This is a genomic window from Candidatus Dormiibacterota bacterium, from assembly GCA_035544955.1.
In the GTDB taxonomy this organism is placed as follows: domain Bacteria; phylum Chloroflexota; class Dormibacteria; order CF-121; family CF-121; genus CF-13.
Genome location: DASZZN010000028.1, coordinates 1 through 56614 on the forward strand (window position 1 = coordinate 1; position 56614 = coordinate 56614).

At 63.8% G+C, this 56614-nt stretch carries 60 protein-coding genes, 1 tRNA gene and 1 pseudogene (1 of these 62 cut by a window edge); 22 read left to right on the plus strand and 40 right to left on the minus strand.

The window, feature by feature from the left end:
- From VHK65_09080 to VHK65_09130, 11 genes are all read right to left on the minus strand, one after another.
- The coding region (locus VHK65_09080) for an alpha/beta fold hydrolase (GenBank protein ID HVS06301.1) at nucleotides 1-481 on the minus strand (481 nt) is incomplete at its 3' end.
- Nucleotides 459-1913 carry an AMP-binding protein gene (locus VHK65_09085; GenBank protein HVS06302.1) on the minus strand — a complete coding sequence of 485 codons (1455 nt, stop codon included), beginning with the start codon at nucleotides 1911-1913 and terminating at the stop codon, nucleotides 459-461. The genes VHK65_09080 and VHK65_09085, both read right to left, overlap by 23 nt.
- Nucleotides 1910-2290 (minus strand): 4-carboxymuconolactone decarboxylase, encoded by a 381-nt coding sequence (pcaC, locus tag VHK65_09090; GenBank protein HVS06303.1) that lies wholly within the window; start codon nucleotides 2288-2290, stop codon nucleotides 1910-1912. Before pcaC ends, VHK65_09085 begins: the two co-directional genes overlap by 4 nt.
- The gene (locus tag VHK65_09095) at nucleotides 2287-3648 is read right to left on the minus strand and encodes an adenylosuccinate lyase family protein (protein ID HVS06304.1); all 1362 of its coding nucleotides are present in this window, start codon (nucleotides 3646-3648) and stop codon (nucleotides 2287-2289) included. The genes pcaC and VHK65_09095 overlap by 4 nt, the downstream gene beginning before the upstream one ends.
- Entirely contained in the window at nucleotides 3638-4177 is a 540-nt protein-coding gene (gene pcaG, locus VHK65_09100) for a protocatechuate 3,4-dioxygenase subunit alpha (protein ID HVS06305.1), read from the minus strand. The genes VHK65_09095 and pcaG overlap by 11 nt, the downstream gene beginning before the upstream one ends.
- Nucleotides 4174-4857 carry a protocatechuate 3,4-dioxygenase subunit beta gene (gene pcaH / locus VHK65_09105; GenBank protein HVS06306.1) on the minus strand — a complete coding sequence of 228 codons (684 nt, stop codon included), beginning with the start codon at nucleotides 4855-4857 and terminating at the stop codon, nucleotides 4174-4176. Before pcaH ends, pcaG begins: the two co-directional genes overlap by 4 nt.
- Entirely contained in the window at nucleotides 4854-5873 is a 1020-nt protein-coding gene (locus VHK65_09110; GenBank protein ID HVS06307.1) for a branched-chain amino acid ABC transporter permease, read from the minus strand. Before VHK65_09110 ends, pcaH begins: the two co-directional genes overlap by 4 nt.
- Nucleotides 5870-6739 carry a branched-chain amino acid ABC transporter permease gene (locus VHK65_09115; protein ID HVS06308.1) on the minus strand — a complete coding sequence of 290 codons (870 nt, stop codon included), beginning with the start codon at nucleotides 6737-6739 and terminating at the stop codon, nucleotides 5870-5872. Before VHK65_09115 ends, VHK65_09110 begins: the two co-directional genes overlap by 4 nt.
- Nucleotides 6736-7464 carry an ABC transporter ATP-binding protein gene (locus VHK65_09120; GenBank protein ID HVS06309.1) on the minus strand — a complete coding sequence of 243 codons (729 nt, stop codon included), beginning with the start codon at nucleotides 7462-7464 and terminating at the stop codon, nucleotides 6736-6738. Before VHK65_09120 ends, VHK65_09115 begins: the two co-directional genes overlap by 4 nt.
- On the minus strand, nucleotides 7451-8188 hold the full coding sequence (locus VHK65_09125) for an ABC transporter ATP-binding protein (protein ID HVS06310.1): 738 nt from the start codon (nucleotides 8186-8188) through the stop codon (nucleotides 7451-7453). Before VHK65_09125 ends, VHK65_09120 begins: the two co-directional genes overlap by 14 nt.
- The gene (locus VHK65_09130) at nucleotides 8185-9513 is read right to left on the minus strand and encodes an ABC transporter substrate-binding protein (GenBank protein HVS06311.1); all 1329 of its coding nucleotides are present in this window, start codon (nucleotides 9511-9513) and stop codon (nucleotides 8185-8187) included. The genes VHK65_09125 and VHK65_09130 overlap by 4 nt, the downstream gene beginning before the upstream one ends.
- Nucleotides 9514-9583: 70 nt before the next feature.
- Between VHK65_09130 and VHK65_09135 the strand changes: the two genes are divergently transcribed.
- Genes VHK65_09135 through VHK65_09145 form a run of 3 tightly spaced genes read left to right on the plus strand, consistent with a single transcriptional unit; the run spans nucleotide 9584 to nucleotide 12806 of the window.
- Complete coding sequence (locus VHK65_09135; protein HVS06312.1) at nucleotides 9584-10084, plus strand: MarR family winged helix-turn-helix transcriptional regulator; 501 nt, start codon at nucleotides 9584-9586, stop codon at nucleotides 10082-10084.
- Nucleotides 10081-11265 (plus strand): 4-hydroxybenzoate 3-monooxygenase, encoded by a 1185-nt coding sequence (locus VHK65_09140; protein ID HVS06313.1) that lies wholly within the window; start codon nucleotides 10081-10083, stop codon nucleotides 11263-11265. Before VHK65_09135 ends, VHK65_09140 begins: the two co-directional genes overlap by 4 nt.
- A gap of 38 nt (nucleotides 11266-11303) precedes the next feature.
- The gene (locus tag VHK65_09145; protein HVS06314.1) at nucleotides 11304-12806 is read left to right on the plus strand and encodes an aldehyde dehydrogenase family protein; all 1503 of its coding nucleotides are present in this window, start codon (nucleotides 11304-11306) and stop codon (nucleotides 12804-12806) included.
- A 12-nt stretch (nucleotides 12807-12818) separates the two neighbouring features.
- Here VHK65_09145 and VHK65_09150 read toward each other — a convergent pair whose 3' ends face one another.
- Both VHK65_09150 and VHK65_09155 read right to left on the minus strand, forming a co-directional pair.
- Entirely contained in the window at nucleotides 12819-13070 is a 252-nt protein-coding gene (locus tag VHK65_09150; GenBank protein ID HVS06315.1) for a LuxR C-terminal-related transcriptional regulator, read from the minus strand.
- Nucleotides 13071-13108: 38 nt separating this feature from the next.
- Complete coding sequence (locus VHK65_09155) at nucleotides 13109-13786, minus strand: isochorismatase family protein (protein ID HVS06316.1); 678 nt, start codon at nucleotides 13784-13786, stop codon at nucleotides 13109-13111.
- Nucleotides 13787-13809: 23 nt separating this feature from the next.
- On the opposite strand from VHK65_09155, the gene VHK65_09160 reads away from it, so the two are divergent.
- Genes VHK65_09160 through VHK65_09170 form a run of 3 tightly spaced genes read left to right on the plus strand, consistent with a single transcriptional unit; the run spans nucleotide 13810 to nucleotide 16424 of the window.
- Nucleotides 13810-15048, plus strand: a complete 1239-nt coding sequence (locus tag VHK65_09160; protein HVS06317.1) for a phenylacetate--CoA ligase family protein — start codon at nucleotides 13810-13812, stop codon at nucleotides 15046-15048.
- Nucleotides 15049-15078: 30 nt separating this feature from the next.
- Complete coding sequence (locus VHK65_09165; protein HVS06318.1) at nucleotides 15079-15309, plus strand: hypothetical protein; 231 nt, start codon at nucleotides 15079-15081, stop codon at nucleotides 15307-15309.
- Entirely contained in the window at nucleotides 15306-16424 is a 1119-nt protein-coding gene (locus tag VHK65_09170) for a hypothetical protein (protein HVS06319.1), read from the plus strand. Before VHK65_09165 ends, VHK65_09170 begins: the two co-directional genes overlap by 4 nt.
- Here VHK65_09170 and VHK65_09175 read toward each other — a convergent pair.
- Together VHK65_09175 and VHK65_09180 are read right to left on the minus strand one after the other, a co-directional pair.
- Nucleotides 16358-16786 (minus strand): hypothetical protein, encoded by a 429-nt coding sequence (locus VHK65_09175; protein HVS06320.1) that lies wholly within the window; start codon nucleotides 16784-16786, stop codon nucleotides 16358-16360. The two genes, VHK65_09170 and VHK65_09175, sit on opposite strands and share 67 nt — an antisense overlap.
- The gene (locus VHK65_09180) at nucleotides 16783-17619 is read right to left on the minus strand and encodes a trypsin-like peptidase domain-containing protein (GenBank protein ID HVS06321.1); all 837 of its coding nucleotides are present in this window, start codon (nucleotides 17617-17619) and stop codon (nucleotides 16783-16785) included. The genes VHK65_09175 and VHK65_09180 overlap by 4 nt, the downstream gene beginning before the upstream one ends.
- Nucleotides 17620-17783: 164 nt before the next feature.
- Between VHK65_09180 and VHK65_09185 the strand changes: the two genes are divergently transcribed.
- The gene (locus VHK65_09185; protein HVS06322.1) at nucleotides 17784-18581 is read left to right on the plus strand and encodes a C39 family peptidase; all 798 of its coding nucleotides are present in this window, start codon (nucleotides 17784-17786) and stop codon (nucleotides 18579-18581) included.
- 14 nt (nucleotides 18582-18595) lie between these two features.
- Nucleotides 18596-19573, plus strand: coding sequence for a threonine/serine dehydratase (locus VHK65_09190; GenBank protein HVS06323.1), 978 nt, complete (start codon nucleotides 18596-18598; stop codon nucleotides 19571-19573).
- Here VHK65_09190 and VHK65_09195 read toward each other — a convergent pair.
- From VHK65_09195 to VHK65_09205, 3 genes and pseudogenes are all read right to left on the minus strand, one after another.
- Complete coding sequence (locus VHK65_09195) at nucleotides 19570-19962, minus strand: nitroreductase/quinone reductase family protein (protein HVS06324.1); 393 nt, start codon at nucleotides 19960-19962, stop codon at nucleotides 19570-19572. The genes VHK65_09190 and VHK65_09195 overlap by 4 nt on opposite strands.
- A gap of 77 nt (nucleotides 19963-20039) precedes the next feature.
- Nucleotides 20040-21272, minus strand: coding sequence for an ABC transporter permease (locus tag VHK65_09200; protein HVS06325.1), 1233 nt, complete (start codon nucleotides 21270-21272; stop codon nucleotides 20040-20042).
- A pseudogene (locus tag VHK65_09205) lies at nucleotides 21269-22180 on the minus strand (ATP-binding cassette domain-containing protein). Before VHK65_09205 ends, VHK65_09200 begins: the two are co-directional and overlap by 4 nt.
- A gap of 43 nt (nucleotides 22181-22223) precedes the next feature.
- Here VHK65_09205 and VHK65_09210 point away from each other — a divergent pair.
- Nucleotides 22224-22427 carry a hypothetical protein gene (locus tag VHK65_09210; GenBank protein HVS06326.1) on the plus strand — a complete coding sequence of 68 codons (204 nt, stop codon included), beginning with the start codon at nucleotides 22224-22226 and terminating at the stop codon, nucleotides 22425-22427.
- Nucleotides 22428-22429: 2 nt separating this feature from the next.
- Here VHK65_09210 and VHK65_09215 read toward each other — a convergent pair whose 3' ends face one another.
- Both VHK65_09215 and VHK65_09220 read right to left on the minus strand, forming a co-directional pair.
- Nucleotides 22430-22807, minus strand: coding sequence for a VOC family protein (locus tag VHK65_09215; GenBank protein HVS06327.1), 378 nt, complete (start codon nucleotides 22805-22807; stop codon nucleotides 22430-22432).
- Between the two features lie 9 nt (nucleotides 22808-22816).
- Nucleotides 22817-23098, minus strand: a complete 282-nt coding sequence (locus VHK65_09220) for a hypothetical protein (GenBank protein ID HVS06328.1) — start codon at nucleotides 23096-23098, stop codon at nucleotides 22817-22819.
- Between VHK65_09220 and VHK65_09225 the strand changes: the two genes are divergently transcribed.
- Nucleotides 23085-23267: a hypothetical protein gene (locus VHK65_09225; protein HVS06329.1), complete on the plus strand. Its 183-nt coding sequence runs from the start codon at nucleotides 23085-23087 to the stop codon at nucleotides 23265-23267. The genes VHK65_09220 and VHK65_09225 overlap by 14 nt on opposite strands.
- A 545-nt stretch (nucleotides 23268-23812) precedes the next feature.
- On the opposite strand, the gene VHK65_09230 is transcribed toward VHK65_09225, so the two are convergent.
- Entirely contained in the window at nucleotides 23813-24091 is a 279-nt protein-coding gene (locus VHK65_09230) for a DUF6457 domain-containing protein (protein ID HVS06330.1), read from the minus strand.
- Between the two features lie 105 nt (nucleotides 24092-24196).
- On the opposite strand from VHK65_09230, the gene VHK65_09235 reads away from it, so the two are divergent.
- The 8 genes from VHK65_09235 to VHK65_09270 are packed head-to-tail and all read left to right on the plus strand — an operon-like array spanning nucleotide 24197 to nucleotide 32596.
- Nucleotides 24197-24781, plus strand: coding sequence for a twin-arginine translocation signal domain-containing protein (locus VHK65_09235; protein ID HVS06331.1), 585 nt, complete (start codon nucleotides 24197-24199; stop codon nucleotides 24779-24781).
- Nucleotides 24782-24793: 12 nt separating this feature from the next.
- A complete protein-coding gene (fdnG, locus tag VHK65_09240; protein ID HVS06332.1) occupies nucleotides 24794-27343 on the plus strand; it encodes a formate dehydrogenase-N subunit alpha in 2550 nt (849 codons plus the stop codon).
- Nucleotides 27343-28122, plus strand: a complete 780-nt coding sequence (gene fdhE, locus VHK65_09245; GenBank protein HVS06333.1) for a formate dehydrogenase accessory protein FdhE — start codon at nucleotides 27343-27345, stop codon at nucleotides 28120-28122. Before fdnG ends, fdhE begins: the two co-directional genes overlap by 1 nt.
- A gap of 3 nt (nucleotides 28123-28125) precedes the next feature.
- On the plus strand, nucleotides 28126-28899 hold the full coding sequence (locus VHK65_09250; GenBank protein HVS06334.1) for a 4Fe-4S dicluster domain-containing protein: 774 nt from the start codon (nucleotides 28126-28128) through the stop codon (nucleotides 28897-28899).
- A complete protein-coding gene (nrfD, locus tag VHK65_09255; GenBank protein HVS06335.1) occupies nucleotides 28899-29792 on the plus strand; it encodes an NrfD/PsrC family molybdoenzyme membrane anchor subunit in 894 nt (297 codons plus the stop codon). The genes VHK65_09250 and nrfD overlap by 1 nt, the downstream gene beginning before the upstream one ends.
- Complete coding sequence (locus VHK65_09260; protein ID HVS06336.1) at nucleotides 29793-30293, plus strand: LLM class flavin-dependent oxidoreductase; 501 nt, start codon at nucleotides 29793-29795, stop codon at nucleotides 30291-30293.
- 7 nt (nucleotides 30294-30300) lie between these two features.
- Nucleotides 30301-31017 (plus strand): haloacid dehalogenase type II, encoded by a 717-nt coding sequence (locus tag VHK65_09265; protein HVS06337.1) that lies wholly within the window; start codon nucleotides 30301-30303, stop codon nucleotides 31015-31017.
- 22 nt (nucleotides 31018-31039) lie between these two features.
- Complete coding sequence (locus VHK65_09270; protein HVS06338.1) at nucleotides 31040-32596, plus strand: AMP-binding protein; 1557 nt, start codon at nucleotides 31040-31042, stop codon at nucleotides 32594-32596.
- 60 nt (nucleotides 32597-32656) lie between these two features.
- Here the strand turns inward: VHK65_09270 and VHK65_09275 are convergent, their stop codons facing one another.
- The 3 genes from VHK65_09275 to VHK65_09285 all read right to left on the minus strand — a co-directional run bounded on the left by VHK65_09275 (nucleotide 32657) and on the right by VHK65_09285 (nucleotide 35065).
- Nucleotides 32657-34054 (minus strand): MFS transporter, encoded by a 1398-nt coding sequence (locus VHK65_09275; GenBank protein HVS06339.1) that lies wholly within the window; start codon nucleotides 34052-34054, stop codon nucleotides 32657-32659.
- A gap of 193 nt (nucleotides 34055-34247) precedes the next feature.
- Entirely contained in the window at nucleotides 34248-34628 is a 381-nt protein-coding gene (locus VHK65_09280) for a PIN domain-containing protein (GenBank protein ID HVS06340.1), read from the minus strand.
- A complete protein-coding gene (locus VHK65_09285) occupies nucleotides 34625-35065 on the minus strand; it encodes a type II toxin-antitoxin system prevent-host-death family antitoxin (GenBank protein ID HVS06341.1) in 441 nt (146 codons plus the stop codon). Before VHK65_09285 ends, VHK65_09280 begins: the two co-directional genes overlap by 4 nt.
- A 62-nt stretch (nucleotides 35066-35127) precedes the next feature.
- On the opposite strand from VHK65_09285, the gene VHK65_09290 reads away from it, so the two are divergent.
- From VHK65_09290 to VHK65_09300, 3 genes are all read left to right on the plus strand, one after another.
- Nucleotides 35128-36741, plus strand: coding sequence for an MDR family MFS transporter (locus VHK65_09290; GenBank protein HVS06342.1), 1614 nt, complete (start codon nucleotides 35128-35130; stop codon nucleotides 36739-36741).
- A 163-nt stretch (nucleotides 36742-36904) separates the two neighbouring features.
- Nucleotides 36905-37327 carry a twin-arginine translocation signal domain-containing protein gene (locus VHK65_09295; GenBank protein ID HVS06343.1) on the plus strand — a complete coding sequence of 141 codons (423 nt, stop codon included), beginning with the start codon at nucleotides 36905-36907 and terminating at the stop codon, nucleotides 37325-37327.
- A gap of 21 nt (nucleotides 37328-37348) precedes the next feature.
- Complete coding sequence (locus VHK65_09300) at nucleotides 37349-37855, plus strand: hypothetical protein (GenBank protein HVS06344.1); 507 nt, start codon at nucleotides 37349-37351, stop codon at nucleotides 37853-37855.
- A gap of 21 nt (nucleotides 37856-37876) precedes the next feature.
- On the opposite strand, the gene VHK65_09305 is transcribed toward VHK65_09300, so the two are convergent.
- The 16 genes from VHK65_09305 to VHK65_09380 form a co-directional block, all read right to left on the minus strand.
- On the minus strand, nucleotides 37877-39583 hold the full coding sequence (locus tag VHK65_09305) for an MASE1 domain-containing protein (GenBank protein ID HVS06345.1): 1707 nt from the start codon (nucleotides 39581-39583) through the stop codon (nucleotides 37877-37879).
- Between the two features lie 113 nt (nucleotides 39584-39696).
- Nucleotides 39697-40875: a Gfo/Idh/MocA family oxidoreductase gene (locus VHK65_09310; GenBank protein ID HVS06346.1), complete on the minus strand. Its 1179-nt coding sequence runs from the start codon at nucleotides 40873-40875 to the stop codon at nucleotides 39697-39699.
- Nucleotides 40872-41186 carry a DUF1801 domain-containing protein gene (locus tag VHK65_09315; GenBank protein HVS06347.1) on the minus strand — a complete coding sequence of 105 codons (315 nt, stop codon included), beginning with the start codon at nucleotides 41184-41186 and terminating at the stop codon, nucleotides 40872-40874. Before VHK65_09315 ends, VHK65_09310 begins: the two co-directional genes overlap by 4 nt.
- A gap of 212 nt (nucleotides 41187-41398) precedes the next feature.
- On the minus strand, nucleotides 41399-41731 hold the full coding sequence (locus tag VHK65_09320; GenBank protein HVS06348.1) for a hypothetical protein: 333 nt from the start codon (nucleotides 41729-41731) through the stop codon (nucleotides 41399-41401).
- A 70-nt stretch (nucleotides 41732-41801) separates the two neighbouring features.
- Nucleotides 41802-42683 carry a restriction endonuclease gene (locus VHK65_09325; protein HVS06349.1) on the minus strand — a complete coding sequence of 294 codons (882 nt, stop codon included), beginning with the start codon at nucleotides 42681-42683 and terminating at the stop codon, nucleotides 41802-41804.
- Nucleotides 42684-42708: 25 nt separating this feature from the next.
- Complete coding sequence (locus VHK65_09330; GenBank protein HVS06350.1) at nucleotides 42709-46068, minus strand: DEAD/DEAH box helicase family protein; 3360 nt, start codon at nucleotides 46066-46068, stop codon at nucleotides 42709-42711.
- Nucleotides 46065-47252, minus strand: coding sequence for a restriction endonuclease subunit S (locus tag VHK65_09335; protein ID HVS06351.1), 1188 nt, complete (start codon nucleotides 47250-47252; stop codon nucleotides 46065-46067). The genes VHK65_09330 and VHK65_09335 overlap by 4 nt, the downstream gene beginning before the upstream one ends.
- Entirely contained in the window at nucleotides 47249-48787 is a 1539-nt protein-coding gene (locus tag VHK65_09340; protein HVS06352.1) for a class I SAM-dependent DNA methyltransferase, read from the minus strand. Before VHK65_09340 ends, VHK65_09335 begins: the two co-directional genes overlap by 4 nt.
- A 28-nt stretch (nucleotides 48788-48815) precedes the next feature.
- Nucleotides 48816-49784 (minus strand): hypothetical protein, encoded by a 969-nt coding sequence (locus VHK65_09345; GenBank protein HVS06353.1) that lies wholly within the window; start codon nucleotides 49782-49784, stop codon nucleotides 48816-48818.
- Between the two features lie 40 nt (nucleotides 49785-49824).
- Nucleotides 49825-50220: a hypothetical protein gene (locus tag VHK65_09350; GenBank protein ID HVS06354.1), complete on the minus strand. Its 396-nt coding sequence runs from the start codon at nucleotides 50218-50220 to the stop codon at nucleotides 49825-49827.
- A gap of 78 nt (nucleotides 50221-50298) precedes the next feature.
- Complete coding sequence (locus VHK65_09355; protein ID HVS06355.1) at nucleotides 50299-50931, minus strand: helix-turn-helix domain-containing protein; 633 nt, start codon at nucleotides 50929-50931, stop codon at nucleotides 50299-50301.
- Nucleotides 50932-51090: 159 nt separating this feature from the next.
- Nucleotides 51091-51531 carry a hypothetical protein gene (locus VHK65_09360; GenBank protein ID HVS06356.1) on the minus strand — a complete coding sequence of 147 codons (441 nt, stop codon included), beginning with the start codon at nucleotides 51529-51531 and terminating at the stop codon, nucleotides 51091-51093.
- A gap of 16 nt (nucleotides 51532-51547) precedes the next feature.
- Nucleotides 51548-52162, minus strand: a complete 615-nt coding sequence (locus VHK65_09365) for a hypothetical protein (GenBank protein ID HVS06357.1) — start codon at nucleotides 52160-52162, stop codon at nucleotides 51548-51550.
- A complete protein-coding gene (locus tag VHK65_09370) occupies nucleotides 52125-52766 on the minus strand; it encodes a hypothetical protein (GenBank protein ID HVS06358.1) in 642 nt (213 codons plus the stop codon). Before VHK65_09370 ends, VHK65_09365 begins: the two co-directional genes overlap by 38 nt.
- 70 nt (nucleotides 52767-52836) lie before the next feature.
- Nucleotides 52837-52898, minus strand: a tRNA-Cys gene (locus VHK65_09375).
- A 67-nt stretch (nucleotides 52899-52965) separates the two neighbouring features.
- Nucleotides 52966-56403 carry a TM0106 family RecB-like putative nuclease gene (locus VHK65_09380; protein ID HVS06359.1) on the minus strand — a complete coding sequence of 1146 codons (3438 nt, stop codon included), beginning with the start codon at nucleotides 56401-56403 and terminating at the stop codon, nucleotides 52966-52968.
- 86 nt (nucleotides 56404-56489) lie between these two features.
- On the opposite strand from VHK65_09380, the gene VHK65_09385 reads away from it, so the two are divergent.
- A protein-coding gene (locus tag VHK65_09385; GenBank protein HVS06360.1) for a DUF3427 domain-containing protein crosses the window boundary here: on the plus strand, nucleotides 56490-56614 show its 5' end (the start). 2983 nt of this gene lie beyond the right edge of the window; the window shows 125 of its 3108 coding nt (coding positions 1-125); its start codon is at nucleotides 56490-56492; its stop codon lies off the right edge, out of view.

Here is a 56614-nt window from a genome sequence, read left to right on the forward strand (position 1 = left end):
GGTGGTGGACCCTGAACCCTCGCGTGAACCAGCGGCCGATGGCGAGATCGGCGATGGCCTCCATTCCGTTCTCGCGTACGGTCCGCGCCCGCTCGGCAAAGTCATCAGGGCGCGGCATCCGCGCCGCGGTGCAGCAGAGCACCAGGCGATCGATGCGCTCCGGCGCAGCCGACGCGATCCACATGCCGACCATCCCGCCCAGCGAGAGCCCGCAGAAAGACACGCGGTCGAGCCCCAGACGGTCGAGCAGATTGACCGTGTCCCGGCCCAGCTCTTCGATCGTGTAAGGGCCGGGCGGCACCGGTGATCCGCCGTGGCCGCGATGGTCGTAGCGAACCACTCGGAACGCTTGCGAAAGGGGCGCGACTTGCGGGTCCCATTGCGCCAGCGACAGGCCGAGCGCATGCGAGAGCACGAGCACGGGCGCACCCGGCGGCCCGTCGACGCTGTAGTTGAGATCAATCGCCTTCGGTGCGGCCATACTCCTTGCGCAGGCGGTCCTTTGCTACGCGATGCGTGGCGGTTGTCGGCAAGGCATCACGAAAGTGGATGCGATTCGGCACTTTGTAGGCGGCGAGCCGGGTCGCCGCCCAGGCCTTGAGTGCGGCCTCGTTTGACTCTACCCCGTCGCGCAGAACCACGACGGCAACGACTTCATCTTCCAGCAATCCGGCCGGCACGCCGAAGACGGCGGCCGCCCGGACAGTCGGATGGGCCAGCAGGGCATCCTCCACCTCGGCGGGCGCAATGTTCTCGCCCCGCCGCCGGATCATGTCCTTGAAGCGCGCGGTCAGGAACACGTCGCCGTCCTTGTCGCGGAAGCCGGCATCGCCCGTGTGCAGCCAGCCGTCCCTGATGGTGGCCGCGGTGACCTCGGGCGCGTGCCAGTACCCGGGCGTCATCACTGGGTTGCGGAAGCAGAGCTCGCCAACCTCGCCCGGTCCGACATCGCCGCCCTTCGGGTGGACGATGCGCAGCTCGTTTTCGAAGGCACGCGACGCCGGCTGCCGCGGACGCCCGATGCTGCCGGCCTTCATGCGCGAAGTCGGGCTCTCGGCACAGCCGAAGGGGTTCTCGCTCATCCCGTAGCCGGTCAGGATGCGGACCTGGAAGCGGGCCTCGAGCTGATCACGCTGCGCCGGGCGCGGCCCAGGCGCGGCGTAGATTGTGCGCAGCGGCGATTCGACCCAGGTGTTTTCCGGCTGTGCCGCCAGGAACTCGAGCATCGCGCCCACGACGTTGACGGAGGTCACCTGGAGCGCCTGCGCGTCGCGCCAGAACGTCGAGGCGTGGAACTTCGGTGTGAGCGCCACGGCGAAGCCATGCGCCAGCGCGGTCATCAGCGAGTAGGCCTGGGCGTTGATGTGAAACAGCGGCAAGCAGGCCCATAGCCGTTGCGGGGGTTTGAGACCGATCCAGCCCGGAAAGGATGCGCCGGTTTCCGTGTAGGCGGCGTGTCTGACCATCACCCCCTTGGGGCGGCTGGTGGTTCCGGAGGTATAGACGATGGCGGCGATCTCGAGCGGCTTCGCGGCGTAGGCCGGCGTGTCGGACTCGATAAACGCGGCATCCAACGCACTGACGTCTTCCTTCATAAGGGTGACCGCCGGCTGCAGGTCGCCCCGCACGTAGTCGACCTCGGCGCTGGTCAGCTCGGGGTTGACGGCCGCCGGGATCCCGCCCGCATGAATCGTGCCGAGCCAGGCATGCACCAGCGACGGCGAGTTGGATGCCGCCATCAACACCCGGTCGCCCGGGTGCAGACCGCGACGGCGCAGTTGCTCAGCGGCCGAGCGCGTGGACCGCGCCAGCTCGCGGAACGATTCGGACCCCTCGGTCGTGACGATGGCGGGCGCGTCGCCGAAGCGCTGTTCGGCCGAAGCGAGCAGCTCCGGCACCGTGGCGAAGCTCAATCAGCGTCCGAGCCCAGAACCTCTCGGGCGACCTTGAATGCGGTGTGCGCCGCCGGGATGCCACAATAAACGACCGTCTGCAGTAACACCTCGCGCAACTCCGCGACCGTCACCCCGTTTCGGATGGCGCCGCGCAGGTGGAGGGCCAGCTCGTCCGGCTTATTGAGCGCCACGGTCATGGCGACAGTGATACAGCTTCGGGTTTTGCGGTCGAGTCCAGGCCGGTCCCAGATCTCTCCCCACGCGTACCGGGTCATGAGGTCCTGGAAATCCTTCGTCAACGGTGTGGTTCCTGCCTGGGCTCGATCGACATAGTCGTCGCCCAGTACCTCGCGCCGATTTTTCATCCCGCGCTCACGACGCTCCTCGTCGTTCATTCCACTCCTTTGTACTTCCGCGTAGCCCGGTAATACCCCAGTGCGCCGTCGATCAGCCGTGAAGACGCGCCGATGGCATTTGACGGCTCGAGCGCTTGCGCCAAATCGTCGCCGCTGAGGTGGGCAGTTATGGCCGGATCCACCCGGAGCACCTCTGCGAATGGCCGCCGGGATTCCGACGCTTTCGCGATGGCGGCCTCGACCAGTCGTCGCGCGGTTAGCGTATCGGTTCGCTCGGCCAGCGCCATCATCACCTGTTCCGACATGATCAGGCCGCCGCTGACATCGAGGTTCTTTCGCATGCGCTCCTCATCGACCTCCAGGGAGGCCAGCAGCCGAGCGAGGCGCGATGTCGCACCGCCGGCCAGGCTGAACAGCTCGGAGACAGCGTGCCATTCCGCCTGCCACGCCCCTGCCGCGCGTTCGTGCTCCTGGAGCATCGTGCCCAGCAACACGCCGGCCTGGGCGTTGAGACCTCGAACCGCTGCGAGGATCTCGACGGCGGCCACCGGATTCTTCTTGTGCGGCATCGCCGACGACCCGCCTCGACCGGCAACCGGGCGTTCGCGGGCTTCATCGACCTCCGTCTGGGACAGCAGGACGGCGTCGAGCGCGATCTTTCCGGCAACACCGCCGGCGATCGCCACCACGGAGCCGAGGTGCGCGACCCGCGTCCGGTCCGTGTGCCAGGGCAAACGCGGACTGACCAGGTTGAGATCGGCGGCCAGATTGCGCATGACCTTCAGCCCGCTGTCCGACAGGGCCGCGAGCGTTCCGACGGATCCTCCCAATTGGACGGCAAGGGAAAAGTCCCGCATGCCGATAAGCGTGTCCCGGGCTTCCAAGATCGCGATCAACCAACCCGCGGCTTTTAGCCCCAGCGTCGTCACCGACGCGTGTTGCAGCAACGTCCGGCCCGCCATGACGGTGGCCCGGTGACGATCGGCCAGCCACGCCGCTAATGCAGCCGCTTCGACGAGGTCCTTCAGCAGGACGTCGATCGCGCGTCGCGCGATCACCATCATCGCGGTGTCGAGAATGTCCTGACTCGTGGCGCCACGGTGGACGTGGGGCACGGCTTCTTTCGAGACTCGTGCTCGCAACGCCTTGATGAGAGGCACCACCGGGCTGGCACTGTCCACCGCCTCGCGACCGATTTGGTCGACGTCGAACTCGCCGACCCGGGAATGCGCCGCGATGTCCTCGGCAACCTCCACCGGGATCAGGCCTTCTTTCGCTAGAGCCCTGGCCAGCGCCGCCTCGACGTCGAGCATCGCCTGCACCCAGGCGCGGTCCGAGACGGTGGCCATCATCAACTCCGTGCTGAGGCTCGGCCCGAAGAGCGCGTCAGATGGCAAAGAACACCGTCTCCCGCTCGCCCTGCAGCCTGATGTCGAAGTGCAGCACGCCACCGCAACTCTTCGCGATGAGCGTCTCGCGGCGCGCCGGCCCGACCAGGTTGAGAACTGGATCGGTCGCGTTGGCCTCGGTCTCGTCGGGAAAATACATCCGCGTCACCAGGTGACGGAGCAAGCCTCTCGCGAACACGGTGACGTTGAGGTGCGGCGCCTGCATGCGTCCGTCGGGCGCCGGCGTTGCGCCGGGCTTGACGGTCAGGAAGCCGAACGCGCCTTCGGAGTCCGTCCGGCTCCGCCCAAATCCCGGCGTCTCGCCATCGCCGGCTCGGCCGTAGCGGCCTCGCCCGTCCGGCTGCCAGATTTCGAGGAGCGCGTCGGGGACCGGTTGGCCATTTCCGTCGAGGACCTGGCCCTCGATGCGCATCACGCCGGCCGATCCCGGCGTGACGATCTGCTCCCCTTTTTCGAACGGCAGTCCGACACCGAAGAACGGCCCGACCGTCTGCGACGGTGTCAACGGACCGTTCATGGCTCGTCCTCGAAGGGCGTCGCGGCCCGGCCGCGCAGCACGATGTCCCATCGATAGGCGAGCGCCCACTCGGGCACGGTCGTCTCCGGGTCGAACTGCGACACCAGGCGCTCGCGGCCGGCTTGATCCGGGATCGATTGCAGGATCGGGTCCCGCGGCATCAGCGGGTCGCCGGGGAAGTACATCTGCGTCACCAGCCGGCTTCGGAACTCGCTGCCGAAAAGCGAGAAATGGATGTGCGCCGGACGCCAGGCGTTGCGATGGTTCTTCCAGGGGTACGCGCCCGGCTTGATCGTGATGAAGCGGTAGCGACCGTCGTTGTCCGTCAGGCATCGACCCGCCCCACTGAAGTTGGGGTCGAGCGGCGCCGGGTGCTGGTCGTCCTGGTCAAGGTAGCGGCCGGCCGCGTTCGCCTGCCAGACTTCCACGATCGTGTTGCGTATCGGTCTTCCATCGCTATCGAGCACCCGGCCGGTGACGATGATCCGTTCGCCGATTGGTTCACCGGCGTGCTGCCGCGTGAGGTCGTGGTCCAGCTCGGCGATCGTCCGTGGAAACAATGGCGCGGGGAAATCGTGGAACCCCTCGGGAAGGCTGACCAGCGGCTTCGCCGGCGCGCGCAGGCGGGTCCCGACGTAGTCGGGATAGAGATACGGGGGTTCGCGCTCGTCTTCGTTCATCGATGTAACCAATAGCCGACGGGAAAGACCTGCAGGTGCAGGCGGCTGCTGACAAGGCCCCAGATCCCCTTGGGCAAGAACATGGCGACAGCGACCGCCAGAGACCCGAGCAGGATCAGGTACCAGGCGCCGTACTGGGCCAGCACCTGCTGGATGATAGTGAAGATCGCGGTGCCGACGATCGGCCCCTCGATGCTGCCTACACCTCCGATCAGCGCCACAAAAATCATCTTCGCCGACCACCCTACGCTGAAGATCGAACTGGCGAGGACGTTGAGCTGGCTGATGATCAGCAGCGCCCCGCCCGCCCCGCACCCTGCGGCGGACACGACGTAGACGACCCGCTTCGCCCAGGTGACGCGCACACCGGCGCTGCGCGCCGCCACCTCGTTGTCGCGTATCGCGGTCAGGTCCAATCCCATCCGGCTCGAGAGAAGCAGGTAGGTGGCGAGGAGCGCCGCCGCGGCCACCGCGAGCGCGCTCCAGTAGGTCAACGCCTCACGGAACACCGGGTCCATCAGCGCCAGGCCCGGGAGGCTGGTCCCGGTGCCGCCACCCAGCGAGCGGACGCGCACCAGGACGAGGAAGAAGACTTCCGCCACGACCCAGGTGCCGATCGCGAAATACTCCGCGCGGAGGCGGAAGACGAGGAACGACACCGGCACCGCGATCGCGCCCGAGACGAGAACCGCGAAGGGGATCGCGAGGTAGGGGTTGACCCCGTTCTGCGCCAGCACCAGCACGGTGTAAGCGCCGACGCCGATGTAGGCCTGCTGTCCGACCGAGATCAGCCCGCAGTAGCCGGCGAGCAGGTTCCACATGCTGGCCAGCACCAGCAGGATGAGGGCGTTGACGAGGAGATCGGTCACGTCCGCGTAGACGACGTAGGGGAGGGTCGCGAGCAGGATGACCACGACCACCGCGCCGATCAGCCCCCACAGCGCGGTTCGGCGGGACCGCGTGACGCGCACGGCCGCCGTCCCGCTCGCAGGGCCGGCCGTGGTGGGCGAGATCATGTGGCCAGCCGAGCCCGGATCAAACCCTGCGGACGCAGCGCGAGCACCGCGAGGAAGACGAGGTGGCCGGCGAGCACGCCATAGCTCGGATCGATCTGGCCGCCGATCGCCTGCGCCACGCCGAGGATGATGCCGCCGACGAGCGTCCCCCAGAGCGAGCCGACGCCGCCGATGATGACCGCCTCGAAGGCGAAGATCAGCCGGGCCGGGCCGGCGCTCGGATCAAATGAGGTCGAGCTTCCCAGCGCGAGGCCGGCGAGGGCGACGGTGGCAAAGGCGATCGCGGCGGCGATCCCGAACACATGGCGTGTGTTGACGCCCGCGATCCCCGCCGCCTCCTGGTCATCGGCCGACGCCCGAATGGCGCGACCCATCGCGGTGCGCGAGAGAAAGAGCTGCAGGCCGGTAAGGACAACGACCGCCGTCAGGAAGATCATCAAAGGCACATAGCCGATAGAAAGCTCGGGGCTTACGCGCAGCGCGGCCGAGATCAGGCTGCCGAGATCGAACGAGTGACTGTCGGCGGATGCGATGACCAGCAACAGGTTCTGGATGACGACGGAGAGCCCAAAGGTCACGAGCAACGTCGTCAAGGGCGAGACGTCGAGGCTCTTCTGGATGATCAGCCGCTGCACCACGTAGCCGAAGACGGCGAAGAGGGGCGCGACGATGACAAATGTGAGCAGCGCGGGCACGTGCGTTGTCGAGATCACGACCAGCGCGAGGTAGGCCGCCAGCACCGCGAAGTCGCCGTGCGCGAGGTTGACGACGCGCACCACCCCGAAGAGTAGGGACAGACCGCAGGCGAAGAGCGCGTACAGGCCCCCAATGAGGATCCCCTGGACGATGGCGTTGACCCAGTTCATCCGGCGCTCCGGGGGCCAGAGCGTGCTACCAGACCGAAGTAGGCGGCTTCGATCGTTGCCGTGGTCGCCGCCGCCGGCGTGCCCTCGAGTGTCGTGCGACCCTCGAGCAAGCACTGAAATCGATTCGCGACCCGCAGTGCCTGGGCGACGTCCTGTTCCACGAGCAGGACCGCCATACCGTCCTGAACCAGCCCGGGCAGCACGCCGTAGATGCGCCGAACCATCATGGGCGCCAGCCCGAGGGACAGCTCGTCGAGGAGCAGCACGCGCGGGTTCGCCATCAGGGCGCGTCCAATGGCAACCGCCTGCTGCTCGCCTCCGGAGAGGTGAACGGTCGGCTCGCGCCGTCGATCGCTCATCCAAGAAAAGAGTTGAAAGACCCGGTCTAGAGTCCACGAGCCGGGCCGTCCCGCTGATCGGCCAACCAGTAGCGTCTCCTCGATGCTGAGCGACGGAAACAGACGGCGGCCTTCGGGGACGAGCGCGATCCCCTCGCGGACCCGGGCATGCGGCGGCAATGCGGTGATATCCCGGCCGTCGAGCCGGATCGAGCCGGCGCTCGGCCGATGCAGGCCGATAACGGTGCGAAGGAGCGTCGACTTGCCCGCGCCGTTGGCGCCGATGATCGCGAGGGTCTCGCCCGACGCCACCGTGAGGCTGATATCGGTGACCGCTTGCAGGAACCCATGTCGGACGGTCAGGTTGCGAACCTCAAGCATCGATATCGACCCCCAGGTACACCTCCTTCACCTCCGGGTTGGCCAGGACCTCGTCCGGTTTTCCTTCGGCGATCAGCCGGCCGCCGGCGATACAGATGATGCGGCTGACGGCGCTGGTCAGCGCATGCACCACATGCTCTACCCAGACGATCGCCACCGATCGCTGCCGCACCCGCTCGACGATCTCGACCAGCCCCGCCACTTCGGGGTCGGTCAGGCCGCCGGCAACTTCGTCCAGCAAGAGGATGCGCGGTTGGGTCGCCAGCCCGCGGGCCAGCTCGAGGCGTTTCCGTTGCACCAGCCCGAGGCGTCCGGCCGGATGGTTCGCCTCCTGTGACAACCCGGTCTCCTCGAGGATCCGGGCTGCGGCGGCGTAGCCCTGAAGGCGAGAGAGCTGGCCACCGCCATAGGCCGCCACCAGCAGGTTCTCGAAGACGGTCATGTTCTCGAATGGACGCGGCACCTGGTACGTTCGCGCGATTCCCATGCGACACCGACTCGCGGGATCGAGCCGAAGGACGGATCGCCCATCCAGGCGGACGTCACCGGCGTCGGGCTTCAGGTCGCCGGCGATCATCGCGAACAGCGAGCTCTTCCCGGCGCCGTTCGGCCCCACGATTCCAACCGTCTCCCCCGCCGTGAAGCGGAGCGAGAGGCTCTCCGCGACCGTGATCTGACCGAAGCGCTTGCTGACGCCGGCCAGCTCGAGAAGGGCCGCCTCCGCCGTCATGGATTGGTCGGGACGAGGTCTCCGTTCACGGGAACGTTCTTGTTCGCGCTGTTGTCCACCACGACCATGCTGTACGGGAACTTACTCCCCTTCTTCCACTGCACCCCGACCGGCTTCTGGATCGCAATACCCGGCATCGGCCCCTTGGTGAAGTCGAGCGGACCGCTGATCCCCGTGTAGTTCATGGTCTTGAGCTGCGTCGCCACCGCGGTGCGGTTGTGCGGATCGTCGACGGCGGTGAACGCCTTGTGGGCGATCTCGAAGAGGGAGTGCACGGACCCGATGCTCTGCACCCACTGCTTGCCGGTGGACGCCTCGAAGGCATCGGCGAACTGCTTGGCGGTCTGCCCGGTGAGGGTCGAGGAGTAGGGATGGTACGGCGTCCACCAGGCATCGGTTGCGACATTGTTGACGAGGTCGCCGATGGCGACCGTATCCGCCGGAAAGAGCAGCACCTTCGCCACCGTCGCAAGCTTCGGCTTGAAGCCGGCCGTGGCCGCCTGCTTCCACATCGTGTTGAAGTCGGGCGGGATGGGCGCGTTCGTGAACAGACTGGCGCCCGCGCTCTTGAACTTCGAGATCTGGCTGCTATAGTCGGTCGTCCCGTCGGTGTAGGCGCCACCGTCGACGTTGCGGTAGCCCGCCTGCGCGGAGTAGAACTCGAGACCGGTCTTATTGTCGCGAAACGCGTCGCCGTCGGCGTCGTGCGGGTAGGTGAAGGCGACCACCTTGTTGGTGTTCATCCGATCCCACATCGGGATGAAGCATTCTCCGAACTGCTGCATGCCGAAAAAGAACATCGTGGTGAAGTTGAAGCCGGTCCCGGGCTTCCCGCCGCGGGCGAAAAACCATGCTTCCCACGGCACGATCGTCGAGACGCACGGAATGCCTTGCGCCTCACACACATCCGCCACCGGGTTGGTCGTCTCCGGGGTCGAGGACGTCAGGATGAGGTCGGCTTTGTCCGTCAAGATCAGCTCACGAGCCACCTGCGACGCCCGGGCCGGGTCGGACTGCGTGTCTTTCACGACAATCTTTACGTCGAAGGTCTTGCTGCCGAGCTTGAATCCGTTCTTATAGGTGGACGTGCCTCGCACCTGGTTGAGGACGAAGTTATCCCCCGAGGCAAACCCGGCCAGTGCGCCGGTTTGCGGGCTGACGTAGCCGATCACGATGGTGCCGGCGCTCGGGGTGCTGGCGCCCTTGATCTCGCCACAGGCGGCGAGCAGGTCGGCCGAGCCGAGCATCAGCGCGCCCCCTCCGATCGTCTTCAAGACCTGCCGGCGGCTGACTCGCCGCTCGAATGACAACCCCTGGTCGGCCATGTCCGCTCTCCCTCCCTTCTTCAGGGCTTCAAATTCGTCAGTACACGGAATATAGTTTCAGAACCGGCCTATGTCAACCTCGCATGAAGACCTGCGCCGCCACCCCGGTCACCTGATTCGGCGCGCCCAGCAGGTCCACTACTGGCTCTGGAACGCCGAGGTCTCGCCCGAGGTGACCTCGCCCCAGTTCGCTGTCCTCTACGCGCTGCGGGCAGAGAAGAACATCGACCAGAAAACGCTGGGCGAACGGGTTTCACTGGACCGCTCGACGACGGCCGAAGTCGTCGCCCGCCTCAAAGCCCGCGGGATGATCCAGCGCATCCGGGACCCGCGGGACGCACGACGCAACCTGCTTCGATTGACGGCGGCGGGTCAGCGCACCACCGAGCGCTTGATCCCGAAGGCCGTCCGCATGAACCGGCTGCTGGTCTCGGCGCTGTCCGAGCGCGAGCGCGCGGAGCTGCTGCGGATGCTCAACCTCGTGGTCGACGCCGACGAGCGCCTCCGCAATGAGCGCTCGCTCCCGCTGAGGGAGGGCCGGAGTGGGGGCGAAATTTCTGAGGCCGGATGACTCAGGTCGGCATCATCGGCGCCGGTCCGGCCGGGCTCATGCTCTCCCATCTCCTGCACCGGCAGGGCATCACCTCCCTTGTGCTCGAGCGGCGCAGCCGCGATTACGTCGAACGCCGGGTACGGGCGGGTGTCCTCGAACAGGGATCGACCGATCTCCTCGCCTCGACCGGCGTTGGCGGTCGCATGCAACGGGAGGGCCTCGCCCACGATGGCATCAAGCTTCGCTTCGCTGGGGAGGAGCACCGCATCGACTTCCGCCGGCTCACCGGTCGGGGCATCACCGTTTACGGCCAGCAGGAAGTGGTCAAGGACCTGATCCAGCAACGCCTGGCGGACGGTGGCGAGATCTGGTTCGAGACCGAGGCAACCGCCATCGAGGACATCGATGGTGACCATCCGCGCATCGCGTACCGCCGAAACGGCGAAGAGGCAACCCTCAGCTGCGAGTTCGTGGCGGGCTGCGATGGCTCACACGGCGTCGCACATGACGCTTTCCCTGCCCCGCTTACGGGGGAGGGTCAGGGTGGGGGCCCCCGCATCTACGAACGCTCCTACCCCTTTGCGTGGCTCGGCATCCTCGCGAAGACACCGCCCGCATCAAATGAGCTCATCTACGCCTACCACGAGCGCGGCTTCGCCCTGCACAGCATGCGATCGCCCGAGATCAGTCGCCTCTATCTGCAGGTCGACGCCAACGACACAATGGACGCCTGGCCGGAAGCGCGAATCTGGGACGAGCTTCGCCTTCGCCTCGCCGAGCCGAAGCTCCAACCCGGCGAGATCATCGAGGATGGCATCACGCCGATGCGCAGCATGGTGATGGAGCCGATGCAGTGCGGCCGCCTCTTCCTCGCCGGCGACGCCGCCCACATCGTCCCCGCGACAGGGGCCAAGGGTATGAACCTCGCGCTCGCCGACGTCAGGGTGCTCGCGGACGCCCTGACCGCGTGGTATCGATCAAAGTCACGCGACCTGCTCGACCACTACTCCGAGCTCTGCCTGCGGCGCGTCTGGCGCGCGGAGCATTTCTCGGCGTGGATGACGGCGCTGCTCCACCGCGACCCCGCCGGCGATCCCTTCGATCACAAACTGCGACTGTCCTACCTGCGGTACATCGTCACGTCTGAGGCGGCGGCGACCACGCTGGCTGAAAACTACGTCGGTTTCGAGGGTGCGTAGCCAGTGCTACGCTTCAAGCGAAACAAGGAGGAGGCGCGATGAGCACAGTCGTATCTGATGAGAAGGCGACGGCGAAGACGGCCCCCAAGGAATACAAGCAGTTCATCGGCGGCGAATGGGTTGGAGCGTCGAAGGGCGCCACTTACCAGGACCGTAATCCGTTCACCGGCGAGCCGATGGCGACCATCCCGGCCTCAACTCGCGAGGATGCCAAGCGCGCGGTGAAGGCGGCGGCGGACGCGTTTCCTGCCTGGTGGAAGACCCCGCCCGGCGCCAAGCAGCGCCTCTTCCTGAAGGCGGCGGACATCCTCGAGCGGCGTCAGATGGAGGTTGTCGGCCTGCTCGCCGCCGAGACCGGCTGCACCTTCGGCTTCGGCATGTTCCAGACGATCTTTACGCCCAACCTGCTGCGCCAGGTCGCCGGCCTCGTCTACCAGCCGATCGGCGAGATCCTCCCGGCCGACTTGCCGGGCGCCTTCTACATGGGGGTGCGCCAGCCCGTCGGCGTCGTCGCCGGCCTCGCGCCCTGGAACGCGCCGCTGATCCTCTCGCTCCGATCGATCGCGACACCGCTCGCCTTCGGCAACACCGTCGTGCTGAAGCCGTCGGAAGAGTCACCCATCACCGGCGGCATCCTCTACGCGGAGATCTTCGAGGAGGCCGGCTTCCCACCAGGCGTGGTCAACGTGATCACCCACGCGCCCGGCCAGGCCGAGCCGGTCGTCGACGAGTTCATGGAAAACCCGAAGGTTCGCCGCATCAGCTTCACCGGCTCGACGAAAACCGGCCGGATCCTGGCGGAGAAGGCGGCCCGCCAGCTCAAGCGCATGGTCCTCGAGCTGGGCGGGCAGAACCCGCTGATCGTGCTCGCCGACGCCGATTTGGAGTACGCCGTCAACGCGACGGCCTTCGGCACCTTCCTGCACCAGGGGCAGATCTGCATGTCCGCGCGACGGATCATCGTTGAGCGCCCGGTCGCGAAGGAGTTCACCGAGCGGCTGATCGCCAAGACGAAGGGCCTCAAAGTCGGTAGTCCGACCGAAATGGACACCATCATCGGGCCGCTGATCAACAAGCAAGCGCTGGACAATGTGCGAGCGCGCGTTGACGAGGCGGTCAGCCACGGCGCCAAGGTCCTGACGGGTGGCAAGGCGCAGGGTGCCTGTTACGAGCCAACGCTGCTCACGGACGTTCCCGCCGATGTCGCGATGAGCCGGGAGGAGACCTTCGGTCCGGTCGCCACCATCACGATCGTCGAGAATGCCGACGAGGCCGTCCGGGTTGCGAACGAAACATCCTATGGCCTATCCGCCGGAATACTGACGCGCGACGCGGATCGCGGGATGGCGCTGGCGGAGCGGATCGAGGCCGGCATCGTCCACATCAACGACCAGCCGGTCAACGACGAACCGCAGGTCCCCTTCGGCGGAGTGAAGGACAGCGGCTACGGCCGGTTCGGCGGCGGTGAGGCGATGCACGAGTTCACCGAGATGCGCTGGGTGACGGTGCAGGGCCAGGGAGGACGGCCCTTCCCCTTCTAACGACCTGCGCCCCTAGTTAGTGCGGGTTCTACTGCCCGCCGCCGCGGCGAGCCTGGGATTGTCGTCCGGACGGGTCAATCCCAGTGTCTGGTGCAAGCGCGCCATGCGGCTGCTGACCTCGCCCTCGCTGATGCCCAGGTAACTCGCAATGCCCTTGTTGGGTAGGTCGCGCTCAATCAGCCGAAGCAGCTGGAGCTCGGCGCCCATCAGACGGCTCCGCAGCTCACCGTCTGTGAAGCGATGCACCCAGGCTGACCTTGTCACTCACCTCAGTCTGTCACACTTCGGCATTCTTCGTGTGTTCACTTAGCGTGAAGTGCGCCGACCACCTCGGCGGCCGTGCTCACCCAGCCGAAGAAGGTGGTCACGTTATAGACGGTCGCCCGCTGGATTTCTGGCGACCCGGCAGGCATGGTCGCGTCCTCGATCATCACCGGCCAGTACTCGTGGAAGTAGGCGTCGCGCAACGTCGACTCGACGCACACGTTGGAGGCGATCCCCGCCATCAACAGGGTACGGATGCCGCGGCTCCGAAGCAGTGCGTCAAGCGGTGTCCCGGCAAAACCGCTGTAGCGCGACTTGGTGATCACCGGGTCCGATCGCGCCGGCGCCAGCGCGTCGACGATCTGGAAATCCCAGGTGCCGATGGTCAGCAGTTTGCCGCGCAGCTCGGGACGCTCGCGCATCAGGCACAGGGCGAGCTCCTTGCGCGGGTTTGGCGAATCCTCGCCGCCAGCGGTCGATTCATCAGGCGGGTAACCCATGACCAGGTAGATGACCGGGACGCCGGCGGCACGCGCCGCATCGACGACGAGCCGGGCGTTCGCCACCGCCTCAGCCGCCGGTTTGACGTCGATGCCGGCCAGATCCAGCATCCCGCCGGGGCTCGCGAAGGCATTCTGCATGTCGACCAGGAGGACGGCGGTGTGCTCCCGGTCGATTTCGATCGGCTCTGGCCGCGCCGGCAAGGCGATCTTCACGCTGGCAGGATAATCTCACGTCGATGACGCGAGGCTCGCAGCTCGAGCGACTCGGCGCCGGGATCCACGGATTGCTGACGAGCAACCGCTTCTACCGTGAACGACTCCATCCCGTCCGCACCCGGGATGATTTCGAGCGACTGCCGCTCACGACGAAAGACGAGATCACGGCCGACCAGCAGGCGAATCCGCCGTTTGGCACCAACCTCACCTTCCCCATCGACCGCTACAGCCGACTGCACCAGACGTCGGGCACGAGCGGCACGACGCCGCTGCGCTGGCTCGACACCTCCGAATCCTGGGATTGGTGGGTTCGGATCTGGGCCGATGAGGTCTACCGATCGGCCGGGGTGCAGCTGCACGACCGGATCTTCTTCGCCTTCTCCTTTGGCCCGTTCATCGGTTTCTGGTCAGCGTTCTCCGGCGCCGAGCGCCTCGGCGCGCTCGTTATCCCCGGCGGCGCGATGACCACCGAACAGCGACTGCGGACCATGCTCGAACTGCGCGCAACCGTCCTTTGCTCGACGCCGACCTACGCGATCCGGATGGCCGAGGCGGCGCACGCCGCCGGCATCGACCTTGCCTCGAGCGACATTCGGATCACGGTTCATGCCGGCGAGCCCGGCGCAAGCGTGCCCGCCACTCGCGACTTGATCGAGCGATCGTTCGGCGCACGGAGCTTCGACCACACCGGCATGACCGAACTCGGTCCGACCGGCGTCTCGTGCGAGGCCCGCGACGGTGTCCACCTGATCGAGTCGGAGTTCATCTTCGAGGTCCGAGACGATGCCGGCGCGGTGCATTCGTTGCCGGAGACGGGAACGATCACCGGGGAGCTGGTGGCGACGAACCTCGGCCGCTGGGGATCGCCGCTGATCCGTTATCGCACCGGTGACCGCGTCGAGGTGACGCGAGCCGCATGCGAATGCGGCAGCCCGTTCGCCAAGATGCTCGGAGGGATCCGCGGCCGCGTCGACGACATGTTCACGGTGCGCGGCGTGAACCTCTATCCGTCGCAAGTCGAGGACCTGGTCCGGCGGCATCCGGTCATCGGAGAGTTCTGCATCGAGGTCCGCTCCGTCCGCGGCATGGAAGAGGTAACCATCCTCTGCGAGTGCGACGGCAATGACGGCGAGGCGGTGGTCGCGCGGCTTGCCAACGACCTGCGCCTGGCACTTGGCGCCCGGATCGAGTGCCGGCAGGTGGCGGCGGGCTCGCTGCCTCGGTCAGACCTCAAGTCCCGCCGCCTCCGCCGGGTCTAAAGCTCGACCGCCTACATATTCGGGCAGTTCATGTTGCCCGAGCCACTGCCAGGGCTCGGCGTGGTCGGTGATGCGCCGGTCGACGGCGACGTGCTAGGCGAAGCACCCGTCGATGGGCCGACGTCCGGGGAAACCGTCGGCGCCGGTGTCGTCGCCGCGTGCACCGCGATCGTGCCGAACCCGCCGGCAAGCCCAACTGACGCAGCGACCACCATCTTCGCTATCGGACCCCGAAGCCATCCGATGTTGTTCATCGCGTGATCACCTCCCTGGTGACAATGCGATGGCCGATCGCCACCGGGTCGAGCATGGAGAGGGGCGCCTTTCAGATCCATGACGAATTGGTGAGGACATCCTTATATAAGGGCGCTTCTCATCAAGCCGTCATCGAACTGAAAGGTCTGGACGTACAGCATGTCGGCACGGTGCGTGCTGCACTTCCCTCCCGAACCGATCTCGAATCATCAGAGACGCACGATCACTCGCAAAGCCCTGCCAACGCGAATCTCCTCTGGGTGGTCGCGGGCAGCGCCCTCCTCGGCGTCGGGCTCGCGATCGTGTGGTCGCCCAGCTTCGTCGATCAGACCATTGGCGAGAACGGTGCGACGACGATCCTCGGCTACGACGTCACGGCGACACCCATCGGCGGCGTGCTCATGGCGATCGGCTTCGCCTTTATCTCCGGTTTGACCGGTACCTTCACGGCCTGTAACGTGGCGGGCTTGTCCGCGATCGCGCCACTCTCTGCCGGCCAGCAACTATCGTTCGCGTCCGCCCTGCGGTCGCTCGGCTGGCTGGCGCTTGGCACCAGCCTGGTGGCCGGTCTCTACGGGGCGATCGGCGCGCTGGTCGGTCCGAACATCCCGCAGCTCTCCCACGCCCTGATCGGCCGTTTCCCGATCCGGCTCATCCAATCGAGTGTGGTCTTTGGAATCCTCGGGCTGGTGCTTTTGGCCATGGGGCTCGCCGCGCTGGGCGTAATCAGAGTTCGGGCCCCGCGGCTTGGCGGCCGCTATGCCTCGACGCGACTGATTCTCATCGGCGGGCTGATCGGCGCCTTTCTCATCGGACGTCCGTTTGCTCTCTTCGTCAAGATCTTTCAGTACGCGGCGGCGACCCGCAACCCGGGGCTCGGCGCACTTGTCTTCGTGCTCCAGAGCCTCGGCAATATCGCCGTGCTCGCGCTTGTCTTCGTCGCCATTGCGGCGGTGGGCCGCGGGCGGCTCTTACGCTGGCTCGCCGCGCGGCCCGATCGACTCGCTCGCTTCAATGCCATCGCCCTGCTCGCGGCCGGCACGTTCCTCATCGCCTACTGGTGCGTGCGGCTTCCCGCCGCGTTTGGGATCGGCTGGTGGCCGAGAGTCCCGTGGTCATAGGATTCAGCGAGCCAGGCGGAAAAACGAAGCACGACGTTCACTCGCGCGACCAGCTCGGCGGCCGGTAGCCAGGCGTCGATGTAGTAGTCGGCGCCGGCGTTGAGGAGCCTGATGCACTCCTGGCTATTCGGCGACCCGCTGACCGCCACGATCCAGCGGTAGCCCTGACGGTGCAAGTTCCAGCAGGTGGCGGTCGGGTTGCGATCGGCGATTCGTAGGAGAACGACCTCGGCTGGTGCGACGTCGCCCAACTCGGCGGCCGAAGCGGTGCGAACACGGAAGCCGGCCTCGCGCAAGACCTGGGCCATCCAGGGAGCGGCGCCCTCCAACCTATCGCGGACGAGCAGCAGTTCGGTTTTCACAGGCTCACCCCTCCGTCGATCGACGGCAGGATTAGCTTGACCTGGTCGATCGGGATGGCGAAGCCGACGCCGACGTTGCCGTCAACCGGGCTTTCGATCGAGTTGTTGATACCGATCACCTGGCCCTGCGCATTGACGAGTGGCCCGCCAGAGTTGCCTGGATTGATCGCGGCGTCGGTCTGAATCAGACTGCTACCCGCTGCCGACCCGCTCTGGCTGAGGTTGGACACGATCCCTTCGGTCAACGATCCGGACAATCCGAATGGTGAACCGATGGCAAAGACGGTGTCACCGACCTTCACGCTTGCAGAGCTGCCAAGTGTGAGCGGATGGAGCGTGGACGCGGCGACTGACACCCGAATGACCGCCAGGTCAGCACTGGTGTTCGAGCCAACCAGCGTCCCTGTCGCGGTTGTTCCATCGCTAAAGGCGACCTGGATCTGCTGAGCACCCGAGAGTACGTGGGCGTTGGTCAGGATATCGCCCTTGGTATCGAGCACGATCCCCGAGCCAATGGCCTGGCCATTGCCCAGGTTTACGGTGATCGTCACGACTCCAGGCGAGTCCAACGCGTAAACGGCTGTCGCCGTGGTTGACGCGGAGCCCGTCGACGTCAAATTCGTTGGCAGCGCGGTGCTCGCCGACGCTGTAGCTGCACCGTGACCGATAAGCGCCGCCGCGGCGGCGCCTGCGCCCGCGCCACTGGCAACGGTGACGGCGGCAAGCGCGACGAGAAAGCCACGCCGAAAGGATCGCTTTGGCGGTGGCGTGGTTGGCGGTGCGGCCGGTGCCGCTGATTGCGAAGGGCTCTCGAAGTATTGATGGGCGACCATTGTGATTCACCTCTGATGGTTTGTTGATGTGCACTCATCGTCGGCGTGTTGACCTTGCGATTCCGTGACGGCATTCGTCATCGTTTCGAAAGGTCGCCGTGCCGAAGATGGTCTACATGCGATCCGCAGTGGCGACAAGACGACGATTCCTAGCCGTTGGCGGAGTGGCCCTTGCCGGCGCGGTGCTCAGCCGTAACGTTGGCGCCGAAATCATCAAGGACGTGAGCGCGGGCTTTGGTGCTGCCGCCCCCACCCTGCCCTCTTCCGGCGGGGGAGGGATAAATTCCACGGGCGTTACGACCGCCACATCGGCCCCCACAGCGACTCCAACCCCGACGCCGACGCCGACACCGGCACCGACACCGGCGACGGTCACCATTCCGGTGCCGGTCTTCCAGCAGAGCATGGTGCTCGATTGCGAGACGGCCGCGCTGCAGCAGGGCCTTGCCTATTACGGGATCACCGTCAGCCAGTCCCAGCTGTTCGCCGGTGAGTTCGCCGACGTCCGGCCACCGGTGATGGGCCCGAACCACACGGTTCTTCGCTGGGGCAATCCTTATACGAACTTCGTCGGCTACGTCAACGGCAGCGACTGGACGCCCACCGGCTTCGGCGTTTACTGGCCGGTCATCTTGCGGCTCGCCCATACCTACGGCCTACCGAACGCGATTGGCGGCGAGGGCTTTGCGCCGAGCCGGATTTACAGCGAGCTGGCTGCCGGGCATCCCGTGCAAATCTGGATTCAGACGCGATTCGCCCGCGTCCCGCTTGGCACCTGGACCGCCTGGGATGGCACCCAGGTCCGCTATTCGTACGCCGAGCATTCGGTGACCTTGAGCGGGGTTTCCCCCACCCAGGTGCGAGTCAATGATGTCCTCAACGCCAGCCAGTACTGGGTCGACAAGGCGCTCTTCGAGGCCAACTTCGCCGACTTCAACAATATGGCCGTGATCTTCCAGTAGGTATCCTTCATTTGATGGCCGAAGCGACAGCAGCGATGGTCGTTCCCACCTTCAACGACGTGCTCGCGGCGCGCGAGCGCATCAGCCCGTACCTGCAACCCACCGCGCTGCACCGCTATCCGGCACTCGATGCGCTGGTCGGCACCGAGACCTGGGTCAAACACGAGAACCACCAGCCCATCTGCGCCTTCAAGATCCGGGGCGGGATCAACCTCGTGTCGCAGCTATCCGACGACGAGCGGCGCCGCGGCGTGATCACCGCGTCCACGGGGAACCATGGGCAATCGATCGCCTACGCGGCGCGACTCTTCGGGGTCCGCGCCATCGTCTGCGTGCCCGAGGGGGCGAATCCGGTCAAGGTCGCCTCGATCCGCGGCCTCGGCGCCGAGATCGTGACCCACGGCGTCGATTTCGATGAGGCTCGGGTGCAGGCCGCCCGTCTGGCCGAGGAGCACGGCTACCGCTACATCCATTCCGGCAACGAGCCGCACCTGATCGCCGGCGTCGGTACGCAAGCGCTGGAGATCCTCGAGAAGCAGCCTGACATCGAGGCGATCATCGTCCCAATCGGCGGCGGCAGTGGCGCCACGGGCACATGCATCGTCGCCAAGGCGATCAACCCGAAGATCCAGGTGATCGGCGTGCAGTCAGCCGAGGCGCCGGCCGCCTATAAGTCGTGGAAAGCGCACCAAATGCTCGAGGACCGGATGGGCACATTCGCGGAGGGCCTCGCGACGCGCAGCGCGTTTGAGTTGCCCCAGCGCATCCTCTGGGAGACGCTCGATGAATTCGTCCTGGTTCCAGACGCCGAAATCCGCCCAGCGGTTCGACTCATGATCGAAACGACGCGCAACCTGACTGAGCCCGCAGGCGCGGCGCCACTGGCAGCCGCGCTCCAACTCAAGGAGCGGCTCAAAGGCAAGCGGGTAGCGCTGATTCTGAGCGGCTCCAACATCACGCCGGCACAGCTCCGCGAGCTGCTCGCCGGCTAGCTGCGCTCCAAGACGACGATCGGAATCTCCCGCTTCGTCAGCGTCTGTTGCTGCTCGATGTACGGCACCAACGGCGCGAGCTTCTCCCGCTCCTCGGGCCCAGCCGTCCGCGCACGCACCTTGAACTTGTCCGGACCAACCTCGAGGGTCGCGATCGGGCGCGCGAGCAAGTTCTGGTACCAGGCCGGGTGCGACGGCGCGCCGTTGTTGGAAGCGATGACGACGTAGCGATCGCCATCCTTCCCGAAGCCAAGCACCGCCGTACGTTCCTTGCCAGACTTTGCCCCGGTCGTGGTCAACAGGATCAGGGTGCGGCCCGCCAACGGGCCCGTGAGCTTCCCCCGATTGGCACGGAAGTCTTCGATCACATTGCGGTTGAACACGTTCATATCCGATGGGATTTGTGGACGCGCTGACCGTTGCGGTTGTTCTTGACTCATCTCTTTTGACCTTACCGTGGGTTTCGCTAGCGGCGCAAGAGCGCATCTCGTAATTTCACCCGGGCGCCGAGTCGGAGCACCGAGTTGGAGTAGATCCGTGCGGCGATCCAGGTCGCCGCCGCGCTCGTCACCAGCGTCAGCCCAACCGACAGGGCTGCCTGCCACGGCGCAATGTCCCCTGTGGCCATCCCGGTTGGGAGGATCACGGGTGCGAAGAAGGGAACGAAACCGAGGGCGACGCCCGTGCTCGACATCGGCGTTCCGTCGAACATCGGGGTCAATACCCCGATGGCGACAAACCACGAGAGGATCGCAAGCATCGTGATCGGCAGGACAACGCTCTGGACCTCTTCCTGACGGGAAACAAGCGAACCCGCGGCGGCGAACAGAATGGCGTAGAGGAAGAAGCCCAGGATGAACCAGAGCAATCCGGCGAGGATGACGCCCGCCCCGGCCGCCGGCGCGGTGAAGACGCCGCCCACGGTGGCCGCGATGAAGGCAAAGACACCGATCACCGTGAACTGAAACAGCCCCACCAGCCCGATGCCGATTACCTTGCCGATCAGTAAGTGGATGGGCTTCACCGTCGACAACAAGATCTCGACGATGCGGTTCGCTTTCTCCTCGACGACACCCTGGGCAATGAATGCGCCGTAGGTCAGCATCGCGATATAGAGGAAGAGGGCGACAATGAAGCCGGCGGCGACCAGCTCGAGACGTTGCCCGCTCGCGGGTTTGAGCGATTGCACATGGACGGTTGCACTGGCGAGATTGGCCTCGACAGTCGCCGGATTGAGGCCGGCCGCGGTTAATTGACTCTCGAGTGCTCGCTGCCGAACCAGCGCCTGGAGCAAACTCTGGAGGGTCGTGCTCAACTGGTCAGGGACCAGCACCTCCGGGGAGGTTGCAGCGCCGCGCACAAGCGCATCGAGGGTGCCCTTACGGACCTGGCCCTCGGCCTGGGTTTCATCAGTTACCGGAGCTCGCTCGACTGCGATCCCGAGCGCCTTGGCGGAGGCGGTCAGCGGGTCCGCGAGGCTCTGCGCCTCACCGAAATAGGCGAACTCGTAGGTTTTGCTGGGGCCCTGCTTGCTCAGGACCAGATTTTGAAAGACGAGATAGCCGACGATCGCGACCAACACGAGGGCGGTCCCGATGATGAAGACGCGGGTTCGCACGCGGGTTACGAACTCTCGGCGCGCGATCAAGGCGACGGCCCTGGCCGAGCTGCGCGGATGGCGGTCGAGCGGGTCGTTCACGCGGCTCGGGTCTCGGCGATGACGTGGCGGAACAGCTCGCTCAGGGGCGGAATGTCCCGCCGGAATTCGTGCACGGGTCCCGTCGTGAGGGCGGCGCGCAGCACCGCCTGGTCGTCTGTCCCGTCGGCGAGCTCAAGCAAAGAGCGTGAGCCGTCGCGCCGCACCAGCTTCACGCCAGTCAGGCGCGCGGTCCAATCGTCCGCCGCCATTGGCGCGTCGACCCAGTAGCGCGCGGGTCCGCTGCTGCGCAGCTCGGTTACGGTGCCCGTCACCACCATCTGGCCAGCCTTGATGATTCCGACACGATCGCAGAGCCGCTCGACGATGTCGAGCTGATGGCTGGAAAAGATCACCGGGATGCCGCCGGTCGCCCGCTCCCGCAGAACCTCGCTCATCACGTCGACGGCGACCGGGTCCAGCCCGGCGAACGGCTCGTCGAGCACCAGGAGCTCTGGTTCGTAGACGAGCGCCGCGGCAAGCTGCACCCGTTGCTGATTGCCTCGGCTCAGCTTCTAGACTTCATCGTTGCGCCGCTCGCTCAAGCCGAGGCGATCGAGCCAGGCTATCGCCGAGCGACCCGCGGCTGCGGGTTCGACGCCGTGAAGCTGGGCGAGATAGACCAGCTGCTCCAGGACTCGCATCTTTGGATAAAGACCGCGCTCTTCCGGCATATAGCCGAAGCGGCGGTGGGTTTCGAAAGTGACCGGCGCGCCACCCCAGCGCACCTCGCCGGAGTCGGCGGCGAGGACCCCCATCACGATCCGCATGGTTGTCGTCTTCCCGGCACCGTTGGCGCCTACGAATCCGAACAGCTCACCGGTGGCAACCTGCAAGCTCAGATCTCGCAGGGCGACGAGATCACCGTATCGCCGAACGAGTCGTTCGACCTGGAGCCTACCCTCTGCCAAGATTCCGAGCGTAACCGATCGAGCGCGAGTTAGGATCGGTGCAATGAAGACTAAGCCTGTTAATGCGGCGGCGCAGGCCTTAATCGAGGCCGGGGAGGCCCTTCAGCGCTTGGCATCTGGTCCCCTTGGATTGGGCCCCAGCTTCCTCACAACGGGGAAGTACGCCCGCGAAGCCGGAGAAAAGTTGGTTACCGCGGGCGAGCAGTTGAAGCTGGTGGCAGATGAGCCAACCGCAAACGACCGTTAGTCCTATTTGACCTGGATTATTCCGACGCAGTTCTTGCCCGGGTCGATGAACCAGGCCATCAAGGCAAAGCCGACGTCGGCAATGCCGTCGACGGTCTTGAGGCCAGGCGTGTCGTAATCCTCGATCTTCACGCCGCGCCTTCGGAGCTCCGCGACTTCGGCCCGGACATCTTTCACGCGAAAGCCCGCCTGAGTCTGATCGTCTTTGGTGCCGACGGTGCTCTTGCTAAGAGTCAAGTCACTATCGCCGCCGCATTTGAAGACCACCGCTGCCGGACTGTCATTGATGATCTTCAAACCAATCTTGTTGGCCCAAAAATCTTTGGAAGCCTCCAGATCTGGCGCCAGCAAAACGACGTTGACCGGATAATCGCCGAGCACGATTCGATACTAGCGCCTCAGGCGCGGAAGCAGCCTCGCTAGGAGCAGCGCGATGCCAAGCAGCACCAGCCCCGAGATCACGAGACTCACGGCGAAATTGAGGCTGCTCTGGAAATAGCGGAACTCGATGTCGAGCACGAACGCGAACAAGCCGACGCCACCAGCGAACGCGTAGCCGGCACTGCCCCGGATGACAGACGCAGCAAAGGCGGCCCCGGCGAGCAGGGCGCCGAAGATCTCGAGCGGAAGGTTGCCGTCCTGGGCCGTGATGAAGGCGGTGACAATCGCCATCGAAGGCCCGGCGAACGCCAGCACCTCCCGTCGCCCATATCACTTTTTCCTGCCGGCCGTATTCTGCGGTCGCCACCAGGATGGCGGCGGTCGCGAGGAAGACCAACTCGACCGCCCATCCATGCTCGAGCTGCAGCCACGCGATGGATGCAATGGTGGCGATGAGTAGGGACAGACTGAGCGCCGCGGCCAGCAGCCCTGAGCGCAGGCGTACCAGGGAGACCGCGGCGAGAACCGCCGCCACCGATGCCGAAACCAGGAGGATGCGATATCCGGTGTGCGGAGGGATCGAGCCATTAGGACCGCCGAGAAGCTCGGCCTGGAGCTGCCCGGTGAACAGGCCGATGGCCGCGACCGCGAGTGTCACAAGACTGGTTTGCGCCCGACGGGCACGCGCCCGCTCGCCCGGAAGCGCGCGTGCCACCAGGAGAGCAGCGATCGCAACCAGACCCGGGATAGCCAACCGGCCGACGACGCCCAGTGACCGGTATTGCGTGCCGAGAAGGGTGCCCAGGCCGGCAAGCGTCACCAGCGCGCCGGCGTACGTGATGACCTCCGTAGCGGTGATCGAGCCATCCGCACCCTTCCCTCCCCCAGGTGGTGAGGGGACATCTCGGCCCGCTGTTGCTTCGAACTTGGCGATCGCCTCTGCTTGGCGGGCGTCGATCAGACCGGCGGATTGCCAGCGCGCGAGTTGACCTTTGAGGTCTTGACTCAGGGCTCGGCCTCGACCGCCTCGCGGATGCCGCGCAGATACGCCGCCTCGTCCGCCGCGGAAAGTGCGCCTGCTTGCCGAAGGCGCTCGACAGCGATCCCGGCCATGAAGCAGGCCAGCGGGGCGAAGCGACGCTCCTTGGTATGCGCCGCGACGCGCGCCAGCTCGAGGACTTCGTCGGCTACCTGTGGATCCAGCTCCGGTGGGGCAACCGCGGTCCCGCGATCCCGAGCGGACTGCGCGAACTGACGGCCGAGCGCCTCGAACCAGGCGTTCATCTCGTCGCAACGGTATCACCAACTACAATATTGGTTGACACCACCCGGGCCGGTGAGTACGCTGGCGTTTAGTCGCCTGCAAAACCGTTCCCGCGGAGGAATTCGGTGCCACAGGTCACGCGCCGCGACTTTCTGAAAATCAGCGCCGCCGGGACCGGTGCGGCCGGCCTTACAGCCCTCGGCTTCGACGTGGCCCGGGCCGCTCAGGTCAGGCAGAGCTTTCACATCGCTGGCGCTACAGAGTCGCATTCGGTCTGTCCATACTGCGCGGTGGGCTGTGCCCTGGTCGCCCATACGAAAAAAAACGCCGACGGCTCTACCCAACTGCTGCAGATCGAGGGCAATCCGGACAGCCCGGTCAACGAGGGACGGCTCTGTCCGAAGGGTGCCACCGCCATGCAGCTCGCGACCAGCGCCCGCCGCGTCGAAAACCCGTTGTATCGCGCGCCGGGATCGGACCACTGGCAGCAGATCACATGGGACGACATGCTCAACAAGTTGGCCCAGCGCATCAAAGACGCCCGCGATTCCAGCTTCGTGGCGACGGATGCGTCCGGAAACACGGTCAACCGCACGGAGGGGATTGCATTCGCCGGCGGCGCCGCCTTCAGCAGCGAGGAAGGGTACTTCGCCGCGAAGGTAATGCGCGGCCTCGGCCTGGTGCATCTAGAACAGCAGGCACGGGTTTGACACGGCCCCACGGTGGTCAGTTTGGCCGCCACATTCGGGAGAGGGGCTATGACCAACCACTGGCGCGACATCAAGAACGCCGACCTCATCATGATCAACGGCGCCAACCCGGCCGAGGCGCACCCAGTCGGATTCCAGTGGTTCCTCGCCGCTAAGAACGACCCCAAGCGCGGACCCGGCTCGGGCGGGGGCGCCAAGATCATCCACGCCGACCCGCGATTCACCCGGACCTCGGCAATGGCCGACATCTATGCCCGTATCCGAACCGGCACCGATGTCGCCTACTTCGGCGGGCTGATCAATTACGTCTTGCAGAACAACCTCTACCACGACGAATACGTGAAGAACTACACGAATGCCTCCTTCCTCGTGAAGCCGGCCTACGGTTTCAAAGACGGCCTATTCAGCGGCTACGATGCGGCGAACCGCAAGTACGACACCTCGTCTTGGGGCTACCAGATCGATACCGCCGCCAGTGACGCCTACAACGCGGCGCATCCGCCGGCTGGCGGAGCGATTGCCACCATCGCCAAACGCGATGTGACGCTGCAGGACCCGCAGACTGTTTTGCAGCTGATGAAGCAGCACTATTCGCGCTACACGCCAGAGATGGTTTCGCGGATCACGGGTATTCCCCAGGATCAGTTCATGCGGATCGCCCAGCTGGTCGGTCAGATGGGCACGCCCGACAAGGTGATGACGATCGTCTACGCCGTCGGCCTGACCCATCACACCACCGGTGGCGAGCTGATCCGCTCCGGCGCCGTCCTGCAGTTGCTGTTAGGGAACATGGGCCGCGCGGGCGGGGGCATGAACGCCGAGCGCGGTCACGCCAACATCCAGGGCAACACCGACCACGCCATATCCTGGGAAATTCTCCCCGGTTACCTGCAGATCCCGGCGCCGCAACGGACGACCATCGACCAGTACGTCGCGGCCCAGGCGCCCAAGAAGCTGGACCCCCATTCGTGGAACTTCTTTGGTACCAACTACAAAAAATTCCTGGTCAGCCTGCTCAAGGCCTGGTACGGCGACGCCGCGACCAAGGCCAACGACTTCGCCTTCAACTTCATCCCCAAGCCGGGGCAGAACTCCTCCTGGATGTCCATCTATGACCAGGCGCTCAAGGGCAAGATGCAGGGGCTGATCCTGAGCGGGATGACCGCCACCAGTATCGGTCCCGATTCGAACCGCGTGATGCAGGCGCTGGCGAATCTCAAGTGGCTGGTGGTGATGGATCCGCTTCCCACGACCAGCTCAGAGTTCTGGCGTCGCCCGGGCGTCGATGCGAAGTCGATCCAGACTGAAGTCTTCATGGTCCCGACCACGCACTGGATCGAGAAAGACGGGTCGTTCGTCAACAGCGGCCGCTGGTCGCAGTGGAAGGAGCAGGTGATCCCGCCGCAAGGCAACGCCCGGCACGACCACTGGGTCCTGGCCGACCTTTTGACGCGGGTCAAGGCCCTCTACCAACAGCAGGGCGGCAAGTTCCCCGACCCGGTGATGGCCCTGACCATGAATTACGCCAATCCGAAGCAGCCCACCCTGGACGAGCTCGCCCAGGAAGTCAACGGCTTCGACCTGACGACGAAAACGCGGCTGAGCTCGTTCGCCAACCTCAAGGACGACGGCACCACCACCGCCGGCGACTGGATCTACACCGGCAGCTACCCGGCGAGCGGCAACCTGATGAAGCGGACCGCCGGCGTGCAGGACGTGGCCAAGAATGACCCGACCGGGATGGGATTCTTCCCGAACTGGGCATGGTCCTGGCCGCTGAACCGGCGCATCATGTACAACCGCGCCTCCGCCGATCTGGCCGGCAATCCCTGGGACCCCACGCGTGCGGCCATCAAGTGGGACGCAACGCAGGCCAAGTGGGTGGGCGACGTCCCCGACTATCCAGCAACGATGAAGCCGTATACCCAGGACCCGAACGCCTGGCTGCCCTTCATCATGACCGGCGAAGGCACTGGTCGCCTCTTCTCGAATTCCATGCTCGATGGTCCCTTGCCCGAGCACTACGAGCCGATGGAGGCCCCGGTCAAGAATCCGCTGCATCCAAGCCAGTCGGAATCGCCAGTCGCCTTCATCTTTACGGGTGGCGGCGGCAAGTACGCAAAGGTAACGGACAGTTTCGGCACCGTCGCCGACTATCCGTATGTCGCCACCAGCTACCGGCTCACCGAGCACGAGCACTACGTCACGCAGCACGTCCCCCTACTGGCCGGTCTGCAGCCGTCCCCGTTCGTGGAGATCCCGGAGGAGCTCGCTGCCCAGAAGAGCATCAAGAGCGGCGACCGCGTGCGGGTGCGCTCAAAGCGCGGCAAGATCGAGGTCCTCGCGCTGGTGACGAAGCGGCTCGCGCCGACGATGATCGACGGCCAGAAGATCTTCCAGGTCGGGCTACCGATTCACTGGGGCTTCGTCGGCGTCTCGGCCGACGCGGACCCGAACAAGGGAGCGAACTGGCTGGTCAACTCGCTGACGCCGTTCGTTGGCGACGCCAATGCCTACACGCCGGAGTTCAAAGCCTTCCTCGTGAATCTGGAGAAGATCTGATGCAGGTGCTGGAAGCCGCAGTCGCCTCGAATCCGTGGCCGCTCCGTCGGGAGCGCGCGGCAGAACTCGCCGAGCGCTATCCGCACGCGGCGGAGATGCTCCATCTGTACCAGGCCCTCACGGTCGTCCAGGAGGCCGCCAGTAGAATTCCCTCCCCTCACAACATTGCCTCCTTCGCGGTAGACCACGTTCTCCCGGGAGTCATCGACGTCACCGTCGAACGTGGACCGCGGGCGCTGCGCGACGGCGTGGTCGCGGTATACGCGTCGGCCAACCTCGAGGAGTTGATCCAGCGCTGGTTGGACCAGGAAACCTTGAATCCCGTCGAGACCTATCTTGCTCGCGCTTCGGCCTCTCCCCTTCTTGAATCCTTGGCTGCATCTCCTTCCAACTCTGGCGGAGGCTCTTCACTCCAGTGTCCGGCATGCGGAGGTCTCCCGCAGCTGTCGTACTTCGCCGTCTCCGGCGAGGCGCTGGTCAGCGGCCCGCGTTACCTCGTCTGCTCCCGGTGCGCCACTAACTGGATCTTCTCCCGGATGACCTGCGCCGGATGCGGTGAATCGACCGGCACCAAGCTTCCGATCTTCCAGGAACAGGAACGGTTCCCCCACGTCCGCGTCGACGGCTGCCAGACTTGCGGGAAGTACCTCCTAACGTTTGACCTGCGTCGTGACACTCGCGCTGTGCCGGTCGTGGACGAGATCGCCGCGCTACCGCTCGACCTGTACGCACGCGACCAGGGGTTGACCAAAATCACGCCGAACCTGATGGGGAACTGAGGCATGGCACAACCGGTCGGATTCTTCACGGACACAACGCTCTGCATCGGATGCAAGGCCTGCGAGGTGGCGTGCAAGGAATGGAATGGCCTGCCCGACAACCCGCTCGAGTTTCGCGGCAGCTACGACAACACCGGCCAGCTCGACCACGCCAACTGGCGCCACGTTCGCTTCGTCGAACAAACGACCAAGAGTCCCGATAAGCCGATCGCCTGGTCGATGATGTCGGACGTTTGCAAGCACTGCGCCAACGCCAGCTGCCTGGAAGTCTGTCCGACCAATGCCATCGTCCGAACCGAGTTCGACACGGTCTTCATCCAGCAGGACGTCTGTAATGGGTGCCGCGACTGCATCTCGGCCTGCCCCTACGGCGTCATCGGTTTCAACAGCAACACCGGGACGGCGCAAAAGTGCACGTTCTGCTATGACCGCCTGCAAAACAACCTCAAGCCGGCCTGCGCGACCGCATGCCCGACGCAGTCGATCAAATTCGGCCCGCTCGATGAGATGCGCCAGACTGCGGCGACACGGCTCGCCACTCTGCATGCGCAGGGCATGAGCGAGGCTCGCATCTACGGCGACAAGGAGTACGGTGGCTTGCACGCCTTCTTCCTGCTGACAGACAAACCGGAGACATATAGCCTGCCCAGTACCGAAAGCGCGGTATTGCCCAGCCGCAACAACATTCCCGGCTACCTGGGCGCCGTGGTCACCGCCGTCGTAGCGGCCGTGGCGGGTCTGATCGCCTTCCGCCGCCGCGGGGAGGCAAAGCCCTGATGCCCGGCGAGCATTTCGTCGTGGCGCCGGGCTGGGCCTGGTACATCCTTCTGTACTTCTTCTTCGCCGGGATCTCCGGCGGTGCCTTTGTCATCGGCACCATGCTGCGGCTCTGGGGCAGTGCGGCAGACGCCGCGGCCTCGCGACTCGCCTTCATCATCAGCTTCCCGCTGCTGCTGCTCTGCCCCATCCTCCTCACCCTTGACCTGGGCCAGCCGTTCCGCTTCTGGCACATGCTGGTCGATGTCGGGACAGGCGTACCGGCGTTCAAGGCGTACTCGCCGATCTCGGTGGGGTCGTGGGGGCTCCTGATCTTCGGGCTCTTCTCGTTCGTGATGTTCCTGGCCGCCGTCGGTGAGGGCGGGTACCTGCGCTGGCGCGTGCTCGCGGGCGCTGGCCGCGTCATGGGCAGCGCTTTGGGGAAGGCGTTTATGGTGATCGGCGCGATCGTCGGCTTCTTCATCGCGTCGTACACGGGTGTGCTTCTCGCCGTGAGCAATCAGCCGGTGTGGAGCGATACGTGGACGCTCGGCGCCCTATTTCTCGCGTCGGGGCTGAGCGGCGCCGCCGCTACCATCTTGCTGCTGAGCCACGGCCGGCGCGACGCCGCGGTCACGGACGGCAAGTTGATGCTGGCGGACCGGTACTTCATCATCCTCGAGTTGGTCTTGATCGCCCTGTTCTTGATCACGCTGGGCGGCGTTGTGTCGAAGGTGCTGGGCGGTGGCTGGATCCTCCTCTGGTTGGTGGTCCTGATCGGCACCCTGGTGCCGCTTGTCGCCGAGTGGCGTCCGGCGCTGCTGCGCCAGCTTCCACCCGTGGTGGTGCCGGTGCTGGTGCTGGTCGGCGTGCTTGCCCTGCGCGCCGTCATCATTTTCAGCGCCCAGGCCTAGATGAAGGTTGGGGTCCTCCTGCCCTCCCGGTTCGAGGACCCGGGCGAGTTCCTCGCCGACGCGCGCGCGATGGAGGCGGCCGGCGCGGACAGCATCTGGCTGGAGGAAGGCGATGGCTACGATCCGATGCTGGCGCTGGCGGCGATCGCCGCGGTAACTGGCCGGCTGCGCCTTGGGCTGATCACGCTCAATACTCCCTCCCCCGCGGGGGGAGGGTCGGCGAGGGGGTTTGAGACCCTCCAGCACCTTTCCCGCCAGCGCGTCATCACTCTTATCCCCTCCCCCGCACGCGGGGGAGGGCAGGGTGGGGGTCTTTCAGGATCAGAGCGCTGGCGGCGGGTCGGGGTTCCCGCCGATCGAGAGGCGTGGGCGCGAACCCTCGAGGAGGCCCGGCCCGACTTCGACGGTGTGCTGGTCCCGCTCGACCCGAGACTGCTCGACATCTTGAGGCATCCCGAAGACGCGATCGACCGTTCCGACCTGATGCTGGCGCAAGGCTAAGGGTCGCATGGCGCCTGGCGCTCGATTGGATCTCAAGGTGCTCGCCTTCGACGTCTTTGGCACCGTCGTCGACTGGCGCGGCGGGGTCGCCGCAGAAATGTCCAGCATCGCGAAGGAGCGCCAGATAACGGTCGACGCGCCGGCATTCGCCGACGGATGGCGGAGCAAGTATCTGCCGTACCTCAGCCGCATCCGCAGCGGCGAGATGCCCTGGCAGGTGCTCGACGGGGTTCATCGCGCGTCACTGCGTGAGCTCATCGGCGAACTGTCGATCCAGTCGCTGACCGAGGCAGACCTCGACCGCCTGGTTTTCGCCTGGCACCACCTGCCGCCATGGCCGGATGCCGTTGGCGGGATGTCCCGCTTGCGTTCGCGCTACGTTCTGACCACGCTCTCGAACGGCGGCATGGCGCACCTGGTCGACCTCAACCGGGCGGCTCAGCTCCCCTTCGACTGCGTCCTCTCGGTCGAGCTGGTGCGGACCTATAAGCCGGATCCCCGCGTTTATCGCCTGGTGCCCGATCTGCTTGTCGTTCGGCCCGAAGAGTCGATGATGGTGGCCTCCCACACCTATGACCTGGCCGCCGCCGCCGGCCAGGGGATGCGGACAGCATTCGTGCGGCGCCCTCAGGAATGGGGCGCCGGCAAGCCGGAAAAGCTCGACATCTCGGTCGACATCGTGGCCGACGACTTCCTCGATCTGGCGTCCCAACTCGGCGCCTGACGACCGTGCGATCCTAGTAGCGATGGCTATGCGCGTGAAGCCGGCCTGGGCGGTTCACCTGCAGCCCGGTAGCGAGATCCCGCTCGAGGACGAGGCCGCCCGTCGCTACCTTCGTCGCGGCAACCTGCCTGAGGCATTGCTGCGAGGGGGCGCACATCCAGCACTCGTCGCCGGCGAGATCGCCCTCTCCCACGACGAACTCCGGGCGGCTACTGGCCGCGCCGCGAGTCGCCTCCAGAAGGCGGGCGTCACTCAGGGAACCCACGCGGCCATGTTTGCCGAGAATTCGGGCGCCTGGATTATTTCCTACCTCGGGCTGCAGGTGCTGGGCGCGACCGTCGTTGGCATGAATCCGGCCTTTAAGGCCGCCGAGGCCGAGCAGATCTTGGGCGATAGCCAAGCCGCCGTAGCGGTGGTCGATGCCGGACGGCAAGCCCTGGTCGAGGCGCTCCGCCCGCGACTGGCTGCCCTTCGAGCGACCGTCCGCGTTGAAGAAATCGGCTCCTCGGACCCAGGGACAATTCCCTCCCCCCTCGCAGGCACAGCTACTCCCTCCCCGGCTCGCGGGGGAGGGGAGGGTGGGGGCCTCAACGCCGATAGTCCCGCGCTCCTCCTCTACACCTCTGGCACGACGGGCCGGCCTAAGGGCGCGTTGCTCGATCACGGGAACCTCCTCGCGCAAGGGCGCGGCGTGGTCGAGGCGTGGCGATGGACGAAGACGGACCGGCTCGTGCTGGCGCTGCCGCTGTTCCATGTTCATGGGCTTGCGATCGCGCTCAACGGCTCTTTGATCGCCGGCGGCTGTGCCGTCCTTGTGCCGTTCACCCCGGAGAACGTCATTCGCGAGCTCCAGGCCGGCGGCACCATGTTCTTCGGCGTACCCGCGATGTACCAGCGCCTCTGCGATTACCTCGAGAAAAACCCGGCTGATCTGCGTCACATTCGGCTCTTCGTCGCTGGCTCCGCTCCCCTACCCACGACCCTGTTTGCGCGCTGCGAGCGAATCCTCGGACAACCGGTTCTGGAGCGTTATGGCATCACCGAAGGCGGGATCGTCGTCTCCAACCCGTACGATGGGCCGCGCCAGCCGGGCCGCGTGGGTTTCCCCTTGCCAGGCGTTGAGGTGCGGCTCGGTGACCAGGACGAAGTCCAGTTGAAGGGCGGCCAGGTCTTCAAGGGCTATTGGCGGAATACCGCGGCCTCGGCCGACGCCTTCACCGATGGCTGGTTTCGCACTGGCGACGTCGGCGAGATCGGCGAGGACGGAACGCTCGCGATTCGCGGGCGTATCAAGGAACTCATTATCTCCGGCGGCTACAACGTCTACCCACGCGAGGTCGAAATGGTCCTCGAGCAGCATCCGGCAGTGGCGGAGGTGGCGGTGGCCGGGCTGCCGTCTGAACGCTGGGGCGAAGAGGTCACCGCGTTCGTGGTCGTGCGCTCTCCGGTGGATGCGCAGGAGCTGATCGCCTACGCGCGCGAGCGGCTATCGACCTACAAGTGCCCGCGCGCGGTGCGCTTCATCGACGCTCTCCCGCGCAACGCGATGGGAAAGGTCGCCCGCTCACAGCTCAGGTAGCCCCCACCCCGCCCTCCCCCGCGAGCGGGGGAGGAAAAGGTGTGGAAGGCTCAGAGTGCGCTACGCGCGAGACGGCTGCTGCGCCGGTCGCTGCCCGGCGCCGACCATCTCCGCGGCCGGTTGATCGTCGTACTCGACCGAGATGTCCTGCTTCGAACGCTCCTTGACCATCGCCACGGCGATAAAGGAGATCACGGCACAGACCAGGATGTAAAGGGCAACGGCGAGGCTGGTCTTGTAGGCGCCGATGCCCAAGAACTTCGGCCCGCTATACAACGTCACCGCAATCAGGGGCGCCGGCCCGCCGGCGATGACCGACGCGAGCTGGTAGCCGAGCGATGCGCCGCTGTAGCGCAATCGTCCCGTGAAGCTCTCCGCGATGAGCGCCGCCTGCGGGCCATATTGCGCGTCGTGCGGAATCAGCGAGAGGAAGATGGCGATGAACATCAGGGCCGCAACCTTCGTGTCCAGCAGACCGAAATAGATGAAGCCCCAAACGCCCATCGCGGCGACGCCGGCCATGTACACCCGCTTCCGGCCAATGCGGTCGGACAGGTACCCGAACAGCGGGATGGAGAAGAAGGAGAGGACTGAGGCGGCAAGCACCGCGTACAGCACAAAGTTACGCGGCTGCTTGAGAACCGTCGTCCCGTAGGTGAAGACGTAGGCCGTGAAGATGTAGAACGGCGCTTGCTCTGACAGCCGCAGGAAGGCGGATTGCAGAATCTCCTTCCAGTTTCGACGAATGACCTGCGTGACCGGAGCCGATTCGATTCGTTTCGAGTCCAGCAGTTTCTGGAAAAGCGGCGTCTCGAAGACCTGCAACCGAACATAGAGGCCAACCGCGACCAGGACGATGCTGAAGTAGAAGGGAACTCGCCAGCCCCAGTTCGCAAAGCCGGTTGGGCCGGCGATGTTGCTCATGATGAGCAACGCGCCGTTGGCGAGGAACAGACCGACAGGGACGCCGAACTGCGGCCAGCTCGCGACTAAGCCGCGTCTCCCCCCCTTATGGCCCCATTCCATCGACAGCAGCACCGAGCCGCCCCACTCGCCACCGACGCCGACCCCCTGGACGAAGCGCAGGACGACCAGGAGGACTGCACCCCAGATGCCAATCGATGCATAGCTGGGCACAAAACCGACAAGGAACGTAGCGATGCCCATCAGCAGAAGAGTCGCGATCAGGGTCGTCTTGCGCCCAATGCGGTCTCCGTAGTGGCCGAAGATCGCCGCCCCGATCGGCCGGGCGATGAACCCCACCGCGTAGATCAAGAAGACGTTGAGGGTCCCCACCACGGGATTGGAATTGGGAAAGAACAGCTTCGCAAAAACGAGACCGGTCGCGGTGGAGTAGAGGAAGAAGTCATACCACTCGATCGATGTTCCGACCGTGCTGGCGACGACCGCCCGCCTGAGCTGTTTTCGTTCGTCAGCCGAAGCCGCTGTCACTGCCACGCGCAATCACCTCCTGAAATGGGATAAACCCCCGTATGGTCCCCTCCTCGGAGGAGGGACAAGTGGCGTCAAGCGTGTCCCAGCCGCCTCGCGCTGGGCGCGTCACCACCTCCCTTCCCGCCCTCTCCCCTGCTAAGAATGCACGATGAGCCGCCTCTTGTGAAGGGGGTATTACGGGTTCGCGCGAGGTTCTCTAGACCCTTTGAACCTGAACCTGCGGGATGTCGTCGAAATCAGCATCCTGCGTGAAGACTACGAGGCCGTGTCGGACACCGGTAGCCGCAATCCACACATCCATCACCCGGGGACGACGGCCGGCGGCTCGCGCTTCCCCAACGATCGAGGCGAAGATTCGTGCGACTTCTGCATCGATGGGGATCGCGTCGTATTCGCGCTCAACCCTGCTGACAGTGCGAAGGCGGCGGGCCCGGGTCTGGGCGTCTCTGGCACGTAGCACGCCAAGGTGCAGCTCGGCCAGCGTGACGACGGATACTGCGGGTTCGTCGGGCAGGCTATCAAGCGGGCGACCGGCTTCCCTAGCGATGAAGACCGACGTGTCGACTAACCCTTTCATAGCTCGTCGATGCGTTCGCCGACCACGTCGTTGACATCGCGCATGAACTGGTCGTCAAGCGGGGCCTCTCGGATAATCGCTTCGAGGGCGGACTTCGATCCGAATCTGGATCGCGAGGGAACGGGCCCCAACTCCGCGACTTCGCGTCCGGCCACCGTAATGAGAAAAGTGCGCCCCGCTTCGACCTGACGGAGGATGCCCGCGCTATCGTTCCGCAGATCTCGAACAGGAATCCGGATAGGCCCTGAGCCGGGTGACTCGGGTGCGACAGTTCGAACGACTTTTCTCGGCTTGCCGTGCCTGGCGTCATATTCGTGGCCTAACTGCTTGGCCTCCGCGTACGGAATTCCGAGTTGCTTTTCGATCAGCGCGTAGGTGAAGCCCTTTTCTCGAAGCTGGAACGCGCGCCGCCTGATCCCGGCCGCCGACTTCTCCATAATGCTGCGAAATCTATTGTAGCATCTCTGCTACGCCACCCGATATCGGTAAACTGAAGGTCTTGACGAGCGACGCGCAACCCAGCCCGCCGTCACCGACGCGGACTCAGCCAGTCTTCACCAACCAGATTCCGGCCGATCGCCGGTATTGGGTGCTGGGTGCCATCATGCTGGTCCAGTTCACCTCGGTCCTGACCAGCACGATCGTGTCGACCGCAGCGCCGACGATCGTCGACGAGCTTCACGGGCTCGATCTCTACGCCTGGCTCTTCTCCTCATACCTGCTGGCGTCATCCGTGACGGTGCCGGTTGTGGGGAAGCTCTCCGACCTCTTCGGACGCCGGCCCTTTTACATCGCCGGGCTTTCGCTCTTCCTGTTTGGGTCCGCTATCTCCGGGCTCTCCCAGAACATGGGTGAGCTGATCGCGGCTCGGGCCCTCACCGGAATCGGGGGCGGGGCGATGATGGCGCTGGCCGTGACCACCATCGGCGACATCTTTTCTCCTCGTCAGCGTGGTCGCTGGACGGGCCTGATCGTGAGCGTCTTTGGCCTGGGAAGCGTCATCGGCCCGCTGGTCGGCGGATTCATCACCGATCATTTCGGCTGGCGTTGGGTCTTCCTGGTCAACCTGCCGCTCGGGCTGATTGGGCTTGTCCTGATTGCCGTTCTCCTGCCGAAGGTCGTGGGTCGCGGCCGGGTCCGCGTCGACTGGCTCGGCATCATCCTCCTCGTGAGCGGCGTCGTCCCGATCTTGACCGCGCTCACCTGGGCCGGCATCACCTATCCCTGGGACTCGGTCCAGGTGATCACTGCACTGGCCGGCGGCGCGGTCCTGCTGGTCGTATTCGCCGTGTGGGAAAACCGCGTCGCCGAGCCCATCCTGAGCCTGCATCTTTTCGAGAGTCGGGCCTTCACCGTGGCGGTCATCCTGAGTTTTGTGGTCGGTATGGCCCTCTTGGGCGCGCTGACGTTTCTGCCGCTGTATGCCCAGGGCGTGCAGGGGTATAGCGCGCAGGACGCCGGCCTCGTGCTTTCGCCCTTGATGGTCGGCTTCGTTCTCGGCAGCCTGGTCGGGGGCCAGCTGACGACTCGGACCGGTCGATACCGAACGCAGACGCACATCGGCCTTGCCCTCGCGGTGATCGGCACGTTCCTACTGTCACGTCTGTCGGCGGACTCGTCGTTCAGCCAGGCCGCTATCGCCATGGTCGTGACCGGGGCTGGCGTTGGGGCTGTCTTCCCCACTCTGTCGGTCGTCGTCCAGAGCGCCTTCCCGTACCGGATGCTCGGGACCGCCAATGCGGCGCGCCAGTTCTTCAACAACCTCGGCGCTGTGATGGGCATTCCGATCATGGCAACGATCGTCATCGAGACGTTAAAGAACGAGCTGCCCGGGCACCTGCCCGCGGGCAGTGGCGCGCAGCTGGCGAAAGCCGCGACCTCGGGTGCCCAGGGACTGATTGCGGGTCAGAACCAGGGACTGACGGAAGCGTTCGGCAAGCTCCCGCCCGCACTGGCGCACCAGGTGCTGACCGCGATCCGGGTGAGCCTGTCGATCGGCGTCGAACGGGCGTTCATCCTGGCCACCGTACTGATGACCCTGGGATTGCTGACGAGCTTCTTCCTTCCCGAGATTCCACTGCGAGGAACGATTCAGGACCACCCGACCGGCTGAACTCCGGAGCGGCCTCAGGTATTGCCAAGACAAGTATTGACACCCTGAGTGACCGGCGTATCGTCGCCTAGGTAGGGATCTCTGCTTGTTGGGGAAAGCAGGGACTCAATCCCTCCCCATCTGGGGGAGGGCAGGGTCGGGGTTTGGCCTTCAAGGAGGGGAAATGGGCGACAGCATGTGGCAGGCAGTGGCCCGCCGTCCCTATGTGGGACACGATCATTTCTGGCAGCGCGCGATGTCGCGGCGGCAGTTTCTCGGGACAACGGCCGTCGCTACGGCCGCGGTCGCAACCTCGCCGATGTGGTTCCCGGTGCTCGCCGACGCGTCCGGCCGGGATCCGGTTCCGATTCCGGGCGGATTCTTTCCCGGCTACCATGCGTTTCTCGGTCCCGGGGTGGAGCCGAGCACGATCTTCAACTACCGGGGAACCACCGGGGTCGCGGCGGTGCAGGGCACCGGCACCGCCTGGAATACGCGAACGGGAGACTCGAAGACCGTCAACTTCGACAGCGACAACCGGTTCATGCGCGGCGAATACATCGGGATGGATGGCGAGGAGCACGAAGGAACTTTCGGCTTCATATGACTCGACATCTATGAGGGTCCGGTGGATCCTCTGGCGCCCGATACTCACCAGAAACACGACCTGAGCCCGGGCATCGCGCCCAGCGGCCTTTTCTGGACGGTCCGGATCCCCGATAGCTGGGTCCACGTCGACGCGGACGAACTCGACGATGGCGCGCGCTACCAAGTCCACAACCTCCGCCTCAAGGACTATCGACAGCTGGCGAACTCGCTGCCGGCCCTCCCGCCAGGAACGACGCAGACGCCGCCCGATGCCGCCACCGCATCGTTTGACATGCACTGGAAGGGCAATACCGGCAAGGCAGAGGCGACCGATTCAGGTCCCAACCGGTTCACCTTTAAGGGGATCCTGACCCACGCCACGATGGCTTGGTCGTGCAAGGTACCCAGCAAGCACTTCAAATTCCAGTCGGCGGCCGCCAGCACGTCGCACGAGACATTCGCGGAGCTCGTCAATGAGCGCAACGGCAGCTTTTTCGCCGGCGAGGATAACGAACAGTCAGGAGGAAGCGGCCAGCAAGGCTCCTGAGTTAGTCGGCGTCAAGCCCTGTCAGCCCAATCGTCGGCCAGCGGGCAGCGTCAGCGCCTCGGTCAGGTCGGCTGTCGGGGCGGATACTTCGCTCGGATCGTCGGGGACTGTCAGGACCGGGGTTGGCGCCATCACCGAGAGCGGGAGGGCGAGAGCGAAGACTGTCCCATCACGTCGCGTGCTGCTTTCGATCACGAGGCTGCCTCCGTGACCTTGGGCAAGCTGCCGACTGATATACAGTCCGAGCCCCGTGCCCGGAATGCTGCGGAAGGCAGGTTCGTTGGTCCGATGGAAGCGCTCGAAGACCCGCTCCCGTTCGTCCTCAGGAATGCCGACCCCGTTGTCCGCGACCCGCACGACGGCCCGATCCCCCTCGGCCGACAGACTGATCGACAGCCGCGCCGGCTGGAGGCTGTACGACAGGCCGTTGTTGATGAGATTGTCCAGGATGCGACCGACCTGGCTTGCATCAGCCTCCACGACAACCGGATCGTCGGTCGTGCCGTTTGTAATCTCCGCGCCGACCAGAACGGCCCGGGGCAGAGCGCGTTCCCTGGCATCGCGGACAACCTTCCGCAGGTCGATCTGGCTCGGATTGCGTGACAACGCGTTCGCCTCGATTCGCGAGGCTTCGAGGAGATCGGCCACGATTCGGTTCAACTCCCGAGTCTTGCCAATCAGGATATCGAGCGACTTTTTCCATCCGTCGGGGACAGCACCGAGGGTGCCATCGGACATCAACGACAAATAGCCGGTCAAGACCGTGATCGGGGTCCGCAACTCGTGCGCGGCCAGGTGGAGAAAGCGAGTCTTGGCCTCGCTGGCGTACTTGGCAGACTCGTAAAGGCGGGACATCTCTTCCTCACGCTCGTGCGTGTCCACAAAGGCGGCGAGGAGGAACGATGCCACCGCCACGCTGACGTTGAAGACCTGGAGGGTAACCATCTTCTGGAGCAGCGTCTCGCCAAAGAAGGGGCCGACCCCCTGGAGGGCTGACCAGATGGCGACTCCCGACGCGATCAGCGCCGCGGGTGCGGCACCTCGTAGGCGGAACCGCCAGGCCGTGGTCATGATCAGAAGAAGAACCAGGTATTCGAGCCGCAGCCGATTCTGGAAAAGCACGTAGGTCACGACGGCCGTGCCGGCCAGCAGACCCGCCAGCTCCAGACGCCGTCGCCAACTGAGGACTGGTTCGGAAGGGCGCGCGAGAATACTCAAGAGGAGTGGCGCCACAAGCAGGATGCCCATCGCGTCTCCGGTCCACCAGACCGCCCACGTCGGCCCGAATTCGGTCGCCGGAACGGCACCTGAGAGGACGAGCACGACACTCCCGATGGTCGCGCTGATCATCATGCCGGCTAGAGCCGCAATCACGATGAGGGCGATCGCATCGCGCAGCCGGTCCAGTTCGCGGTGGAAGCCGACTCGCCGGAGCAGCTCGACTGAAACGAGGGGAGCCAGCGTGTTGCCGAGGGCAATGAGGGCCGCAGCCAGTGGTGAGGGGCTAATTGGAAGGTTGACCGCGAACGCGGCAATGGCGATAGCCGGCCAGGCCCGGCGGCCCATCAGGAGCATCGCTACCAGCGCGATCCCCGTCGGAGGCCAGACAGGTGTTACCTGGCCATGCACCAGCGCCAGGTTCAAGCTCAGGCGAGCCGCCAGCCAATAGGCCAGGGCAACCAGCGCTAGCCCGAGAAATGCCCTACCTGTTCGTTCGAAGGGTCTCATCGGCACTGATGCCTAGGTGGTAGCAGATTGCCCAAATTTAATCAAGTAACTGGACGCATCGTGGTTTTTCGGCTTCCCGTGGGCCGAGCCGTGCGACGTCCGCTGCCCGGCGGTTACCGGGAGAGCACAGGCGCCGTGCGGTCCACCGACGCCCAGGAACCCTGGCGGGCGCTGCGCGCGACCGCTTCGCAGACGAGCATCGAGTCGTGCCCATCGACAAATGTCGGATAGTCGGGCTCGGCCGCGCCATCCCCGGCCACCGCGCGGTAGACCGCTCGATACAGCGCCTTGAACGTGTCCGCGAAGCCCTCGTTATGTCCGGCCGGCAAGCTAGCCGCATCACGTCCTTCCGGGTTCAGCAGGGCCGGGTCGCGTGGCAGGAGCTCGTTCGGCTTTCCGCGATTGCCGATCCACAGGTCGTCGGGACGCTCGGAGTTCCAGGCTGCGGCGGAGGTGGATCCATCGATTTCGAACTCGAGCGTGTTCCTGCGTCCGGCGCTGATCTGCGAAATGGTCAGGTTGCCGATCGCCCCGTTCTCGTAGCGGAGCAGGATGGTCGCGCAGTCCTCGGTCGTGATCGTTCGGGCGGTTGTCGCACCGGACGGCTTATCGGAGAAGGTTTCAACCGGCCCGATGGGCTGGCGGCGGACCGGGATAAAGGTCTTCAAGTCGGCCATCACGGAGACGATCCGCTGCCCGGCGACGTGGCTGGTCAGGTCCATCCAGTGTGAGCCGATGTCGGCAACGGCTCGCAGGCTCCCGCCCAGTCCTGGCTCGAGCCGCCAATTCCAATCGGTGTCGAGGAGCAGCCAGTCCTGCAGGTAATGGCCAGACACGAGGCGGACGTCACCGAGCCCGCCTTCGCGCACCAGCTGATGTAGATGGCGGTTAATCGGATAGAAGCGGATGTTGAAGTTGACAGCATGGACGAGGCCGCTCGCCCGCGCGAGCCGAACGAGCTCCCCCGTTTCAGCCGACGTCATCGCGAGCGGCTTCTCGCAAACGACATGCTTGCCCGCAGCCAAGGCCGCTGCGGCCTGCCGGTAGTGAAGGTGATTCGGCGACGTTATGTGTACGACATCGACCCGCGGGTCAGCGAGCATGGCCTCGAAGCTCTCGTACGCGGACGGCAGCCCGAGCGCAGCGGCGCGTTCCGCGGCCCGGACTTGGCTGGATCCAACCACGCCATGCACCTGCACGCCCAGCCGGCGCAAGGCCTCGACATGCACCACGCCGATAAAGCCCGTTCCGACGACGGCGGCGCCGACTTCGGTGAACGGCCGTGTACTCACGCCTTCTTAGCGGAACCCCGCTCGGCCGGAGTGAGCGAGCACCAGGCAACAACGATCTTGCCGAGCTCAGCGGGGCGCGCCTGTGCCTCGGCCGGGTCGGCGAAGCGCATGAAGCGCGCGCTCGGGCCCGTCCCCTCGAGATGGGCGAACTTTCCTGGAATCCGCGCTCCGCGATTAAACATCAATGACACCTGCTTCTCGTTGGTCACCTGGACGAAGGTGGCAAAGTCGCCGTCGTAGCCGAAGGTTTGCGTCCCGTACTTCACGAACTCGGTCATCCGGCGGTCAGCGCGGAGGATGATCTCGCGCACGCGTCGGATTGGTGGCCTCGGCGGAGAGCTTCTTTTCTGCGAACCAGCGCTCGACCTCTGGGCTACTCTTCATTCAGCGCCTTAGCCTAGCCGAAGCGGCCCGGCGCAATCTGGGCGCTACCGCTGGAACCGCGTGAGCTAATGGTTGCCCAAAGAGCTTGTGATGAAGCCTGTTGAATCGTATGTCGAGATGATCGGCGCGTCGCCCGTGGTCAATCGGCTCTCAAATGTTCGGGTCGCACGCAGCGAGGCTCGCCGCAGACGTTGTTGAGATCCGCGTCAGGCAGGGCAAACCCAGCTTCATACCACATGGCCCGCGCTCCCCGAAATGGCTCTGGCTTTTCTGCACCATTCTCGTGAACGACAGGAAGAATGATCTCAGCGCCTTGCCAGCCACTGATTTTCGGGTCACGCCATCTTGCTTTATTGGCGTCCCATTGTTCAGTTGGAGCGATCCACATGTAGTGGCCGTCCTTCTCGACCCAAGACTTCCGTAGGCGTTCACGATCTTTGCGAGTCAGTTTTCCAAGCCTGCGGTAGTTCATGCTGGCCTACCCTCTGATGTCGTCCAGACGCAAAATAGTCACCGATGCCGGCCTGAGTCTCGGTGCTGCGTTAACTTGGCGCAAGGAAGTACACAGCGCGGATCGGCAGGAGTTGTTTATCTGACTCCGCAACCTTGTCAAAGTGCTTGATCCAAAGTCGGACGAGATCATCGAGATGAATCACGGTGATATGGCGCTTCTCGTGACGAGCTTCCTCCTGGGCGTCACTGGTAAAGCCACCCGTCGAAACGAAGATTCCGACGTCGGTTTCTCCGATTGTGGACAGGAACGAACGGAGCTTATCGGCTGGCACTGGCGATTCTTGACGTTTTACCTGCACTTTGATGCGTGGCACCCTTGTTCCAAGTGGGTCACTAAAGGCGATAATGTCAACCCCTCGATCTGGCCCGGGCGGAGCCACGTGGAAAACGAAATAGTCCATGGCCCTCAAGAGCGCGGCAACCAAATTCTGAAAATCGTACGGTGGCATTTTCTCCACGTATTCGCGGATTTGGGTTCGCGCGCTTTCCTCAGCCTCTTCAAGCACGACGGACGTCTCCACTTCGTCCGCTTCCGTTTCCTCGACATCGGGCGCTTTCGGCTGGGCTCCCTTCCAGGCCCGATACAAGCGCCAAGCCTCGTCGATGAATGCTTCTGGGGACGAGAATTTCGCGTATGCCTCCTTACCTAGCGGGGTTACGGACCATCTCCCGTCGCCTTTCGCCAACCAGCCCGCCTTCACTGACGTAATGGTGCTGAAGCGGATGACTTTTTCAAATCGACGTTGGCCAGGATTCTTTGGGTAGTCACTCTGTTCGAATGGAGTTGGGGGACGGACCGCTTCGACTCGGCGGAGGGCTTCCTGCGCCTGGAGGCCATTTGGTTCATCCAGCAGTACCTCAAAGACTGCTCGAACAAGCTCACCCTTGCGTCGTTTAGTGATTTCAGCCATACGATGCCCTCCTAAGCAGGGATCGTCACGCCGCCTCGGCGGACGAGCGGACGCGGTCTAAGATCGCGACAAGTTCCTCAACCTCTGCTTCGCTAAAGATTCCCTGCGGCCCCAATGGCGCGATGTCCGTGAAGGGCGACTCGTAGAACCGTGCCGCGCTCACCACGCCCTGATTGGTGAGGTGCTCGATGATGAGGTTAACGAACTCAATCTGATTTGCTGTGAGCGTTCGGCCTGCGATGAAATCTGCGAAGGCCTCATTAGCGGCGCCCTTGTCGAGTCCCACCAATCCTCGCACGAAGAGGCCAAGTCCGTGACTGTCTTCCTTGGCCTTTGCGATGAGTTTGTAATCACCAATGCTACTCAGCGCCAACAAGGCCTCGAGGGACTGCAGATCCTTAGTCGTCAGTGGCTTATTCATCCGGAGCCGGTGGATGGCGATGTTGTCATCGTGTTGGCGGACGAAGGCTCTCGCTTTCTCCCGGAAAGCGTCCATCGACAGCGTAGGAACGGCGTCCATTAGGACCAGTTCTATCGCCTCTCCAATTTCATCCTGGAAATCGGTGTAAATGGGCTTACGTCTGCTCTTCTCGATGAGACGGACAAGCGAGCGGAGCTTCTTGCGCGCATCCTCCAACATGGCGACGGTCGTGTCTTGCCACCATTCATCAGACTGCAGCTCCGAAATTAGCGGCAACTGCTCCCGGATCATCGGAATGTTCCCCTGCTCTTCAAGCAGGCCGGCGATCTCGATGACCATCGTGCGCAGTCGGTCAAATGAGGGCTCGTGCCGAAGCACAGATAGCTGCAGTCGCAGCATCAACATGTCGAACCGCTTCGCCTCTTCGTCCTCGGGCTCAAGCTGGGAGGGTAAGCCGGCGATCTCCGTCGCAAGGATGTGGTGGTCTTCCTTGTCGAGCGTCTCCCAGGCCCCCGCGTTGGCGTACTTTTCGACAAGGCGTCGCTTCGGACGGACGATGAAGTTGTCAACATTCATCGCCGCCACCTGAGCGTGAAGAGAGACAGCGGTCTCCTGCCGCAGCGCCGGGTCAGCGCTGTCCCCATCGAGGGCGGCGATCAGTTCAAGACGGGTGGTGAATAGCTGTTTGCTGAGCGAATCACTGAGCCGCCCCTCGGTAGCAGGAAGGTTCTGGTGGAAAAATTCAAAATTAGCGCAGAAATCGAACACGTAAAAGCAGGTCTTGCTGTCTCCGGGACCGAAAAGGTCGGGCCGCAAGCGGGTGCCTCTGCCCATCATCTGCCAAAACTTTGTCTTGGAATACACAGGCTTGAAAAACACCAGGTTAATGACATCGGGAATGTCGATGCCCGTGTCGAGCATGTCGACAGAGACAGCGATATGTGGCATCTTCCCCGTGGCCGAGAAGTCGTCGATGATTGTCTGTGCGTAGGTCACGCCGTGGTGGATGGTGCGAGCGAAGGCACCCTTGTACTGCGGATAGTTGGCATCGAACCGCTCGATGATGAACTCCGCGTGGGCTTGATTCTTAGCAAAGATAATCGTTTTACCAAGGCGATCGCCTCCATTCACAGCGAGGCCGTTCAGCATGAGGTGCGCAAGGACCTTATCGACGGTGTCCTCGTTGAAGAGCCAAGCATTGAGCGCCGCCGGCTCCACGCGCGTTGGGATGTTGCCGTCCTCATCCCACTCCATAGCATCCCAGAGCTCCTTGTCCTCTTCGCTGAGATCCTTATATTCGATGCCTTGTCTCTGGAACTTGACCGGAACGCTTACAGCCCGCGGTGGTACAAGGAAACCGTCGTTGACTGCCTCCTCTAGTGAATAAGCGTCCGTCGGCACGCCGCGCTCGAGGTCAAACAGGCCGTAGGTGTTGACGTCTACCTCATCCTTGGGCGTTGCCGTCAGCCCCACGAGGAGACTGTCAAAGTATTCGAAAATTGCCCTGTACTTTTGGTAAACGGAGCGGTGCGCCTCGTCGATGACTACAAGGTCGAAATAGCCTGGACCAAAGCGCCGCCTTCCCTCCCGGATTTCGTTGATCAGACCCATCATCGAGGGATAGGTGGAGATATAGACCCGACCATCCTCGTTCTTATCCGTGACGAGATTGACAGGAACTGAAGACGGCAGATGATTCTTAAACGCCCCGACAGCCTGGTTCACCAAGGCGATGCGATCGGCCAAGAAGAGCGCCCTCTTTGCCCAATTGCACCGGATCAGCAGGTCCACCAGGGCAATGATGGTGCGCGTTTTCCCCGCGCCTGTGGCCATAACCAGCAGCGCCTTGCGTTCACGGTCTCGTTCGAAGCTCTCCCCTATTCTGCGGATCGCCCGCTGCTGGTAGTAACGTTCGACGATCGCCCGGTTGATGTCCGCCGTTGCCAATGACCGCCGCGTCGAGCGTCGCTGGATCATGAGCTCCAGCTCGTCCTTGGTATAGAAGCCTTGGACCGAACGCGGCGCGTACATGACGTCGTCCCAGAGCCAATGCTCGTACCCGTTCGTGTAGAAGATCACAGGCCGCTGCCCAAATTGAGACTCCAGGCAATCGGCGTAAAGCTTGGCTTGCTGCCGCCCGATCTTGGGATCCTTCCTAGTCCGCTTTGCCTCGACCAGCCCAAGCGGCCTTCCGTCGTCCCCCCAAAGAAGGTAGTCAACGAAGCCTCGCCCGCCCTTGGTTGGCATTCCGGTGACTTCGAACTCGCGGTCGCGAGGTTGGTCGAGCGGCCAACCAGCTTCGTGCAGCAGCAGGTCGATGAAGCGGTCACGGGTGTCGGCCTCTGAGTAGTCGTGGTCATCGGGCCGCTGCTCGTTCTTGCGCTTTGCCTCCACTATCTCCGCACGCAGCTGCCTCAGCTCCGCATCGAGGTCTGTCTTGTCGGTAAGAAGCACGGTGAGCTTCTCGTCGCGCTCGGCGAGAGCCGCTTCTAGCGCCTGCAGCCTCACAGTGGTCTGGACGGGAATCGCGCTGCCCGAAGCTGGTAAAAGCGCCGGATCGAACGTCAGGCGAGGATCGGGCGTGGCACCGCGGGCATAGGTGTGCGCCAGCCAATAGCAGACGTGGAAGAGCTCCTCGACAACTGCCATCGAAAGCGCCTCGGGAATACGACGGTGCTCGTGTACAGCCCGGTTCCCGATCTGTGCTATATAGCGAGCTTTTGTGAAGACCGCACCGCCGGCAATCTTCTTGAAGCTAGGGTCATGTATAAGAGCGCTGAGGTTGTCCTGATACGGCAGGTGCAGAGAGCTGTCCGCCTTGTAGGCCCAATGGACGACCAACTCAAGGGCGCGGCGGGCGTAGAAGCACGAGGTACGCGGATCGCGGCGCGCGTTTTCCTCGGCCTTGACGGCGGCCTCCTGGATGTCGGGCCACTCATGCACCAGGAAGGAGTAGTTGGTCACAGCTGTCCCACGAAGGCGCCGCGCTGGAGGGAATAAAAGAGAGAATCGAGCTGGATCATGCTTCTGCTGCCGAGAGCGCGTATGCGCTCTGTCTGCGCAGTCCGATCGACAAAGGCTGACTGCCAGTGCATCGGCGGAAGCCGTAGCCGCATGCTTCGCAATTGGCCGAGGCTGAGATTCGTCACTGTGGCCGTGACCTGTGCGCCCCGCATTTGTCTCTGCGCGCTCGCACTCATCAACCAGTACGCAAGAAATTCCCCAAGCACTCTGTCGCCGTTCGTGCGAATGATTGCAACCGCCTGATTGCAATTCATTTCGGCATATCTGTTCCCGACCAAGCCCACCCGGCCAACAGTGCCAGCAATGGAAATCAGAACGTCACCCGGCTTGATTATTGATCGCGCGAGTGTGAGATGCACATCGCGAGAAATGTACCGGGCGTCGATCTTCTCGTCGACGCCACCTCCAAAGAGGTTGAGAACTCGGATGAACGGAATGCCTCGTGGCGCGAACGCGAATCCGAGAGTTGTTGGAGTGGTCCCCTTCGTGATAGTAGTTGCGAACTCCCCAACCGTGACGAGCGGCCATGAACCATGCTCGTACTTCTCGCCCCCAAACATCGTCCGGAAGAGTGAATGGTTTAGTCCGTCTAGCTGAACGAGACTCTTCCGACGCTTGGCCCGGAGGGCATCGGCTCGGTCGAGAATGTCGGCGATACGTCGCTGCTTCGGAAGGTCCGGTAGCGGCACCTCCAGCGAACGAAGTTTCTCTATCGGGAAATTGTCAGCTGTCGTGGCTCGAACCCACGTGAGGATGGTTGGCGCTGCTGCCCGCAGGAAGTGCGCGAGGTACTCGGGATCAACTTTTGGTCCGGCCGTCAATGCTTTCATATCCTGGTTCAGAGCCACTGGTACCCGATTGATGGCCACCGGGATGGAATGCTTCAACACACCCGAGCGAACGACGATCAGCACCGAGTTGGCCGGGACTAGCTTGGTCGCGCTTTCGCGTAGTCCAAGGTCCGTAATGCGGATCTGGCTGCCACTCAGGTGTGACGTCTTCATGTCCTTTGGCGTAACCCACGGGATGTCTCCCCCGAAATACGATGGGTTATCTCGTTGAGGGGTGCCGCCTCCGGCAATTGTCACGAGCTGACCCAGTGGGACCCAAGCCAAGTCGGTCACCCTACCATCGCTTCTAGCTCGCTGAGGCCAGCCTGGATCTCCCCTTCAAGCTCCTGCAATTCGGCGATGATCTCGTTGGGCGGTCGGTGTTTCACCTCCTCTGGGATGACCTCTCGGTAGCGATTCACGCTTAGGTCGTATCCCTGCAAGGCGATCTGCGCCTTGGCCACGCAAAAACTCTGCTCGGCGCGAGTCCGCTCTACCTCTGTAGAGTCCCTCTTCCGCCATCGGGCTACCACGTCAGGCAGATTATTCTGGGCGTGCTCCTCAGCGGTAAGCGGCTGCCTGGGCGCAACGCCTAGTTTCTCCTCCGGAAGCAGGGGCGCTCGCTTGTCATCGAGAGACCAGCCGTCTGAACCAAGGTCGTAAAACCAGACATGGTCCGTACCGCCCGAGTCGGTCTTGGTGAACACCAGCACCGCGGTCGACACGCCTGCATATGGTCGGAACACGCCGCTAGGCAGCGAAATCACCGCCTCGAGCTTTTGATCCTCGACCAAGATTTTTTTTAGCGCCGTGTGCGCATTGCTGGACCCAAATAAGACCCCCTCGGGAACGATCACGGCGGCTCGTCCGCCTGGTTTGAGCAGTCGAAGGAATAAAGCGAGGAAGAGCAGCTCGGTCTTCCTGGTCTTGACGACAGCGAGCAGATCCTTGGCCGTGTTCTCGTAATCGAGCGATCCGGCGAAGGGCGGATTGGCGAGAACCAGCGTGTATTTCTCCTCCTCGCCGGCATGGTCCTGCGCCAGTGAATCCCGGTAGCGGATGTCCGGATTCTCGATCCCGTGGAGCAACATGTTCATGCTTCCGATCCGCAGCATCGTGTTGTCGAAATCGAAGCCGTGGAACATGGTCTCGTGGAAGTGGGATCGCGGTTTCGCGTCCTGCAACATCTTCGGGTAAGCACGGCGCAGATACTCCCCGGCCGAGATCAGGAATCCGGCAGTGCCGCAGGCAGGATCGCAAATGATGTCCTTTGGCGTCGGCGCCACCAGTTCCACCATTAGCTGAATGATGTGTCGCGGCGTGCGGAACTGCCCGTTTTGCCCCGCCGTGGCGATCTTGCTAAGCATGTACTCGTACAGATCGCCCTTGGTGTCCCTATCCTCCATCGGGATGTCCGCGATGAGGTCAACCACCTTGGCCAGTAGTCCCGGCGTCGGGATGGTAAACCTGGCGTCCTTCATGTGTTGCGCGTAAGTCGAACCCTCGCCGCCCAAACCCCGAAGAAAGGGAAAGACGTGCTCGCCGACGATCGCGAACATCTCCTCGGGCGCTACGTGGCGAAATCGCGACCATCTGAGGTCGTTGTAGGAGCGCCCCCTCGGATCGTTCCCTTCGGAGAAGATCCGCCTCTCTATCGGCTTCTTGAGCGTCCGCGCCTTGTTCTCCTCCAGAGTCTGTAGATCATCGAGACGCCGGAAGAAGAGCAGATAGGTGATTTGCTCGATGACCTCCAAGGGGTTTGAGATGCCGCCGGACCAGAAGGCGTCCCACAGCTTGTCGACCTGGCCCTTAAGCGGTCCGCCGATCATCGGCGCTTCCTTCCCATAATGACTTCAATCATCGGTAGCGATTATGCCCGGGAGCGGCGAGAGCCTCAACTTGAGTCCCTTTTGCAAGGTATTGTTGGACGGCGCCACGGATGTCCTCGTCTCGTACTATCGCAAGAAGCTCGATGACAGACTGCGCTGACTCAAAGTGCCTGTACGGCAGATGCCAGTCATTGAGGAAGATTGAGCACGCCTGGTATAAGATCAAAAGTCGGGCGAGCTTGTAGGATGTAACGCGATCGACCTGGTCAGGGTTTGATAGTAATGGCTCGATCTCCGCGATGGGCTCGCGCTCGCGCAGACTGCCAAGTTGGTCGCGAAATTCGCTCGCACTCATGCAAATCTCACCGCCCGAACTTCCGACAATGAGTAACTCAGCCCCTTCACGGAGGTTTCCGGCAAAGGCATGCGCCGTTGAATGCGTGTCGTCATATCCGGTGCCTGCAAAAGCTGCAGCATCAGTTAAGGACTTCTCGATCTGATGGCAATCGCGCAGAAAAGCGTATTCGTCCAACACTAGATCAGACAGGCTCTGATCTAAGTACGTCGTGCGTCGGCGCAGTAACTCGCGCCAGGTGAATGGTCTGAGTACCAACCATATGAACGTCTGTTGGTAGTACCCGTGACGGGACGTCCAGCCTGGAGCTTGAGGATTCCCAAATAGGCTTCGAAGGCGATCGTTCAGGTCGTGCACCGCTTCGATAATCTGGCCCTTTGCCGGCCCAACGTCGGCCCGGAAACGCTTAATTGCTTCCAGTTCGTACTGGCGCTTAGCCGTCTCACGCGCCTGTTCTCCCTCGGCACCAGTTTGTTTAAGGCGCGCTTTCAGATCCTGACGAGACTGCCGTACAGCCAAAACGTAGCTAGCGATACTTGAAATCAACGCGACAGAAATAGCAGCCACCGCTCCGATGATCGCTGGAGCAATTCCACTGTCGCTGCCCGAGGTAGTCGCCGCTGATGCCGCCGCACCAATCATGACTGATAACGTCGAGCTGCGTGCGGTCGGGAAAGCAGCATTATGGGAGGCCTCGGAGCAGCTCGCCGAGCCGCTCGTTCGCCGCGTCGAATGCTGCCCGCCTAGCATCGCTCGCGGGGACTGCCTGGTCAGCAGACTCCGGATGTGCCGCGGTCATGGCGGCTTCTTCGAATGCGGCAAGGAGGGTCCGCATCTTGTCGTCTGCGACACGCACCCGAACCATCTTCATGCCGATGACCGCATCCTCGAGTGCTTGGTCTTCCCGGAACAGCGTCTGCACGACGGGATGGGCTAGTGGCTGCAGCTGCATCGGATTTGCTCGATAAGCAGCAGCAGATGCCCGCTCCAACTGCAGCATGCTGCCCTGGGCCGCAACTAGCGTCTCTCTCTCGGAGTCAGCTTGTCGGCGCAGGCGCTCCTTGCGACCGATCCGCACGTCATGAAACCAATCACCGAGCGGCCTTAGAAAGTAGCCAGCAACTGCCCCGAGCAGAGCACCTAGGCCCGTATCCACCTAGGCTTTGGCAGCTGGTTTGCGCACGTACCTGTTGAGCAGCAGCGGACCGGCGATGCGCACAAGGCGCCCCTGCTCAGTGTCCGGTGGGTTGCTAGCCTCGGCCTTGAGGAGCCACTGCCTAATCGCCTGCACGGATGATGCGGAGGAGCGGTCCCCAATGGCGTCTCGAACCATGATGGCCACAACCTGAAAATCTTCATTCGCTGAGTTGTAGACCTGAGCCGCCGACATGAACGGTTGGAGCTCTTGAAGCGTTCCCGGACTAGTAGCAGGCCTGTAGAAGCCTTGGACGTCGCGAAAATGCTCCGCTTCCTGAAACAGCCGGGTTGCTTCTTCACCTAATTCAACGCTCCGCTTCGCCATAGCCGCGTTGCTGAATCGGTCGCCATAATCCCTCGCTGCCTCCGCTGCTTGCGAGACTGCAACGGCCGCCCGGCTGAGGTGAGCCTTCAGCCCGCCGTACTCGGTCCAAAGGAAGGCCTCCACCTCTGCGCCGCGGACGCGGTACCCAGAGGTCCCACCCAGGTTGACGGCCGGTAGCTTTTGGTTCTTGATCCAGCGAAGGACCGTCACCTTGGTCAGCTTGAGTTTTTCGGCGACCTCCTCGACCGTGAAAAATCGCTCGCTCATAGGGAAAGATCTTACCTAAAAGGACGACTAATCACAACAGGTAGATGCGATTGTTTAGGTAAGAGCTTGTTGATCCACCAATTCTCAAACAGCTTGCATGGGCCGCCGCGCGACGCAGGTCTAGGCCATGGGTGGTCGGCTTATCGGAAGCCGCCGCCGTCACTCGGCGCGCGGATTGTCCAGCCTCTCGAGCAGCTGGGCCGGGGACACTGATGTAATGCCACGTTCGGTCGCCCACTTCAGTACGCGACCCTTTTCGCAGGTCACGAAGAAATGCCGGCCACTGGCCTTGTGCGCCTCCAGGTGATCGGAGTCGATCTGGTCGGTTGATGGGTTTGGACTTGACGGAGCGGCCCAGGTATCGCCGCCATCCCACTTGCTGACACCCCAGCGGAATGGGGCACCGACCACGGGACGTGTGCGGAGGAACTCAGCAAGCTCGCCGACGGGCTCGGTCTTGGTGAGCTCGTGCTCCAGGCGCGTGGTTACCGCGACATCGAGTTCACCCTTCCGGGCACGCTCAAACAGCTCCCCCGCCATCGGGCAGTCTCCTTTCACCGCTCCGATCACGACCGACGTATCGACGGTAATGGTGGTCACCCTGGTCCGGACGCTGTCACAGGTTTCTGTACCCACCGGGCAACTCGTTCGCCACCCAGCCCAGGACAACAATGGCCCGTTCGGTCTTTGCCCGAGCGGCCTCGACGTTCTGCTGAGCGGGCTCTGGCGCAAAGTTCCCCCTTTGGGCAAACACTCGTGGCGCCCGCGCGTAAACGTATGCGGCCCGCACGTCGTCGCGGTCCGCTGGCTTGAGATGAAGTGCCAACAGCAGTTGATGGTCCCTGTACGTCTCGAATGCAAGCGATGCCGGGATCTCGTTGGTCATCTTCGCGATTTCGAGGATTGAGAGGTTCCCGCGGAGCTCGTCAAGAGCGAGAAGGGCAGCAGTCCTGAACCGCCGGTCTTCGGCCGCTTCCTCCCGACTCCGCTGACGCTCCTCGACGGCGTCGGCCGCTCGCTGCGCCTCTCGGGGTGACAACCACCCGGCGATGAGGACGGCGACGGCCGCCGCTGCCACGGCCCCAATCGCCGATATCAGGGTGCCCCAGGCGGTGACGACGTCTGTCCACTTGATGTCTTCAGCAACGAGCAGAGTCGAAGTCACGAATGCTCTCATCAGGTAATCTGTTGCGTTACCCGAGACTCCGTAGAGCGGTACGAAGCTGCTCACCGAACGCCTTGGCATTGGCATTGAGTGCGCTTTCCAGGGTCAGGAGCTTGGCTGCGTCGGCCCTGTCGGCTAGCGCATTGTTCCAGTCCCAAAAACTGTCGCGGAGAGTACGCCAGACCTTGAATGTCGTCCCCTCGGGTCCCTCGTCCAGGATGAGGTCGCGCTCACCCTCGCGATAGAGGCGACGCCACTCTTGCTCGAGCTCGTAGGCCCTGTCGAAGTTGCCTAGCTTGACCGGTCCCTGTTCTGGAATCGGCAGTTGGGGCCGTCCCTTTGGGAAGTGCTTCAACTCTCGCTGCAGCTCGAGCAGCGTCTGTACCGCAGCCATGAGCAATCCGGATGCGTTCCGGCGGAGGTCATAGCGTCGCTCGAGCCGACCTCGGGTTGTCTGGAGGGTGAAAACGAACAGGCCGAAGAAGCCAGATCCAAACAGAGGTAGAGCGGCCTCGCGAAGCTTGCCTGTTGTCTGGCTGGCGTTGCTCGGCACCGGCAGGAAGACATCGGCGATGACCGCCGCAAGCAGCACGACGTTGAGAACCCAGAGGACGAGCAGCAGCCAGGATCCCAGGAGCCATCTGAGAGAGACCTCCGCCTTTTGCTTCATGAATTGTGGTCAAATTTCGCCGCCGTCGGCCAATACCGCTTGTCGCCGCCTAACTTCGTCTTGAAAAAACTGGAGGCGAGTGCGGGATTCGAACCCGTGGTGGAGGTTTTGCAGACCTCTTCATTATTTTGGGTTCCAACCGATCTGGGCAGGGCATCTCCACACGCTCGGTCTTGCCAGATCGGCCTTAGGCACGGCTTCATCCGGGTGTTGCAAACTCAACCAGCCTGCAGAGGGCACCCGCGAGTCGCATCTGGTCGGGCGTGCGGCAACGGGCCTTGAGCAACTCGGGGCTGCACATCAAGATCACCAATCCTTGAGCCCTAGAAGCCGCCACGTTTAGGCGGTTTAGGCTGAACAGGAAATCCATGCCGCGAGGGGCGTCGTCGACCGTCGAGGTTGCCATCGAGTAGATGAGGACGGGCGCTTCCTGGCCCTGGAACTTGTCGACGGTGCCGACCCGCGCTCCGCCCGGAAGTGTCTCGATAAGCCGGCGGACCTGGGCGTTGTACGGCGCGACGACCAACACATCATCAACAGCGAGCGGGCGTGTGGCCCCTTCGCGATCGGTCCACGGTAGGCCAAGAAGTGATCGGAAGGTTTGGTTAACTCGGTCGGCCTCTTCCGGCGACAGCGTCCGATTGCCGCTGTGGTCAACGGATAGATACCGCAACCCAAGCCCGCCAGTGCCGTTGCTTACCGCGAGGTTCTGGCGTTTAGTCGATTCGTCCGGCTCGAGCTTGCGGTCGTAGAAGGCCTCGGATACGAAAGCGCAGACCGTGGGGTGTAAACGGTAGGTTGTCTCAAGGAAGAGCCCGTAGGCGGTCGGCATCGTCGGCTGGTCCTGGATGACGTGATCGAGTACGGATCGGTCGACGCCTTCCGGATGGATCCCGTGGGAAGGCTGCCTTAGCTGGTTCGGATCGCCCAACAATATAAGGTTGTGTGCTGCGCCAGCGATTGCAAGAACGTTCGCCAACGCCATCTGCCCAGCCTCGTCGACGACCAGGTAATCCAGCTTCGCGGGAAAGCTGGCGCGGGCGAAGAGCCAGGGCGTTCCGGCGACGACCTCAACCTCATCCGCGGCTAACGCAGCTTCGACGGTCGATGAGCTGTTGGTGCATTGAACATCTTGTGAAGCGCATCGATCGCGCTCGTCGGCCTTCTGCATGGCGCGGACTACCTTTCCTCTGCGCCTCGCCTCCCCCATCGTTTTGTCGAGCAGGTTGCCAATGACCTTGTGACTATTCGCCGTTATCCCAACGCGCTTGCCGCGTCTGACCAGGTCGACGATCAACTCGGCGCCGATCGTTGTCTTCCCGGAGCCCGGCGGCCCCTGAATCGCCAGGCAGGTGTTGTCGAGCCGAGGCGCTAACAGCAACGCCACGTCCTTTGCTCGTTCGCCCGCCTGCACCAGCGGCGCCCCTTCGATGACACCCTCGATCCTCGGCGGCTCGAGGCAGAGCAGATCGCGGGCCGCCTGGTAGGGGCCCGTCCCAGCAAAGCCGAGGTCGGCGACGCGTTGGCCCAGTCGCATCAGAGCATCGCGTTGCTCCTTAGTCGGGATCGGACTGGCTGGGATGAGCGACGTCGGATACGGTGACTCCGACTTCACGCCGCGACTCAGCTCGATCCACCCCGCGATCGGATCCATTGCCACCACTTCGCCGGCGCCTGATTCTGTCCGTGGGTCGTGCGGTTGGTCGCCAACCCCGATCTTGTACTCCTGGTTCGGATCGAACCAATAGCGAAAGACGTTCGAACGGTGCTCCGGCCGCACCTCGCCGCGAAACTCGATCGCGCCAATCGCTTCCCGATCCTCCACCAACTGCTCGTCGGTCAAGGAACACTTGCGGTAGTACTCCCACCACTCGGATTTTCCCTCGCGGCGGTGCCAGTTGAGGCTGTGAGCCATCAGGTAGCGCGCCTGCTGCGCGGTCGACCGATCGTCCTCGTTTTCGGGGACGCCCTCGAGCAGTCGATCGACGAGCACAGCTGTCCGCTCATCGATGTCGCGTAGGGTTTCGCTCGGTTCGACTTCCTCGGGCCCGGGCCGTGGAATCTCGCCGTATAGAGCAATCGCCTCAAGGCGCCGCGCCTCCAGCCACTGGCGCAGTTGCGCCGTCGAGAGGCAGTCGTCCTCGTTGTACCGGGCGATCTCGTCGAGCAGCCGCTGGTCGTGCGACTCGAGCCAGTCCTCGTAAGCAACGATGCTGCCCGCGGCGTCGACGATCTCGGTCGACCTCTTGCCTCGATAGAGCGACTCGAGTTCCTTCAACGAATACGACTCGGTCCCGATCCGAACGGACTGCCGGACTATCCGATACAGGTCGACGAGCACCCGGCCGCGCAGGAGCTGGTCGACCTCAGCTTCCCGGGTCGCATAGGTACTCGCCAGATACTTGAGCGCGTTCGGCTCGTAAGGCGCGTAGTGATAGACGTGCAGATCGGGATTGCGGTTGAGTCGCTCGACAAGGAAGTCGACGACCTGCTCGAAGGCACGCTTCTCTTCATCGGGATCGTGGCCCCAGAACGCATGGTGCATCATCACCCCCCTCCCCGACCCTCCCCCTTGAGGGGGGAGGGAAGTGGCGGAGTTGAGTTCGAGGATGCCGAAGAGGTACTCGAGGCCGTTGTCGCCGACGAAGGGATCGCCCTCCATGTCGAAGAAGAGGTCGTCCAGGGTTGGCGCGGGGAGCGACTGGAAGCCCAGCTGCTCGCCGAGCGGCGGTAGGACCTCGAACGGCAGCGTGTCTCTATGCCGCTGCTCCACCTGGAGCCGAGCCTGCTGTCGGAGCCGAGTGAGCGCCATTTCGTTAATTCCCTGGATGGACTGATCGACGGGGCTCGCGCCGAGCTCGGTGACGGTCTTGATGCCTGCGAGGTTCAGGCGGCGGGTTTGGTCGCGACGCATGCCCGCAACGAGGCAGAGGTGGTCGTCCTGGCGACGGCGGACCTCGCAGACATCGATCCAACGGCAGATGCGGCAGTGGTCAACCGGATCTGGATAGGTCGCTATCGCCGGCGCAAACACCGTTTCCTCGAACTGCCGCTTGACGCTCCGGTAGTAGGCCCCATAGTCCTTCAGGCGCAGCAACTCCTCACTGCCATCGCCGAGGATTAGCCGAATCCGCTCTGGCTCGACTCCTTGGACGGCAGCAACCTGCTCGGCGTAGACACAGCATTGGAGGACAGCCGCGGCTTTGGCCTTGCGCGCGAGCTTCGCGTCAGCAACCTCGTAGCTGTAGGCGCCGAGCTTGCTGGGGCGGTCGACCCGCAGCAGGAAGTCGGGATGGCATCGCCAGCGGCCATCGAAGAAGGTGCCCTGGTAGATGACGTCGGCACCTTCGTGCATGGCGGCGACGGTCTGGGCGTGCGCTTGGGCCAGGCCGGCAATGGTTCCGTCGGGGAACGGGAACTCGACGACTCGCCGGTGGCTGGTTCTCAATTCAGCCAGCTGCCGAGCTTCATGCTCAAGGCCTCGCCTCGCCAGAACCTCGAGTTCGGGGTCCTTCCGCTCCGGCCGCTCGATGTCACCGCGAGCGGCGGCCAGCTCCTGCTGGGTGAGGTGCTCGCACTCCAAAAAGCCCGTCAAATCGGACGGGCTAACGATCAGCCGACCATCCAGGAATTGCATTTGGCCCTTCTACTCCAAAGTCACTCTAGGGCCGGGTTGCGACAGCTGTGTGTCGCAAGACCGTTTGCACCCGATACTGTGTGCGAATGGCAAAACCTGCCCCCAGCCGGGAGCTGGCCCCAGGCCTCTATGAGGCCATCCTTACAGACTTTTTGCAGGCGAGACTCCCGACCGACGAGAAGCTGTTTCGCCTAGACAAGGTCGATCGCGC

Coding starts and splice junctions, on each gene's coding strand:
- VHK65_09340 (HVS06352.1), bottom strand. CDS start 48,787: ATGATCGGCGGACCGCTTAAGGGCCAGGTCGACAAGCTGTGGGACGCC.
- VHK65_09345 (HVS06353.1), bottom strand. CDS start 49,784: ATGATTGGTGCGGCGGCATCAGCGGCGACTACCTCGGGCAGCGACAGT.
- VHK65_09130 (HVS06311.1), bottom strand. CDS start 9,513: ATGGCCGACCAGGGGTTGTCATTCGAGCGGCGAGTCAGCCGCCGGCAG.
- VHK65_09125 (HVS06310.1), bottom strand. CDS start 8,188: ATGACGGCGGAGGCGGCCCTTCTCGAGCTGGCCGGCGTCAGCAAGCGC.
- VHK65_09190 (HVS06323.1), top strand. CDS start 18,596: ATGGCCGAAGCGACAGCAGCGATGGTCGTTCCCACCTTCAACGACGTG.
- VHK65_09210 (HVS06326.1), top strand. CDS start 22,224: ATGAAGACTAAGCCTGTTAATGCGGCGGCGCAGGCCTTAATCGAGGCC.
- VHK65_09230 (HVS06330.1), bottom strand. CDS start 24,091: ATGAACGCCTGGTTCGAGGCGCTCGGCCGTCAGTTCGCGCAGTCCGCT.
- VHK65_09260 (HVS06336.1), top strand. CDS start 29,793: ATGAAGGTTGGGGTCCTCCTGCCCTCCCGGTTCGAGGACCCGGGCGAG.
- VHK65_09165 (HVS06318.1), top strand. CDS start 15,079: ATGTTGCCCGAGCCACTGCCAGGGCTCGGCGTGGTCGGTGATGCGCCG.
- pcaC (HVS06303.1), bottom strand. CDS start 2,290: ATGAACGACGAGGAGCGTCGTGAGCGCGGGATGAAAAATCGGCGCGAG.
- VHK65_09140 (HVS06313.1), top strand. CDS start 10,081: ATGACTCAGGTCGGCATCATCGGCGCCGGTCCGGCCGGGCTCATGCTC.
- VHK65_09160 (HVS06317.1), top strand. CDS start 13,810: ATGACGCGAGGCTCGCAGCTCGAGCGACTCGGCGCCGGGATCCACGGA.
- VHK65_09145 (HVS06314.1), top strand. CDS start 11,304: ATGAGCACAGTCGTATCTGATGAGAAGGCGACGGCGAAGACGGCCCCC.
- VHK65_09370 (HVS06358.1), bottom strand. CDS start 52,766: ATGAAGCAAAAGGCGGAGGTCTCTCTCAGATGGCTCCTGGGATCCTGG.
- VHK65_09325 (HVS06349.1), bottom strand. CDS start 42,683: ATGGCTGAAATCACTAAACGACGCAAGGGTGAGCTTGTTCGAGCAGTC.
- VHK65_09135 (HVS06312.1), top strand. CDS start 9,584: ATGTCAACCTCGCATGAAGACCTGCGCCGCCACCCCGGTCACCTGATT.
- VHK65_09355 (HVS06355.1), bottom strand. CDS start 50,931: ATGAGCGAGCGATTTTTCACGGTCGAGGAGGTCGCCGAAAAACTCAAG.
- VHK65_09320 (HVS06348.1), bottom strand. CDS start 41,731: ATGAACTACCGCAGGCTTGGAAAACTGACTCGCAAAGATCGTGAACGC.
- VHK65_09280 (HVS06340.1), bottom strand. CDS start 34,628: ATGAAAGGGTTAGTCGACACGTCGGTCTTCATCGCTAGGGAAGCCGGT.
- pcaG (HVS06305.1), bottom strand. CDS start 4,177: ATGAACGGTCCGTTGACACCGTCGCAGACGGTCGGGCCGTTCTTCGGT.
- VHK65_09110 (HVS06307.1), bottom strand. CDS start 5,873: ATGATCTCGCCCACCACGGCCGGCCCTGCGAGCGGGACGGCGGCCGTG.
- VHK65_09270 (HVS06338.1), top strand. CDS start 31,040: ATGGCTATGCGCGTGAAGCCGGCCTGGGCGGTTCACCTGCAGCCCGGT.
- VHK65_09285 (HVS06341.1), bottom strand. CDS start 35,065: ATGGAGAAGTCGGCGGCCGGGATCAGGCGGCGCGCGTTCCAGCTTCGA.
- VHK65_09380 (HVS06359.1), bottom strand. CDS start 56,403: ATGCAATTCCTGGATGGTCGGCTGATCGTTAGCCCGTCCGATTTGACG.
- VHK65_09295 (HVS06343.1), top strand. CDS start 36,905: ATGGGCGACAGCATGTGGCAGGCAGTGGCCCGCCGTCCCTATGTGGGA.
- VHK65_09220 (HVS06328.1), bottom strand. CDS start 23,098: ATGGCGATTGTCACCGCCTTCATCACGGCCCAGGACGGCAACCTTCCG.
- nrfD (HVS06335.1), top strand. CDS start 28,899: ATGCCCGGCGAGCATTTCGTCGTGGCGCCGGGCTGGGCCTGGTACATC.
- VHK65_09250 (HVS06334.1), top strand. CDS start 28,126: ATGGCACAACCGGTCGGATTCTTCACGGACACAACGCTCTGCATCGGA.
- fdhE (HVS06333.1), top strand. CDS start 27,343: ATGCAGGTGCTGGAAGCCGCAGTCGCCTCGAATCCGTGGCCGCTCCGT.
- VHK65_09265 (HVS06337.1), top strand. CDS start 30,301: ATGGCGCCTGGCGCTCGATTGGATCTCAAGGTGCTCGCCTTCGACGTC.
- VHK65_09195 (HVS06324.1), bottom strand. CDS start 19,962: ATGAACGTGTTCAACCGCAATGTGATCGAAGACTTCCGTGCCAATCGG.
- VHK65_09115 (HVS06308.1), bottom strand. CDS start 6,739: ATGAACTGGGTCAACGCCATCGTCCAGGGGATCCTCATTGGGGGCCTG.
- VHK65_09305 (HVS06345.1), bottom strand. CDS start 39,583: ATGAGACCCTTCGAACGAACAGGTAGGGCATTTCTCGGGCTAGCGCTG.
- pcaH (HVS06306.1), bottom strand. CDS start 4,857: ATGAACGAAGACGAGCGCGAACCCCCGTATCTCTATCCCGACTACGTC.
- VHK65_09180 (HVS06321.1), bottom strand. CDS start 17,619: ATGGTCGCCCATCAATACTTCGAGAGCCCTTCGCAATCAGCGGCACCG.